This window comes from Pelagibacterium sp. 26DY04 (assembly GCF_031202305.1).
In the GTDB taxonomy this organism is placed as follows: Bacteria; Pseudomonadota; Alphaproteobacteria; order Rhizobiales; family Devosiaceae; genus Pelagibacterium.
Genome location: NZ_CP101731.1, coordinates 3578554 through 3635323, shown reverse-complemented (window position 1 = coordinate 3635323; position 56770 = coordinate 3578554). Strand labels below are relative to the sequence as shown.

Here is a 56770-nt window from a genome sequence, read left to right as displayed (position 1 = left end):
CCTCCCCTCAATCGTTCTGGCCACCATTCCCATGGCCGTGATCGCCCGTCAGGCACGCTCGGCCATGCTCGAAGTGCTGGGCGAGGACTATGTCCGCACAGCGCGGGCCAAGGGCCTGGGGCCCAATCTGGTGATCGGCCGGCATGCGCTGCGCAATGCGCTGATCCCGGTGGTCACCGTCATCGGGCTGCAGGTGGGGGCGCTGTTTGCCGGCGCCATTTTGACCGAGACGATCTTTTCCTGGCCGGGGATCGGCAAATGGATCGTCGATTCCATTTCGCGGCGCGACTACCCGGTGGTGCAGGGGGGCCTGCTGATCATCGCGGTGGTGGTTATGGTCGTGAATCTTGTCGTCGACGTGCTCTATGCCGTCATCAACCCACGGATACGCCATGGCTGACCCGGTTTCCCCCACTGCGCCAGAGCTCGATGCCCGCGCCGGCACGTTCCGCGGCTCGCTTGCCGATTTCTGGCGCGATTTCAGCCGCAACCGCGGGGCGATCGCGGGGCTGTGCATATTGATCGTTCTGGCGATGGTTGCTCTGTTTGCTCCGTTCATCGTGCCGCACGATCCGACATGGCAGTATCGCGACGCGATCCTGGTGCCGCCCATGTGGCTCGAAGGCGGGATGGCGCAGTTTCCGCTCGGAACCGACGCGGTGGGCCGCGACATCCTCTCGCGTCTCATCATGGGATCGCAGTATTCGCTCACCATCGGCCTGGTGGTCGTCACCATCGCCGTCGTGGTGGGTACGGTGCTGGGGCTGGTTTCAGGCTATTTCGGCGGCTGGATCGATACGGTGGTCATGCGGGTGATGGACGTCATCCTCGCCTTTCCCTCGCTGCTTCTCGCTCTTGTGCTCGTCGCGATCCTGGGGCCGGGGCTGACCAATGCGATGATCGCCATCGCGCTGGTGCTCCAGCCCCATTTCGCGCGGCTGGCGCGGGCCAGCGTGATGGCCGAGAAGGGCCGGGAATACGTGACGGCGGCCCGGGTGGGCGGGGCTTCGGCGCTGCGGCTGATGTTCCGCACCATCCTGCCCAATTGCCTTGCCCCGCTCACCGTGCAGGCGACGCTCTCGTTCTCGACGGCAATTCTCGATGCGGCGGCGCTGGGCTTTCTCGGGCTGGGGGCGCAACCGCCCACGCCGGAATGGGGAACCATGCTGGCTGAGGCGCGCGAATTCATCCTGCGCGCATGGTGGGTCGTGACATTCCCCGGCCTTGCCATCCTCGTCACCGTGTTGGCCATCAATCTTTGCGGCGACGGGCTGCGCGACGCTCTCGATCCGCGGCTGAAGAGGAGTTGAGCATGGCGCGATTGCTCGAAATCGAGGATCTGACGGTTACCTTCGAAACCGCGCGCGGGCCGCTCCATGCCGTCGATGGGATCGACATGCATGTGGATGGGGGTGAAGTGCTCGCCATCGTTGGGGAAAGCGGCTCGGGCAAATCGGTCGCCATGCTGGCCGTAATGGGACTTTTGCCCGATACGGCCAAGGTGTCGGCCAAGGCGATGCGATTTGACGGCATCGACATGATGGGGCTCGACGACCGGGCCAGACGCCGCATCATCGGCCGCGACGTCGCCATGATCTTTCAAGAACCCATCGCTTCGCTCAATCCCTCCTTTACGGTGGGATTGCAGATTGGGGAGGTGCTCAAAAAGCACCAGAGCCTTGGACGGGCCGAGCGCCGGGCGCGCACGATCGAACTGCTCGAAGCCGTCGGGCTGCCCGATCCCAAGGGCAAGCTTTCGGCCTATCCGCATCAAATGTCGGGAGGGCAATGCCAGCGCGTGATGATCGCCATGGCCATTGCCTGCAATCCCAAGCTGCTGATCGCCGACGAGCCCACAACGGCGCTCGATGTGACGATCCAAAAGCAGATCCTCGACCTGATGCTCAAGCTCCAGGAAGAGAGCGGCATGGGACTGATCCTCATCACCCACGACATGGGCGTGGTGGCGGAAACCGCCGACAGGGTGATCGTCCAGTACCAGGGCAAGAAGCGCGAGGAGGCCGATGTCTTGAGCCTCTTTGAAACGCCCAGGGATGCCTATACCCGGGAGTTGCTCGCAGCGCTTCCCGACAGGGGCGGGGATGGACCGCTTGAGACTGTGAGGATCCAATGAGCGAGACCTCGACCGCGCCGGTCGTTCTATCCGCCAAGGGGCTGGTGCGTGAATATCCGGGCAAGGGCGGGCTGTTCGGGCGCAAGGCGCCACTGCGCGCCCTCAAAGGCGTGGATTTGACGCTGCATCAGGGCCAGACCCTGGCGGTGGTGGGGGAATCGGGGTGCGGAAAATCGACGCTTGCCCGTATCCTCACCCTCATCGATCCGGCGACGGACGGGGAATTGACCATCGACGGCACCCCGATCGACATCGCCCGCGAGCGGCCGAGCGCCCAGATGCGCCGCAAGGTGCGGATCGTTTTCCAGTCTCCCTACAATTCCCTCAATCCCCGCCAGAAGATCGGCGATGCGATCGGGGACGAATTGCTGCTCAATACCGACCTTTCGGCCACCCAGCGGCACATGGCGGTGCTCGAAATGCTCGAGCGGGTGGGGTTGCTGCCCAGCCATGCGGATCGCTATCCGCATATGTTTTCGGGCGGCCAGCGCCAGCGCGTGGCCATCGCGCGGGCACTGATGGTCAAGCCCAAGGTGGTGATCCTCGACGAGCCGGTGAGCGCGCTCGACCTTTCGGTGCAGGCCCAGGTGCTCAACCTTCTCGCCGAACTGCAAGCCGATTTCGGGCTTTCCTATATCTTCATCAGCCACGATCTGAGCGTGGTGCGGCGCATCTCGGACGAGGTGATGGTGATGAATGCCGGCGAGGTCGTGGAGCGTGGGCCGTGCGAAGCGGTGTTTTCGGCACCCAGCCACCCCTACACACGCCAGTTGCTTGAGGCGACGCCTTCCACCGACACCAACGCCATCCGTGAACGGATCGCCAGACGCGCGGCGCTCCGTGCCCAAAAGGACAATGCATCATGACTACGCAAATTCCCCAGGACGTCCGCCGGGACGACCGCTATGCCACGGGTGAAAAATTCGCATCCCTGCGCGGCATCAAGGCCGCGGCCCGGGCCAAGCTGTCGGAAACCAACTGGAACTATCTCCAGTGCGGGACGGGTGACGAGATCACGGCGCGGGAGAACGTCGCGGCATTCGACCGCTATCTTTTCGACGCGCCGCTTTTTACCGGCGTCGCCAATCCCGATACGCGCACGAATGTTCTGGGATACGAGCTGAGCTTTCCCGCCTTTACCGCGCCGTTCGGCGGGGGCGAGACATTGTTCCATCCCGAGGGGATGCTGGCGGTGGGCCGGGCCGCGCATGCGGCGGGCATCCGCCAGATGGTGCCGGTGGCGGCCGGGCATTCGCTGGAAGATGTGCGGGAGGCAAGCCCTGCCGCCGTCGTTTTCCAGATGACGTTTTGCGGCGAGGAGAGCGCGGTCATCGATATGATGCACCGGGCCAAGGACGCCGGATACGAATATATCTGCGTGACCTTCTCGCCCATCCGGCAATGGCGCGAGCGCATGATGGAAGACCGGTTCTCGCTGCCGGCGGGGGAAAAGCCCTCCAATTTCGGGCCGGGCAAATCCGATATCGCCATGCTCACCGAACTGCTCGATTTCACCGAGCCGCGCTGGGGATGGGACAAGGCCGCGAGCGTGATCGCCCAGGCGCCGCTGCCCTGCATCGTCAAGGGTATCGGCGGGCGGGCCGATGCGCGCGCGGCCCTCAAGGCCGGGGCGCAGGGGCTTTATGTTTCCAACTATGGCGGGCGCACCATCGACCGTACGCCGGCGGCGATCACGACGCTGGCCGAAGTTCGCGCGGAAGCGGGGCCGGATGTGCCGATCATCTTCGATTCGGGTATCCGCCGCGGCAGCGACATCGCGACGGCCATCGCCCTGGGCGCCAATGCAGTGGCCCTGGGCAGGATCGCGGCGCTGGGGCTGGCCGCCGACGGGGAGGCGGGCGTCAAGCGCGTCCTCGACCTGTTGCGTGACGAGTTCTGGACAACGCTCGGCCATCTGGGCTGCAGCGTCGTTTCCGATCTTTCGCCCGAAGTGTTCAGGACGATGCCGTGAAGATCGTCGTCATCGGCGGCGGAACGATCGGCGCCAATATCGCCTATCGGCTCGGCGTCGAGGGCGCAGACGTGACCCTGATCGAAGCGCGGGCACCCGGTTCGGGCACCAGCGGGGCATCGTTTTCCTGGCTTTCGTCCTTTCCGCAGGTGAGCTGGAACGAAGATGCCGGGCGCGCCAAGTTGCGGCTCACGATCAACGAGACCTTCGAGGCGCTCCATGCGGAGATCGGCGGGGAGTGGCTCGATTGGAGCGGCACGATCACCTATGGCGCGGCGGCTCCCGATTTCCGCCGCTCGGTGGCGGCTTGCCTCGAGCGCGGCATCGATCTCAGGATCATAGACCGGCATGAGCTGGCCCAGATGACGCCCGGGCTTTCCCCTGGACCTGACGATGATGCCTTCGTTTACGAACCCCGTTCGGGGTGGGTCGACGCGCCGGCGATGATCGAGCGATTGGTCGAGGCGCTACGGGGACGCAAGGGCAGGGTGCTCACGGGGCGCTCGGTTGCCGCGATCACGATCAAGGGTGACGTGGTGAAGGGCGTCGTGCTCGACGATGGCAGCGCGATCGAGGCCGATGCCGTGGTCAACGCGGCGGGAAGCTGGGCGTCCCATGTCTCGGCCCTAGCCGGTCTGGCGGTGCCGCTCGATCTCGTCCCTGGAGTGATGATCTACGCGCGCGGCGCTTCGGGGGCGTTGCCCGAGCAGGTCATCAATGGTCCCGACTGGCTGATGCGGCCCGACCCGGGCGGCAAGGTCGCCATCCATTGGCGCGGAGAGGGGCTGACGGCGATCCATGGCGGCAATGGCAGCGACCCGGCAGCGATGGTTGCCGATATCGCATGCCATGTCCCGGCGCTGCGGGAGGGTGCGATCGAGGATGTGCGCATCGGAATCCGCGCCATTCCCCATGGCGGGCCGGTGCTGGGCGCGTTGCCCTGGCTGCCGGGGTTCTATCTTGCCGTTTCCCATGGTGGAGTGGGCTGGGGACCGATCTGGGGCCGGCTTGCGGCAACCGAACTGCTCAAGGGCGAGACGGTGTCCGAACTTTCGGGCATGCGGCCGGACCGCTTCTATATGCAAGCGGCGCCGTTGGGGCGGTTTGCGGACGATGCCGAACAAGTGTGATCGGCGCTTGCGCTGAGGTCCGGCGCCGGGTCATGGTCTCCCGGTGTTCAAGCGGGTGCAAGCGATGCGGGCGATAGAGATCGACGGCAAGGGTGGTCCTGAGGTCCTGCGGCTCGCCGAGCGGCCGGTGCCTCGGCCGGGACCGGGCGAGGTGCAGATCCGGGTGGCGGCGGCCGGGGTCAATGGCGCGGATCTGGCGCAGCGGCGCGGGGTCTATCCGCCACCCGAGGGGGCGTCCGATCTTCCCGGGCTCGAGGTTGCCGGGACCATTTCTGCGATCGGCGAAGGGGTCGAGGGCTTTTCCCAGGGAGACAGAGTCTGTGCGCTGCTGGTTGGCGGAGGCTATGCCGAGTTCTGCACCGCACCGGCGGCCCAGGTGCTGCACCTGCCGCAAAATGTCGATACGATCGAAGGGGCCGGGCTTATCGAGACTGTTGCGACGGTCTGGGCTAATGTATTCGAGGCCGGCCGGATGCGGGCGGGCGAAAAGCTGCTGGTCCATGGCGGCGCCAGCGGCATCGGCACCACGGCGATCCAGCTTGCCAAACTGATGGGCGCAACGGTCTTTGCCACCTGCGGCAGCGACAAGAAGGCGGAGCGCTGCCGCGATCTGGGCGCCGATCGGGCGATCAATTACAGGACCGAGAGCTTCGCCGAAGTCATCAGGGCCGAGGCGGGGGATGTCGATGTGATCCTCGACATTATCGGCGGACCATATCTGGGCGACAATATCGGCTCACTGGCCCGCGGCGGGCGGCTGGTGTTCATCGCCTTTTCCGGCGGGCGGATGGGGCAACTCGATATCGCCCGGGTGATGATGAACGGGCTGACGGTGACCGGCTCGACCTTGAGGAGCCGGCCGGTGGCCGAAAAGGCGCGGCTGATCGCGGCGGTGCGGGAGCATGTCTGGCCGCTTTTGGCGTCGGGCGCCTTCCGGCCGGTGATCGATTCACGCTTCCCGCTGGAAAGGGCCGCCGACGCCCACCGCCGCATGGAAGCGAGCGGGCATGTCGGCAAGATCGTTTTGACGCTCTAGGCCTGCGGCGAGCGGCCGCTCCCCATGCGCTTGGTTGTTTCCTCCGCTTGGTTCCGCGATCGTTTACGCAACGCATTGCATTGGTGCAAGCGTTTCTCGGTTACCTCTTACGCACCGATTGCGATGGAAAACTGAAGGTGCTGACGCTTTGGTTACGCCGCAAGATTGAGGCGAGCGAGTTCGGATGCGATGAAGCTGCCGGGCTCGGGGGCGCGAAGGGTTCCCAAGGCCCGGGAGGTGAGGGCGCTGTTCCAGATATGGACGCTCAAGGTTTCGGGGGCGATGAAATCCTCGATGCGGCTGCCGGCTTTGAGGAGCTGATCGGCGCCGCCATAATCGATGGGGTAGAAGACCTCCTTGGGCTGCACGAAAGGGGCAAGGCCCATGGCCTGGATATAGTGGTTAAGGGGCACCGGTCCGGTGGCACCGAACTGCATGTGGTGGACCGGCAATTCTTCCCCCAGGGCGCGGCGGATCACCACTTCGAAATGCCGCCAGGGGGCGAGGCCGGGTGGAATCTCGCCGCTGGTGAAGACCTTTTGCAGGGCGGCGAGCAGGTCGCTGCCGGCGGGGCAGGCAAAGACGGCCTGATTGACTTGGGCCTTGAACCCGTTGCGCAGCGAAGGGTGGTTCTCATAGCCGAAGACGTAATCGGAGAGGCCGGCATAGGGCTTGATGCAATAGACATCGCCATCGACCCAGATGCCACGCTCCTGCGCCATCAGCTCGAGCCGGAAAAGGTCCGAGAAGACCGCCGGGGTGCGGGTGCCCTTGTAAAAGAACATTCTTTCGCGCGGCAGGATGCCGGCGGCGTCGGCCAGTTCGACCCCCGGCGGCACATCGGTCAGCGTCTCGTAGGAAAAGAGGGTGACCCGGTGGCCTTTTTCAACAAAGGAGGCAAGGCACAGGCGGGCGAGATAGGTGAGCGGGCCGTGCCAGAACGAGCAGATGGTGGGAAGATCGGGCACGCTTAGGTCCTAAGGAAGGGCAGGAACCGGCCGGCACGGCGGCGCAGGCGATGACGGAAGAACTTATAAAAGATTCGGTTGGTCATCACGTGACGGTACATGCGGAAAAAGGCAACCCTGGAGATGAGGTTCCAGGGCTTGGCGCGACCGACATAGTGGAGATTGTAGACCTCCAGCCCCTCATGGGCGAAATCGGGGCCGATGACGTTCCATTTGGCATCGAGAGGGTGATAATCGTCGCGGAACAGGATGTTGAGAAAATCCTGGTCGTAATAGATCCGGCCCATGATCCCCTGTTCGGTGAATTCCACGATCCGGTCGGCGACCTTGGCGGCGCGCCATTTTTCCATGTCGATCAAGAGCAGGCCGGCGTTGAAATAGGGGTCGGCGGGATCGAAGAGGTCGCGATTGTTGCGGAAGTCGCGGCCGGTGGCGATGAAGGCGCCCCAGCGCTCGGGTACCGCGCCGAGCGTCTTGCCGCCCAGATCGGTGGTCCAGAGCTTTTCGATGGGGGCGAGGACCATCATGTCGCTGTCGAGATAGATGAGACGCTCGACGTCGGGCGGCAGCAGCTCGTCGAACAACAGGCGCGCATAGACGATGTTGGTCAGGCGCTTGTCATAGGGAAGGTGGGAGATCTTCTCGTTGAAGGATACCGACCGGGTAATGTCGTAGAATTTGAGCGTGGCGCCGAACTCGGTTTCGAGTTCACGCAGATCATCGATTTGATCTTGGGGCAGGGGGCGGTGGCAGAGATGAAAGACCAGATCGCCGCGGCGGCGGGTGTGCAAACAGATCGAGCGCATGGTGCCAAAGGCCGGGGCCCAGAAATTGGCGTCGAAGGTCAGCGCGATGTGGATCGGTCCGCTTTCAAGCTCGCTCATTACAAAAAATCGTCCGGTAGCTCTTTTGGCAAGGCCCCGTGAGTGCACCGGGCAAGAGCGTTATGCAACAAATTTATGACAGAGTAAGGCGAAGGCTAGAGCGCGCCGGCATAGCGGCGGGCATCAGCATCGAGGGCTTCTAGGCGCCTCAGGGAAAGGGCCGGGGGGCGGTCGCTGTCGCGCGATTCCTTCCAGCCGGTGTTGATGGCCTTGAAGTGCCAGAACGGGGCCTCCGGCGCGGCGCGCAGCAGCGATCTGGGCACGTCATAGATGCGGTGGACGCTGGGTTTGGCACCCAGATCGGCGATCCAGTCGCGGCTGGGGTCGAGCGCCCATTTGTTGGCGCAATGCGACAGGAAGGGGAGGCGGCTGGTCTGGCGATAGGCGAGATGCGGGATGTCCCCTGGGGCGGTGTCGGTCACGACCGGCTCGATCCAGCGCCCCTTGAGGGTCACCAGCCCGTCGGGGCTTTGGCGGGCGAAATCGAAAATGGTTCTGCCTTCGAGCGTGCCGACCAGTTCGTCGATATCGCAGTTGAGAAGCCCTCCGGCGCGGCCGGCGAAGCGGCGCAGGGCGACGTTGAGGCTCGAAACCTGCAGGAAGTGCGGATAGTGCGGGCGGTCGAGGATGGCGGGGTCCTTGCGGCCATATTTGTGCGGCCAGGAGAGGATGGCGATCTCTGCCATGCCGTCCACCGAGAGGGCGCCGGCGATCTCGGCCGGGGTGTAGCGGGTCGAGCCGTTATCGAAGAACAGGCACGCATCGGCACCGTGCAGGCGGACATGCCATTTTGCCCAGGCGGTGATCCAGTCCAGGTCATTGTCCTTGTTCATGGTGACGAGGACGTTCCGGCCGTCGAAGCGCTCGGCCTGGTTGGGCTGGATGGGGAGGCTGAAGTTCAGGCCGGCGAAGGCAAGGTCGATTTCCCGCGCGGTGTCGGGAACGCCGTCCAAGGCGATCAGCATGGTCGAGCGCGAGGGGAAAAACGCCCCGTTAAGGGGCGTTCCGTTCGCCGTAAAGCGCGCGTCGCGAAAGAGCGGATCGAGATTGAGGGCGGGGGGACAGACAAGGATCACCCCTTGCCCCGACATATCCCAAAAACAATCATAGACCAGCGCCCGGGATTCGTAGCGCTTCAGAAACTCCGCCGGCCGTTTGCGCCTGGGCTTGAGCGGCAGGCGGCGCAGGGGCGAGCTTTCGGGGAGGAAGGCCGATGAGGAGGCGGGGAACACCGGATCGGTTTGCTGCATCGAGCGGCCTTTCGAAAGCGTCATGGTCGCGGCCATATCAGACTGGCAGGGAGGCGCAAGGCGTCAGGGGCGGGGACGGCAGTGGGTCGCATCCTTGAGGACGTCCTTGCTGACTGGTCCGACGATCGAGAAAACATCGAGTTCGAGCGCCATGCCCGAAAGGGCGAGGCCGCAGACGCGGTGGTTGAAATCCATGATGTATTGTCCGCCATCGGGCAGGGCAAAGGAGGGGATTTCGAGCCGGATGGGCGCTGGGCCACTCCGGTAGAGATCGGCGAAATGGATGATGCTGGACCGGTGCGGCTCGGGGACGCGAGCGAGTTTGGCGAGCACTTCGTCCACGCGCATCTGCCGCATGGCCAGCCAATGGAGGAAATGGCCGTTTATGCGGCCCAGGCTGTAGCGGAAGAAGGTGTGGTAGCGGCTGAGCGCCGTGGGATCGGTGAGCGTGAGACGGGTGACGGGCCAGCTCTCGGCCTCGAAGCGCGGCCAGTTGAAGCCGACGGTGATCTCGGGGAAGCGCTCGCGGAAGGCGTGCGGCGAAAGGGCGGAAACCTCAGACGTACTCATGAGGCCGCTCCGGCACCGAGGGTGCGGCGGAGCCGCCGGCCGAACCGCTTGAGACCGCCATCCCAGAATTTGAGGTCCTTGAGAATGCGCCGGTCGACCGGGCCATTGAGGGTGGCGAGCGTCAAACGGAAGGGGCGGCCGGCAATGGCGGCGGCGGTGGCGCGGTGATTGCCGTCGAGCAGCAGGAAGCCCTCTTTGCCAAGCGCATAGGCGGGGATCACCATTTCAATCGGCTCGTCCCCGACCGCGTTGAACGCTGCGACATAGCGCTCGAATGCGGCGCGATTGGCGGGCTCGAATTCACCGAGCCGTTGGCGCACCTCACTGATCCGCATCGGGAAGGCGAAGGGGTTCTTCATCGAACATTCCACCTGGGTGGGCGTGCCGCGATAGCAGGTGAAAAGGGCGTCGAGTGCTTGCCGGTCATCGATCGTCTCCAGGCTGTAGCGCGCCGCGCCCTCCGGGATGCGATCCCGGTGCAGCCGCATGTTCGTCGATAAGCCGTCAAAGACTTCTTGTGCGTCGGACATTTGTCTCATTTCTGTGGCGACACTCCGATTGTGCCGATGTATTGGTCTTGGCGCTCGCGACCGGGTTGTCCTAATACGCGCTGGTCGGAAAATTCGCGATGCTTTCCGCATCGATCTGGAGACAGCATGCTACAAAGACTGGGCACCGCCCCGACAATCGCCACCTGGATCGTCCTGATCTCGCTGTTGGTTCTGGCAAATCTCATCGGCAACGCTTCTCCTTATATCTATCTTATCGTTCTCGTCATCGCCTGGCCGTTCCTGTTCATGGATGCCGATGCGCGCCATGCGATGAACCGCTGGGAATCCTACGCCTATCTTTGCGCCTTTCTCTTCATGCTCGTCGCCTTCATCTTTGCTGCAGGCGGCTGGGAGCATTTCGAGAATGTGGGCAATTTCCTGCCCTATCTGCTGTTCATTCCCACCATTGGCTTGCTGGACCGCTCGGCCAGGCCCAACAACACGCTGATCGTTGCGACGTTGGCGCTGGTCGGGGCGATCATCGCCCTGGGCACGGCGGTCTATGACGTGCACATCCTGGGAATCCGGCGGGTGGTCGGCCTATTCAACACCACCAATCCCTTCGCCATGGCCTCGGTGATGCTGGGCTTTCTCTCGCTCATGGGCTTTTGGGCGATCAAGGGCTGGCGGCGCTTCATCTTCTTTGTCGGCCCGCTGGTTGCCACTTATGCCGTCATTCTGGCCGGCACGCGGGCGGCGATCCTGATCATCATGGCGCTGTGTGTCTTGTTTGCGATCTTCGTTGGCGTCAAGCTGTCCAATCGAGGGCGGCTGATCCTGGCCGGCGCCGCGGTGCTCGCCGGCAGTGTCGGGGTGGCGGGGGTGATCGCGCTGGGCGCCGATACCCGCGCCTTCCAGGCGATCGAATCGATCTATCTGTTCCTGACCGAAGGCCAGGCCATCGACCGCTCCGTCGCTATCAGGCTCGAACTCTATCGCGGCGGGATCCTGGCGTTTTTCGATGCACCGGTCTTCGGGCACGGCTGGCGGCATCACGTGCAGGCGGCGCGGCCCTATATGATGGACCCCAGCATCGCCGAACATGTGGCCCGCTGGTCGCACCTTCATAACGACTACATCAATTTCGCCGCGCTGGCCGGCATATTCGGGCTCGCCTCCTATTTCATCTATCTGCTGGTTCCCATCGTCGCGACCTGGAGATCCGAACGCGACAGCCAGCATCACGCGCGCCTCTATGGCGGCTTTGTGCTCAGCGCCTGCTATGCGATCTACGGCATTTTCGGATCGGCCTTCGCCGCCGAACTGTTGTTATGCTTTGGGGCGGTGTTCACGGCGGTGCTGCTGGGCTTCTGCAAGGACCGGCCGCGCGCTTAGATTGGGCGTTGTTACATAACTGTCATCTGGCGCGACTAGATGAGGCTGAATCGAGAAACGGTTCAGCCAGGGCAATCATCCATGTCATCCCATAAGGGCGCCGATCCGATCCATGTCGCGCTCACCTTTGACGACGGATTCTGGGCACCGGCTTATGCCACCATGCGCTCGATATGCCTTGCGACCCACCGTCGCCGCGATCTGGTTTTCCATCTCTGCCATCGTCCGCTCTCGCCCGAGCACCGCGCCGACCTTATGGAAATCGAGGTCGAATTCGGCGCCAGCCTGCGGTTTTACGACCTTACCCAGACGCCGAAATTCCGCGAGCTCATGGGCAGGGTCCCCTATCACAAGCGGTTGACCGACATCGTCTATGCGCGCTTCGTGCTCGAAAGCTTCCTGCCCGCCGACGTCAGGCGCATCATCTATCTCGACTGCGATATGATGATGATGGCGCCCATCGAAGGGCTGTGGGAAGCCGATCTGGGCGGCAAGCCGGCAGCGGCGGTGCCCGAGCCCTGGGGCAAGCTGATCGGCAGCGGGCGCGACATCGCCGAAAAGAGCGACCTGCTCGATCCGGCCGATCCTTATTTCAATGCGGGCCTTCTGGTGCTCGATCTCGAGCGCTGGCGCGAGCTGGACGTCTTCGGCAAGCTCCAGGCGCTGATCGCCGACGGCTCGGTCGACCGGCTGAGCTACAGCCAGAATGTCATCAACCTCATTTTGAAGGACAAGTGGCAGCCGCTCGATACGCTCTGGAACGTCATCGATCCGCACCGCGCCCATGTCTCGCTCAACCCCTACAATCTCCATTACACGGGCGACACGAGGCCCTGGACGCTGACGGCGCATCTGCGCGGGGTGGGCTATGCGCGAATCTACCGGCACATGATGACCAATGCGCTGTTCTATAAATTCTGGCGCTATCGCATGAAAAAGACGGTCGGCAAATACCTGCCCTTTATCGGGGCGAGCCGCCGCGTGCGGGGTTCGTCCGCGCCGCGTCCGGCCACTCCGCCCGCCGCGTAGACCTGCCAAAGGACCCTTGGTCATGCACACTCTGGGCGACGGCCCGATTCACATCGCGCTCACCTTCGACGACGATTTCTGGGCGCCCGCCTATGCGACGATGCGCTCGATCTGCGTTTCCACCCAGCGCAAGCGCGATCTGGTTTTCCACCTCTGCCATCAGCCGATGACCGAAGAGCATCGGGCCGATCTTCTCAAGATCGAAAGCGAGTTCGGCTCGGCGCTGCGCTTTTACGATCTGAGCAAGACCGAGCATTTCCTCGACCTTTTGGGGCGCGTACCGAAAAACAAGCGGTTGGGCGACATTCCCTATGCGCGGTTCGTGATGGACCGTTTCCTTCCCGCCGAGATCGAGCGGCTGATCTATCTCGATTGCGACATGATGGTGGTTTCACCCATCGAGCGGATCTGGGAAGCCGATCTTGGCGACAAGGCCTTTGCCGCCGTGGAAGACGCCTGGGGCAAGCTGCTTGCCGCCCATCACGATTTGCGCGGGCGTGGCGGCGTGCTCGATCCGGCCGATCCCTATTTCAATGCGGGATTGCTGGTGATCGACATGAAGCGCTGGCGCGATTTCGGGGTTGCCGAAAAGCTCGAAACGCTGATCAACGACGGCACCGCCGCCAAATTGAGCTTCAGCCAGAACGTTCTCAACCTGATTTTCCGCAACAACTGGCAACCGCTCGATGCCGGCTGGAACGTCACTTCCCCCAAGCCCGAACATGAGCGCATGGGGGCGCATCTGTTCCACTATACGGGGCACGCCAAGCCTTGGAAGCTTTTCGCGCGCGTTGCGTTTTTCCGGCTCTATCGGCACGTGATGACCAACGAGCTCTACTACCGCTACTTCCGGCATCGGGTGCGGGGACGGCTGGCGCGCTACCTGCCGTTTTTGCGGGCGAGCTAGCGGGCGGTTCCCTCTGCGGTCAATCGGCCAGGCTGCTGCTGGATTCGGGGGACAAGCCCCGGAATGACAGGTGAGGGTTGTGCATCGGTTTTGCCGAACTCCGCCCCGTTCGCTATTGCTCGCGGAAGGCGCGAGCCATGCTGTCGACGATGGGGCGCGCGAGGTATTCAAAGAAGGTGCGCTCGTCGGTTTCGATCAGGATTTCAGCCGGCATACCAGGGGTCGGCGTGAAACCGTGCACGCGATCGAGCTGTTCGGCGGGGATGGTCACGCGCGCGATGTAGATTTCCTGATTGCCCTGGGCGGTTTCGGTGACCGAGTCGGCGGAAACGTAGATCACTTCCCCTTCCAGCATGGGCGTCGTGCGCTGGTTGAGCGCCGAGAGCCTGATATTGGCCGGCTGGCCCAACTCGATCTCATCGATCTGCATGCGCGGGATCTGCGCCTCGATGATGAGAGGAACATCGGAAGGCAGGATTTCGAGGATGGGGCGGCCGCTTTCGATGACGCCGCCGGAGGTGTGGTAGTGCATGCGCACCACGATGCCGTCGACCGGGGAAGTGATCACGGTGCGCGAGAGAATGTTTTCGGCGTCGCGCATCTGTTCGCGCAGGGTTTCCAGCTCCGAGGATACGTCCTGCAATTCGCTGAGGGCCAGTTGGCGATCTTCGGTGCGCAACTGCTCGATCTCGCGGTTGTGCTGATCGATCTGGGCCTGGCCCATCTGCGCCTCGGCCTCGAGCCGGGCGATGTCGCCATCGGCATCGGCAAGGGCGCGCTGCAGGGAATTTAGCGAGGACAAGGTGGTGAGGCGGCGATCATAGAGGGTCTGCTGCACCTCGAAGTCGTCGGCCAGCAATTCGCGCTGGCGGCGCAGGGAGGTGAGCTGGGCGGTGATGCCGCTTGACTGGTATTGCAGCGAGCGGACGTTTTCGCTGAGCACGTCGATGCGGTTCTGCAGGGTCAGGAGCGCCGCCTGGAAGCTTTCCTGCTGGTCGTCGTGGATTGAGCGCACTTCGGGATCGTTAAGGTTCTCGATAATCGAATCCGGCGCCTGATAGGAGGTCTGGCCGTTGACCTGGGCGCGCAGGCGCGCCTCGGTGGCTTCAAGGCGGAGAACGCGCAATTCGAGGCCGCGCGCGGTGGCCAGCGCCGTGGTGCCATCGAGCCGCACGAGTTCCTGGCCGGCGGTGACCCGATCGCCTTCTGTCACCAGCAACTGGCTGATGATGCCGCCCTCAAGGTGCTGGACGATCTTGTTGCTGCCGGTCGCCACGAACGTGCCGGGGGCGATGACGGCTGATGCGAGCGGGGCCATGCCGGCCCATACGCCGAAGCCGCCGAAGGTGACGGCGATGAGGACGAGCCCGAAGACCGCCTGGGACCGGATCGAGCGGGGAACCTCGGAATACCATTCGGTGGTGGGGGAATGGGAAACCAGCGTCATTGGTCGTCCTCCCGGCTCGAAATCTGCGGGCCGGCCGGGCCCTGGGTCAGCGCGGCGAGAACCTTGGCGCGCTCGCCCAGCATGGCGACCGAACCGTTGTTGAGCACCATGATCTTGTCGACATAGTTGAGGAGCGCGGTGCGCTGGGTGATGGTGACCACGGTGATGCCTTGCTTTTTGGCGTGGATGAGGGCCTTGGCCAGCGCCGCTTCGCCGGGGGAATCGAGATTGGAGTTGGGCTCGTCCAGAACCACCAGGCGCGGGGCGCCGAAAAAGGCCCGGGCGAGCGCGATGCGCTGCTTCTGGCCGCCCGAGAGCGGCGCGCCGTCGGCGGCGACCACGGTTTCATAGCCCTGGGGGAGCGTGGCGATCATTTCATGGACGTCGGCCAGCACGGCGGCGTCATAGATCGCCCTGTCGCTGGCATCGTCGCGCATGCGGGCGATGTTGGCCTTGATGGTGCCGGGAAAGAGCTGCACGTCCTGGGGCAGATAGCCGATGCTTTCGCCGAACTGGCGCATGTCCCAATTGCGCAGATCCATGAGGTCGAGCCGGACATTGCCGGAGGTGGGCAGGATCGAGCCCACCAGCATCTTGCCCAGCGTGGTCTTGCCCGAACCTGAATTGCCGATGATGGCGAGCGATTCTCCGGGCTGGAGGGTAAAGGAGATGCCGTTGAGGATGACCTTCTTTGTCGGCGGGGGGACGAACAGGATGCGCTCGACATCGAGGCGCCCCTGGGGCTGGGGCAGCCGCAGGCGCGGGGTGTTGAGGGGGGATGTCTGGAGCAGGCCGCGGATCTTCTTGAAAGAGGTGCGGAACTGGGTGAAGTGGTGCCAGCCTTCGATCGCTCCCTCGATGGGGGTCAAGGCACGGGCGGCGATGATCGAGGCGGCGATCACCATGCCGCCCGTGATCTCGCCCGAGAGGGCAAGATAGGCGCCCCAGCCGAGCATGGCTACTTGGGTGAGCATCCGGAACGATTTCGAGATCGAGGCGATGATGACGTTGCGGTCCTGCGCGCGGACCTGGGATTTGAGCGAATAGGCCGTGTCACGGCCCCAGATGCGCACGGCCTCGGGGATCATGGCGAGGGCGTTGATGATCTGGGCGTTGCGGGACATGGAATCGAGGTGGAGCGTGGCGCGGCTCAGAAAGCCGTTGGCATCGGAAAAATGCCGCGCGGTCATGCGCTGGTTGATGGTGGCAAAGACGAGCAGCGCCAGGCAGGAGCCGATGACGATGAACCCCAGATGCGGGTGCACCAGAAACACCGCGAGAATGAACAGCGGGGCGAGGGGCGCATCGAGGATGGAGATCAGCGTGCCCGACGTGATGAAGGAGCGCAGTTTCTGCAGGTCGCCCAGGATGTGGTAATCCTTGCTCGATCCATTGAGTGAGGAGCGGGCGGCGGCACTCAGCACCGGGGCGCCGAGCTGAACCTCGAGTTCGACGGCGGTGCGCATGAGGATGAACCGGCGTATGGCGTCCAATACGGCCTGCAGGACCACCGCGCCGATCACGGCGATGGTGAGCATCACCAGCGTATCGACCGAACGGGATGTGAGCACGCGGTCGGAAATCTGGAACAGGTAGATGGGGATCGCCAGGACCAGGATATTGGTCGCGACCGTAAAGATCATCACCATGGCGAGGTTTCGCCGGACGGCGTTGATGCCGTTCTGAAAGCTCTTGGCGAAATCGGGCAGCTCGGCCGGCTTGTGGAAACCGCGCCCGCCTCCTCCGCCGCCCCCGTTGTTGGCGCCATTGCCTCCGCCGCCACCGCCTTTGGGACTGAGGGGCCTGGTGAGAGCTTCCCCATCGAGGACTGGCGCCATTTCCGGTGTGCGGTCGGAGCGGGGGAAGGCAGGATCGGCGCGGCTGTCATTGCGCGCCTCAAGAGGCGGCTTGCTCTGCGGCTGCGGCTGGGCCTCGGCCTTGATCTGGGATTGGGGAGCGGGCTGGACGGGCGGAGCGGGCCTGGGTGCGGGAGCGGCTTGGGTCAAGGGTGGTTCGGGCGAGCGGCTGGGTTGCGCCGGGGGAGCCGGTATGGGCCTGGGTGCGGGTTCGGCCGCCGTGCGGGCGGAAGGGCGCACGGGGGCGGGTCTTTGCTCGGGCTGGCGGCTTACGGCGGGCTCGGGCACCACCCGAGGCTGAAAACGTGACTCCGTAGGGGGCTGGACCATGGCTTCGAGTTCGGCAAGCGTTGCATCGATGTTGGCCATGGCCTCCTCGATTGCCGCCTCGTTACGAGAATGGTGCCGCGTCTCGAGCGAGGTGGGCTTGGTGTCCAGAACTGCAGACATTGCAGGAGGCCTTTCAGGTACTCAGGCGAGAACGTGGTCCATGACGTCGTAAGTCGGGCCGGGCGAAACATTGCCGATGGGCTGGGAGTCGAGAGCATCGTCCGCTCCCTCGTCTTCATCGAGAAAGGCGATGACTTCGTTGGCGAGCGTGTCGGGGGAGGAGGGTGCCAGCGGCTGGCCATCGACGATGCCGGACTGGATCAGCATTGCTTCCGAATAGGATTCCCCGCCGACATAGCAGGTCGAGCCATTGGAATCGCTGTCAACGATGCCGGCGGCGTTGACCAGCACGTTACCGCCCGTGGTGATCTGCCAATCGCCTGTCTTGCCGGCTTGATCCGTGTAGAGGATCACCTGGTCGCCGTCAGTCAAGATGTTGGTCTGGCTGACGTAGTTGACGTCGTAGATGTTGCCCGAGATGTAGAGGACGTTGAGCACCTGATCGCCCGCATACATCCCGTCATGGGCAAATCCGGCGGGCATCGAATAGTCCCCGTTCCCGAAACCCTCGAAGGCGGTGAGGTAATGATCGGGAAGGCCCTGGGTCCAGTTTGCCGGTCCTACATTGTGGATCGAGGCCTGGTTCCAGAGCAGGTTGCCGCCCGTTGCCACCGAGCCGGTGTTGCCCCCGGTCGCTCCGTGGCTCGAGATCGTGTCGTTGTCGTAGAGGATGTTGGTCTGGGTGATGTAGTTGACGTCGTAGAGATTGCCGCCGATCAGGATCAGATCGTACATCGCGCCCAGATCGGACAGCGAAACGCCGTTAAAGCTTGCATTGGCGCCGGTGCTCACCGTGGTGGTGGTGCCGGTCGCGGTCATCACTAGGCAATCATTGTCCGATTGCAGGGTGTATTGCTGGATCCATTCGAAAAAGATCATGTCACCTTCGACTACGCTCACCTGCCAATTGAGCGGGACGAGATCGGGGTTGAGCTCAGCCTTCTCCCCACCGGCGTCGCGGGTTTCGGTGACGAAGGTGGCGATGTTGGTGGTGACATTGGCCAGATCGTTGGCGGCAGCGAGGGGGAAATCGGCGGCAATGGCGTCGACGTCGGCGAGCACATTGGTCTGGACGATGACGTCCAGTTCGTAGGAATTGCCCGAAACGGCGATCACGGTGCCGGTGAGGCCGGCATTGACGATGGTGGCCTGGTTGATCGCGAGGTTGTGGCCGGCGTCGGCTTCCATGGTGGTTGGCGTTTCGGACGCATCGATCCGGATCGGCATTGACGAGGGTTCGGGCTCTTCCTGGTCTTTCCAGGTAGCCGGAAGGTGATCGTCGAGGTCGGGCGCCTCCTCGTACACCTGGCCATCGACCCAGACGCCCGAGAGGTTTTCTCCGGCCGCCGTGGGGTTTTCGACCGTGGCGATCGTATCGAGCGTTGCTTGGACCCAAGGGGCGACCGCCGCTTCGGAAAAGCCGATGGGATTGTTGGCGAGCGGACCGCCGGCTTGGGCAGCCTGGGCCTTGAGCACGGCCAGCTCGGATGCGGTGTCGGTCGGCGCGGGGATGGCAAAATCAGGGGTGCCGATCACAACGACGTCGTTGTCGAAGAGAAACTGGTGCTGTTGGACGACGGCGATCATCGAGGGCGGCGGGGGGCCGAGCAGCGGACCCATATCGCTGGCGCCCGAGAACCCGAGGGTCGTATGGGATTGCGCCGTGCCCAGTGTGTCCGGCGTGAACTCCAGAGTGGGAGGCTCGAAGCGAAAGAAGGGCTTTGCGGCCGACATCATCCCCTCATCGGAGGGCGCGCGCCAGCCCACGCTGGGATCATAGCCGAAGACCAGCTCGGGAGGCGTGAAGGGAAGCGCGGCAGCCGTGGGGGCAGGAGCAGGATCGCCTTCGTTCGAAGGCGCCTTGAAGGGGTCGTAGGCCTGGCGCAGGCGGGCCGCTTCAACGGCCATATCGAAATGGCCAATGAAGTGGGCGATGGTTTCGGTCAGGTAGTCGCCATTGGAAAACACCGTCGCTCCCTCCCCGTTTCGGCCGCATCAACGCCGGTGACCCCGCGCAGCGGTCTGCGCGGGGCCGGAACGTTGTCGCGATCAGAAGCTGTCGCCGCTGGTCGTGATCGTGTCGTTGTCGGTCGAACCGCCAACGATCGAGATATCGACGGCGTTCTGCTGCAGGTTGGAACCGAGAACGATGTCGAGGTTGAACGCGGTGCCCTGGAGCTGGATGCCGGCATCGGCAACCGTGGTCCCGTCGCCGTCGGCGCCACCGGAGAACGGATCGATCACCGCATCCCACTGGTTCGCGCCATTGCCCCCGGCCTGCATGTTGAAATTGCCGCCATTGTTCTGCGTCACATCCTGCAGAGCGTCATTGTCGACAATATCGGCGACCTGGTTGACCGCAAAGCCGTCACCAGCACCCGCACCGAAAGCGCCGTTGAAGACGTTCTCGAAGTTGACCGAGATCTCACCGAAGCTCTCGCTCGAGTCGTTGAAAGCGTTGTCATAGCTTTCGCTGTGCGACTTGAAGGCGTCGGTGATGGCTACGTCCACATCGGTCGTGGTTTCGTTGCTGACCGAGTTGTACGAGTCGTCGATCGACTTGTCGTTCAGGGCATCCTGAAGGCTGACATCGATAGACTCGGAGTTGTCGTTGTGGGAGTTGTGGTCAGACCTGTCCGAATTGTCGTTGTTCGAGTCATTGGTTGACTTGTTATTGAACGCATCCTCCACAGCGACATCGACGTCGGTATCGTTGTCTTGGGTTTGGGTGGTAGTGGACTTGTCGTTGAACGCATCCTCCACAGCAACGTCGACATCGGTCGATTCATCATTGCTGTAGTTGTGGGAGTTGGTGTCCGAATTGTCGTCGTTGTCTTCAAAGGTGGCATCGATCGACTTGTCGAGGGCGAAGGACTGTTGGTTCGACCAGTTCTTGGAGTTGTCCGAACCGTCAGCCGAAGCATCGACATCGACGGACTTATCGAGGTTGAACGAATTGTCAGAGCCGTCGGCGGATTGGTCGTTGCCGAAATTGCCGGTCTGGTTGAATTCGCTGCCTTCGAGCATGGTGCCCGAGTTGGAGGCATCCTGGATGCCGTTGTTTTCGTCAGCGCCGTAAGGCATCGGTGTTCTCCTCAGTTGGTTATGCGCCGGCGGGAGAACCTCTGACATTTCTTACGAGGTTAAGTCCCGTAGGTCGCGGTTGGCGTTGCCACTGCCATTGCGAGAGCGGCGAACACGGCGAGGATGCCCACGGAACCGCGTACAGATAAGACGACAATTGGAGCTAAAACCAAGGCGCAGGCAGAGCGCGGCCTGACTTAGATGCGGCTACCTAAACGGATTAGAGTCCTAGGCAATTGGTATGGGGCGAGCGCTCCGGATCCGCGATCTCGGGCAGCCCTCTCATAAATTGTTATGGGCGTTGCGATCAAAGGGCCTAGAAGACGGCCCCCTTTTGGACGGCTACGCTAAATCCAAGGAGCGAGAAAATGGCGCCGGCGCGGCAAAATCTTGTTCACGCATTCGTGAAAATGGCCATCTTTAAATTTGAAGGCCACTTCGCCGACGCGTTAATTTGCCGTTCCCGACAGCAAGGCCATCCGAAAAGGTTTTTAAGAATAGATACTTATGTACCCGCGCGGCCGAAAACGAACAGAGTCACGGTCGAGTCACGCCTTGGCTGGTAACACATTCTTAACTTTCGACCAGATGGTCAAAAGAGATTTACACAGGTTAATTTTGGTGTGGGGGAAGAAGAGATGCAACGTCTGGAAGCCTCCTATGAGAGGCGGGTGGAGACATCGGTGGGAGCGGTGAGCTGGCGCATTATCATCATCGCCCAGCGGAACGCGCTTTTTGAGAGCCTCGGCCGGCTGATCGACAATCATCTGGCCAACGCTCAGGTGGATATCGTCGAAGACATGGCTGAGATCGAAGGCAGGGAAGCGCCTGCCGATCTGGTGCTCATCTACGAACGCGATTGCGCCGAAAGCTGGCGCGACCTTACCTATTTGCACCGGATTCTGCCCGACGCGGCGGTTGCCGTACTGGTTGAAAAGCCCGAGGACGGACAAAATCTCGGCGCCTATGGCGATGCACCGCAACTGCAGGGGTGCCTGCCGCTCAATCTGCGGCTGCAAGTGCTGATGGCGGCGATCTCGCTGCTGCTGAGCGGGGGGCAGTTCTTTCCTCGGCCTCAGGGGCACGGGACGCAGGCGAGCCTGCCGCTCGGGCGGGTTGCCGCGGCAAAACCGCCCGTCCCCTCGGTCGAGGAGGTCAACGTCAACCAGCTCGCGGAACTGACGGCGCGCGAGCGGCAGATTCTTTCCCTGGTCGCCCAAGGGCTGCAGAACAAGCTGATTGCGGATCGCATGAGCCTTTCCGAACATACGGTGAAGGTGCATGTGCACAATCTGATGAGCAAGCTCAACGTGACCAATCGCACCCAGGCGGCCGCGGCCTTCCATGGTCTGCCCTATCGGACAGGGTCGCCCAACCTTGCCGTCACCGGCCGATAGGCGGAGGTCGCGATGGGAGGTCAGACGCAAGCGCTTTTGCTCCTGATCGGCAAGCTGACCTACACCTGGAGCAACACCGAAAGCCTGCTGATCGACGTGATGGCCTATCTGATGCGCGTCGAAAAGGAAGTGGCGATCGTCACCTACCTCACCCTCAATACGACGCGCGCGCGGCTCGACCTGATCGAAAGGCTGGCCAAGCTGGGTGGGGTCAACCCGGCGGACCGCGACGAGATCCTCGCCATGGCGGCGGCCATGAAAGCCATCTCCAAGCTGCGCAACAAATACAGCCACTCCATCTTCTCGTTCAACGAGAGCGGGGACATCGACAGGACCGAATTGCTGCGGATTGCCGATTTCGGGTCGAGCGTTCGTTACGGAAAAGCCGAGCCGATCGATAGCCAGGAATTCCAGAAGTTATCGGAAGCAATCGAAAAGCTGGTCGTCACCAATCGGCTGATCCATGATTTTCTCCAGACGCGCAACACCGCTGTCGCCTGACCAGGCCTGTTGTTTAAAGTATTGCGGAGCTCAAGGCGCGTGGCAGAAAAATTCTGTCTTCATTGGGTGGCAACTCTTTTAACGATTATTTCTTTATAGAAAAAATCAGTTTTTCTGTTATTATTGCATGGGTTTGGGGATAACCAACACATGCCGGTCGTCAAGAACAAAAGCATCCACATAGGGATGCTGGGAACATGTGCCATCCTTGTCGATGGGCAGCTTATCTCGGGCGTTCCTTCATCATTCTACAAAATCGCCGCCTTCCTGCTTTTGTCTGGTCGCCAGGAATCGGTTTCGCGCCAGCGCTTGCGTTCGATCCTGTGGTCCGAGGATGGAGATGCCGAGCGCGCCGCGGCCAATCTGCGCCGTTCGATCGCGCGCATCCGCGAGTTGCAGGCCAGCCTTGGCTTTTCCCTCATCCAATCCAATTTCAATACTGTCTATCTCAACAAAACCGCCAATGTGTCCTGGGATCTGTGGGACTATCTGCGTACGCTTTCGAGCGGGAACCCCATGGGTGAATATCCCGGGGAATTGCTCGCGGACCTCAAAAATACCGGCCCGGACTTCGAGGACTGGCTGGCCGAACAGCGCGCCATGTTGCGCAGCCGGCATATCGATCGGCTGGCCGAGGAGCTGACGCGCAACGGGACCTCCCCCAGCAACAGAAGCGGGCAGCTCGCGCTGGCCCAGAAAATCCTCACTGTCGATCCGTGCAATGAAGAGGCGTATCGGTTGCTGATGCTCGATGCCGCAGACCACAACAATCTGGCCCGTTTGGAACAGATCTACCAAAAGTGCGAGGCCGAGATGAAGCGCGAGCTTGGAGTGTCGATCTCGTCGGAAACCCGCAAGCTCTATGCCAATCTGGTGAGCGCGCTTACGGGCTGACGATGTCGGGCCGGTATTGGCCCAAAAGCGAAGCGATCGTTGCGCGCATGGGTTTGGGACGCCACTGCCGATCATAGGGCAGGCCGCGATTATCGGGGTGGCCGCCATCATGGTAGAGCAGCCAGGAATGGGCGTCGCTCAACCCCCAGGTGGAGACCGACTCCACCGACGGAAATTGCAGCACGGTTTCAAGATAGCGGTGCACGGTGTCGGCAACCAGAGAGTCGCGCCGATTGAGCGACATGCGGGTATCGCTCTCGCGCACGTCGAGCTCGGTGACCGCGACCTTGAGGCCCATATCGGTGAGGTCGCGCACCAGGCCGTAGACCCCGTTCTGGTAGATATTGCCCTTGCGCAGGTCGAGATGGGCCTGCAGCCCCACCCCGGTGATCGGGGCGCCGCGATTGCGCAGGCCTTCGACCGCCCGCAGCAGGGCGAGGCGTTTGCGCGAATCCTCGGGGTTGGCGTATTCGAGCCCGTATTCGTTGAGGAACAGATCGGCCCCGTCCGCGTATCGGGCGGCCGAATGAAAGGCCCAATCGAGGTAGTCCGGGCCGAAGGCGGCAAGGAACTGATTGGCCCTGAGATCTCCGTCGCCCCGGCCGGAGATCGGCTCGTTGATCACGTCCCATTCGCGGACGCGCGAGCGGTATCGGGAGACCACGCGCGCGATATGGTTATCGACATGCTCCCATTCCCTTGTGTCGGCGATCAGCCTTTCGGCCCAGGCGGGGGTGCCCAGATGCCAGAGCAGGGTGTGTCCGCGCATGGCGAGACCTTGGGATGCGGCAAAGCTCGAGCACGCATCGGCGCCGGCAAAGTTGTAGGTATGGGGCCGGGGAGCCAGCGAATTCCACTTGAGCGACCATTCGGGGGTCACCGAGGAGCATTGCGCGGCGATGATCGAGCGGCTTTGGGAGCCGGGACGGATTACGTTGTCATGCACCGCAGTTCCGAACCGCAATCGACCCCGTGCCGCTTCGACGCTGAGCGGGGTCGAAGCCGATGGCTCCTGGAACGCAAGCGCATTCGTGCCGGTTTGCCCGGATTGATGTGCCTGGTCGGCCATGCCGCAGCCGGAAACGAAAAACGCCGGCAGTACCGCAACCGCGGCCGCCGAAGACAGGAAGCGGCGCCGGCTATAGCGAAAGTGGCGGTGTCGCATAATTCAAATCACCAAGATTCATGCGAGCGCGACGGTGTCAGAGGCCATATGGCCTGACAATTAGATCAATGGGGTTAGCTCCGATTGACGATTGTGTCTTAGACGGCGAATTCGCCAACATTTCCAGCAACTTCACACATGGCATCCTCCAGGAGCCGACGTCGAGGAGACTGGAAATGAACAAACTGGCGATATTTTCCACAGCGCTGATCGTCGCGCTTGGCGCGGCCGCAGCCGCCAAGGCGGAAAACAGTACCCTTGCCATCTCGCTCGCCGGCGAAGCCTTCGATGGGGCGCCGGTTTTCGAAGTGCGCATGGGCGGCATCGTGATCGCCAGCGGCAGGCTGGCCCGCCCGCTCGATACCAAGACCGAGGGACGACTGTATCTGAGCGCCGAGCCGCTCGGCTACCTTGAAAATTTCGAATTCACCATCCCCGAGAACCGCTTCGATCCGTTCGCCGACATCTCGATCTCGCTCACCAATGACCGGTATGTCGATGAGGGGCATGGGCACGACCGCAACCTGTTCATCCGATCGGTCGCGGTCAATGGAGCTATGCGGACCGGCGGCGAGCTGACCGCCATCGCGCATGGGCAGAACGTCGACGTCGCGTTCCAGGCCGGGTTGTTGCCGGTCTACGAACAGGGCCACGCGGTGGTCGCCGCGCCGCCTCTCGAGGGCTGGCCGAGCCAACCGGCGGCCGGGGCCGCGCAAGCGGGCCTGGCTGTACTGCCCGAACATGTCGTCAACGAACTCGCGCAAGCGCTGCGATAGGGGAGCTCATCATGCATAAGCACATCGGCAAAGCGACATTGACCAGGCGAAACAAGGGGAGACCCAGCGTATTGGTGGCGGGCGGCGCGGGTTTTCTGGGGTCGCATCTGTGCGAAGCCCTGCTCGACCGCGGCTGCCGCGTGGTGTGCCTGGACAATTTCTATACCGGCCGGGCCAGCAATGTGATCGAGCTCACCCGGTCGGCCCATTTCGAGATCGTCGAGCATGATGTGGTCGATCCGCTGCCGGCGGGTTTGCCGGAGTTCGACGAGATTTACAACCTGGCCTGCCCGGCCTCGCCGCCACATTACCAGGCCGATCCGCTCAAGACGGCGATGACTTGCGCCTGGGGCACGATGAACCTGCTCGAGCGGGCCCGCAAGGACGGCGCCAAGCTGTTTTTGGCCTCGACATCGGAAGTTTACGGCGACCCCGATATCCATCCGCAGCCCGAAAGCTATTTCGGGAACGTCAACATGGTCGGCCCGCGCGCCTGCTATGACGAGGGCAAGCGCTTCGCCGAGACTCTATGCATAGATTATGGCCGCGCCCACGGGGTGCCGGTCAAGATCGTGCGCATCTTCAACACCTACGGGCCGCGCATGCGTGCCGATGACGGAAGGGTGGTGTCGAACTTCATCGTGCAGGCGATCAAGGGCGAACCGATCACCATATATGGGCGCGGAGACCAGACGCGGTCGTTCTGCTATGTGGACGATCTGATCGCCGGGTTTCTCTCCATGATGGAGACCCCCGAAAGCTTCACCGGCCCGGTCAATCTGGGCAATCCGGCCGAAATCACCGTCGCTCATCTGGCGCGCGTGGTGCTGGCGCTGACCGGATCGGAAAGCCAGGTGGTCTACCGTGTTCGGCCGGTCGACGATCCATGCCGGCGGCGCCCCGACATTTCGTTGGCCGGGCGGATGCTGGGCTGGGAACCGGAAACCGAGCTTTTGATCGGGCTTGAAAACACCATCGACTACTTTCGTCAAACGGTCGAGCGCCTAGACCCGCTCGACAGCCGCGCGCCGCAACCGGCCGGGTCCGGGATGGTCGCCTGATCGAACGCTTCCGTCTGCTTGTAAGAACACGAACCCGCTTGGGCGGAGCGGCGAGGCTTTGCCCCGTCGCCGCCTAACGGGAGGATTTCATGACCGGTTTTGAATTCGATTTTTTCGCCCTGTTCTTTGCGAGCGTCCAGATCGCCTATTTCGGCTCGATGCTGGTGATGCTCTACCTTTTCACGCGGCCCGTGAATTTCGTCGACGTGCGTGAGGGCTATGGCAAGCCCGACCACAGGCTGCCCTATATCGTCCTTTTCTACCCGGTCCTGCGCGAACTCGAATCCACGATGCGCACGACGTTTCTGACGCTCGAACGCATCGACTATCCCAAGAGCCGGTTCAAGGTGGTGGCCATCCCCAACGCCGACGATCTGGCGACCGTCGCAAGCCTTGAAAGGCTTAAAGGGGAATTCCCGTTTCTCGAACTGCTCGAAGTTCCTCCGACCTCGCATCCGAGTTGGCAGGTTGTCTGGGACGGCTGGAACAGGTCGCCTCACGCCTATTGGTGGCATCGGGGCGCGCGGGCCGGGACCAGGGCGCTGCCGCCCAAGAAAACTCGCCAGCTCGTCTATGCCTTCTACACGATGGCCAAGCAGCTCGATCATCTGGACGATTTTCTCGTCAACTATATCGACGCCGATAGCTGCCCGCCTGCTGACCATTTCCGCGCTGCGGCGGCGGGGATCGGGCGCTACGACGTGCTGCAGGCGCAAAATATCGCCGGCAATCTCAACGCCAGTCTTGCCGCAAGCTGGCACGCCTTCGACCATATGGCCTGGGACGGGCATATCTATCCCCATCTGTCGGCTAATGGCGCTCACCCCTATTGGGTGCTCGGCAAGGGGCTGTTTTTCAAGGCCTCTGACCTCACCGAACTGGGCGGGTTCAATCCTTGGATCACCATCGAGGATCCGGAAGTGGGCATGCGGTTCTGGGCCCATGGCAGGCGCCTTGGCGTTATCGAGAACCCGCTGATCGAAGAAGTGCCTTCGACTTTTGCCCACGGGATCACGCAACGCAAGCGCTGGGTCGCGGGCTTTTTCCAGAGCCTAGCGCAACCGCTTGTCGAGATGGGGATGAGCCCGCGGCAGCGGTTTCTGGCCCGGCTCAATTTCGTGCCCTGCCTGTCGCTATGGCTCAATTCGGTGGGCTGGCCGCTGGCTGTCTATGTGACGTGGCAATATTTCTCCGGCCATCTGGCGCTGCCGCACTGGATGCTGCTGCTCGGACTTGTCAATGGCGTGCTGTTTCTGGGGCTTCTGGGCGGAGTTTACGCCCGCACCTGGGTGCGGTCGAAACTCGTGCTCAAGAGCCGGCGCGAGCGGGCGCTGTATCTTTTTCGGGTCAATCCGCTCTTCGTTCTGGCCTGGTGGTTCGTCTGGCTGGTGCCGCTATTTATCGGACTGCGCATGTTCCTGCTCGACCAGGGGCTGGTCTGGGAGAGGACCGAAAAGACCGATGCCAATCATTCCCTTATCCGCGCGGTGCTTATCCCTCGCGGCGTTTCCCAGCCCGTTGCGGTTCCTGAAGCCATTCCGGCGCTGCCAAGGGCAGAACACTCTCCATCGCTTCAACCCAAGGTCTATTCCAATGCGTAACCAACATGTGCTGATTACAGGCGGGGCAGGGTTCATCGGCTCGCACCTTGCCGATGTGATGATCGAACGCGGATTTGCCGTCACAGTCTTTGACTGCCTTTTGCCCCAGGTTCATGGCGAGATCGAAAAGGACGGCGAGGGCTGGCCACGCTATCTCAACCCCAGGGCGCGCCGCATCAAGGGCGATGTGCTCGATCAGCGCGCCTTTGCGGCGGCGCTTACGGGCGTGACCCATCTCGTGCATCTGGCCGCCTCGGTGGGGGTTGGCCAGTCCATGACCAATATCGTCGACTATACCCGCAACAACACGCTGGCGGCCGCCAATGTGCTCGAGGTGCTGGCCAAGGGCGGGCACGGCGTCCAGCGGATGGCTGTGGCGTCCTCCATGTCGATCTATGGCGAGGGCGAGTATCTAACGTGCGGTGGCAAGCCGGCGATCGCCGAAATGCGGCCGCTGGAGCGGCTGCAGCGCGGCGAATGGGAAGTGCAGCAGAACGGGGAAACATTGACCCCGATCGCGACACGGGAAACAAAGCCGCTCCAGCCCGCTTCGATCTATGCCGTCAACAAGCGAGACCATGAGGAGATGTTCCTCTCGGTGGGCCGCGCGATCGGCATCCCAACGGTCGCGCTGCGGCTGTTCAACGCCTATGGCCCCAGGCAGGCGCTGTCCAATCCCTATACGGGTGTCGCGGCGATTTTTGCCTCTCGCCTTCTCAACGACCGCGCGCCGCTGGTTTTCGAAGACGGCAAACAGATGCGCGATTTCGTGCATGTGAGGGACGTGGCCGAGGCGTTCGCCACCGTGATGACCTCGCAATCGGATGTGTGGGATGCCTTCAATGTGGGGAGCGGGACCGCCGTTTCGGTCAATACCATCGCACATACGCTGGCGCGGCTCCTTCGCAAGAACATCGCCCCCCATGTCCTCGGCAAGTACCGGGTCGGCGATATCCGGCATTGCTATGCCGATATCGGCAAGATCGCGAAAACCTTTGGCTTTCGTCCCCGGCGCGATTTCGACAGCGGCATGGAGGAACTGGTGGGCTGGGTCGCCGCGCAATCGCTGCCCACCGATGGGGCGGAACGCAGCCTTGGCGAACTCGAACGGAGCAAGATGGTGGTCTAGAACCGCAAAACCGTATCCATCCCCGACCGAGCCCTTTTGCTGGAAACGCCCTGGCTTCAGATGGCGATCTGCGAGGGGGGGAGCAGGGTGTCGATGCTGAGAGCGGTCATGGGCGGTGCGTAATAGTGCCCCTGAAACCGCGCGGTGCCGAACTTGGTAAAGACGTCATGCTGGAACGGGGTTTCGACGTTCTTGGCGGCCAGCACCAGTCCCATGGTGCGCACCTGGCTTGCCGCGCCCCACAGCCGGGCCTGGGTGGTCAGATCCTCCCCCGAGCCCATGGCAAGGGCGGGAAGCTTGATGCAATCGAGGGGAGACTGGGCCAGGGCTGTCCAATCGTAGTCGAGCAATTGCTCTGGCGTTTCGAAATCGGCGTCGAAAGTCAGTTCGATGCCGAGGGCGCGGAGCGCGGACAGCGTGGCGGCGATCTCGGGATCCTCGACGGCTTGTCGCGAGATTTCGAATTGCAGCCGGTGAGGCGATATGCCGGCGCGTTCGAGCCGCGCCCTGAGATCGTCGACAAATCCGGCGGCATGGAGCTGATGGCGCGAAATGTTGACCGAGAGCCAGCCGATACTGGATTGGCTCAGCCTTGTGATCACCACATCGAGTATCCATTGGCCGAGGGTTTGCATCAAATCCTCGGCTTCGGCCACTTCGATCAAAAGGCGGGTGTCGAGCCGACCGTGAACGGGATGGTTCCAGCGCAGCAAGGCTTCGGCGCCGATGATTTCCGTGCCATTGCTTCCAAAGATCGGCTGATAGACAAGGCTGAGCTGGTTGCCCTGTGCAATGGCGCCGCCAAGCTCGATGGCGAGGCGGGCGCGGATGCCGAGCCGGTCGTCCAATTGCTCGGAATAAGTCACGTGGCACTCCCCGCCGAGCCTTTGGGCCTCGTAGCGCGCGATCTCGGCGCGGCGCAGGAGCGTGCCGGCATCCCCGCTTCCGGAACGGTGGTCCGCAATTCCGATGCTGAGCGAAACCTTGACATGCTCGGCGGCGATGGGAACCAGCGCGGTAAAGGCCGTGATCAGCCGCCGTGCAACCGCCACGTCGTCGGCATGGCTGGGCCGATTGCGCATCACGAAGGTAATTGCGCCATCGCCGACAAAGAGGGGATCGTCGGCTCTGATCAGGGTTCTGAGGCGGGCCACCACTTCTGTGCTGACGGCTTGGACCACATGGCTGCCGAGGTCGCGTTCGATATCGCCGAGCCCATCGATGGCGATCGAAAGCACCGACACTTCGGAAGCAGGCGCGACGGCAAGCTCACGGTCGAGCGCACGTTCGAGATCGGTCGTGGACGAGGAGAGTTCGCGGAACCGGGGAGCCGGCGTCCGCTCGTCATCGATCTTCTCGGCATGCGCGCCACCCTGGGCTGCACCGAGGCGAGCGATGACGATTGCCGTAAGAACTCCGCCGGTCAGGGCAAGGGCAGCAATGGCGAGCGGCCCTTGGCCGGCCAGTATGGCACCAGCCATCGCCGCCACAGCGACAGCCACGCCCGCCGTCCAGGGGACGCGTCGCGGTGGCGTGTTGCGAGCCGCTGATCGGGATGCCTTTGGACCGGTCATATCACCCTCAATTCAGCCTAGGGTGATCATCCAAGCGCCCAGTTTGCAACACTCCTCAATAAGCACAGTGAATCTGATGCAAATGTTTTGGGGCTCTAAGCCACTCTGTTCCAGCGTTTTGGGTCGGGTGAGGAGATGGCGGTGAGGGTGTGGCCGGTCTGGTTGAAGGGCAGGATCTGGGCCGTGAGATTGTCGAGGACATAGTCGCCGACGGTGGTGCGCACGATCAGCACCGCATGGCCCTCGCCCTGGGCGGTGAGCCCGATGGCCAGGCGCAGGGCGCCGGCGGGGACGCCGCGGGCGATGAGCTCGGCACGCTTGTTCATGGCGTAATCCTTGCAATCGCCAGTTTGGGCACCGAGCTCCCAGACCTGGGTTGAGCGCATCCGGGGGCGGATGGCGGCATTGACCTCGCGGTTGACCGAGGCGAGCAGGTTCATCAGCCTTTGATCCATCTCTAGGGCGGTGGCGGGCGCAGCGGCGCAATGAGTAGGCTCGCGCAGACAGAAGATTTGCAGACCGAGGGGGGCAGGCGTGGCCGAGGATGTGACGATCTGCGTTGCCGGGACGGGGCCGGCATGGTCGGCAGGGTGAATTGTCTGGGCGTTGGCGGAGAGGTTGGCAAGGGCGGCGGCCAGTGCCAGAGCAGTGGTGAGAGCCAATGAGGGGATACGCATCGTCCGTGTCTCCAACTGAGAGCGGATAGCTGGCCGCGCCGGCGTGAATCGGCTTGCCGTCATCTTGCAGGGTAATCGGAAACAATTTGCTGCCCATCGGGGGAACATCATATCGATCCCGCTATGTCGGCGGCGCTTGACCCCGGATGTGTGATCCGGGCATGGTTCTTGTGGGTGGTTTGGGCGCTGCAAAATGTCTTCTGTTGTCAATGGGATGATGCTGACCGTGGTGGCCCTGCTGCTGGGAGCAGGCGGGGTGTATCTTGCGGCGCGTGAACTTGCGCCTTTCCGGTTTTCGTTCGCGCCGAGCGCCCAAATCCTGGCCCGACTCGCCGAGGACGCACCACCGGTTCCGCCCTCGGTGTTCGGCGCCAATGTCTCGCTGCGTATTTGCGAAGAGGCCATGGGCGCGCTGGGTTTCCGGCTCTTCCCCAGCGGAAGAATTGCCGCCATCGCCAGCCATTGCCGGGAGGCGGCGCGGGAGGCGACCGGCGCCATGCCGAGCCTTTCTTATGGACATCTTGTGGAGGCGATGGCGCTTTTTGCGCTGGGGCGGAGCGATGAGGCCGGCGCAGCGCTGGGGCGTTCGCAAAGGGTGGGCGCCAATGAACAATGGATCGCCGAACGGCGCGTGGCGCTGGCCGAGGACCATTATGAGATCCTTGGGGCTTATGGCCAGACGGGACACTTGAACGATCTGGCGCTTCTGGCGCGATCGGAACGCGGCATCGGTTCAGTCGCTGCGCGCTACGTGTCGAACCCAGGATTTCGCGAACGGGCGACGGCGGTTGTCGAAACCCTGCCCGAGGATATCCAGGAGCGGTTCGTCTCTCTGGTGCGCTCTCAAGCGCCGGAGGCGAGGCGCTAGATGTCGATCAATCTGGCAGGCTTGGAAATGACCCGCGTGGACTCGGGGGTGAGCCACAGGAGGGAGGGACGGCGGCTCTACCGGGTGACAGCGGTTGTGTTGATCGTCTTCCTGCTTGTTCTTCCCATTCCGCTGGGCGCCAACCGTCCCGTGTTCTGGGCCATCAACGCGGTTGCGGTGGGCGGCGCGGGGGCGCTTTACGGCATTGCGATCATGGTGCGGCGCCAAAGCTTCCGTGTGCCGGTTGGAGCGGTGGCGGAAATTGCCGTTCCGTGGCTGGCGCTTTGCGGGTTTGCGGCGCTTCAGATCCTGCTGCCCATCAAAACCGATTTTGCCGGACCCAATGGGGGCGTGACCGCACCGGTGCTCTCGCTCGCGCCGGGCGCAAGCCTTTTCGGGCTCGTCCAGTTCGTCACCCTGGGAGTGTTTTTCTTTCTCGTATTGCAGGTCGGGGCCAATCGGGGTCGGGCGCAGACAATCGCCTGGGCACTGTTCGCGGTGATCGTGGCGCATGCCGTCTACGGGCTTGTGGCGCTGACCCAGTTCGGCGATACGGTGCTGATCTTTGAGAAATGGGCTTATCCGGGTTCGGCGACCGGCACCTTCGTCAACCGCAACGCCTATGCCACATTTCTCGCCTTCGGGCTGGTCGTGGGCACAGGGCTGGCCGGGCAGGCTATCGCGCGGACTCGCCCGCGGTTGACGGCCAGTGTGATGATGTCCCTGACTGGTTTGGCGGTTCTCGTTGCAGCGCTCTATCTCACCCAATCGCGCATGGGAGTGGCGGCGGGGCTGGCCGGAAGCCTGATCGTTCTTTGTGGTTTCGCGATCAAGATGGGGCGGACGCATCCGGGCATGCCGGTGTGGACGGTGCTTTTGGCGTTGGCCGTCGTGGGGTTGGGAGCGGTGCTGTTTGGATCCGGGTGGGCCGAGCGCCTTGGGAGTGTCGAGCGGGATTTCGATGTCCGGGCGGCACTTTACGCGCAGGTGGGCGAGATGATCGCCGCCCGCCCATTTCTCGGTTTCGGCGGCGGAAGCTTCGAGGTGGCCTTTCCGCTGTTTCATCGGGTTCCTGTCAGTCCGGACCTTGTGTGGGACAAGGCGCATTCGACCTATCTGGCGCTCTGGGCCGACTATGGGGTCATCGCGGGTTCCATTCCGCTGCTTGTGGTGGGAATGATCGCATTAAGATGTGCCGTGCTCTTTCACGCTCGTCAAAGCGACTGGCTGCTGCCGCTGGTGGCGCTTGGGGTGACGGCAACGGCGGGGCTGCATTCGCTGGTCGATTTCTCACTTGAAATACAAGCCAATGCCTTGTTTTTCGCGGCATTTCTGGCCCTGGCCCTGGGGAATCCGGGCCAGGGTGGGCGCAGCCGATGAAGCGGTTGTTTTCGCGCCTTTTCGCTTCCGGTGAAGCGCCCCGAACCGGCGCGCCCCGGCTGTCGAGCAGCGATTTTCCCCGGGCGCTTTATGCTATCGGCGACGTGCATGGCCGGCTCGATCTTCTGGTGGCGCTTGAAGATGCGATCATCGAGGATGCCGGGGGCGCCGATCAGGACCTTTGGGTGGTGCTGCTTGGAGATCTGGTCGATCGCGGGCCGGCCTCGGCGCAGGTTATCGAGCACGTGATGGCGCCGCCAAAAGCGGGATTTCGGCGCTTCTGCCTTTCGGGCAATCATGAGGAAGCCATGCTTGCCGCCTTCGAAGGTCCGGAAGGGTTCGAATGGTGGTGCCGCTATGGCGGGCTCGAGACGCTGGCGTCCTATGGCGTGAGCCCATTCCGGCTCGACCCGAGGGCGCGCAATTGGGAGGCCAACAGGGCGGTGCTGGAGGCTCATGTGCCGCAGGCGCATCGGAACTTTCTGGCCAACCTGCCGGTTGCCATGCAGGTACCCGGCTATGTGTTGGTTCATGGCGGGCTGGAACCCGGTTTGGGGATGGACGAACAGTCCGATACCGATCTGCGATGGTTCCGCTACCCGCCCGGTCCGTTGGCGCCGGGGCCGGAGGGATGCGTGGTGCATGGGCACACGATTATGGAACAGGCTCTGGTTTCAGACGCCCGCATCGCCATCGACACGGGGGCTTTCATGACCGGGCGGCTGACGGCGGTGCGGCTGAGCCAGGACCAGGCGCCGAGACTTATCGAACAATCGGCGCCGAGCCGGCGTGGCTAGCGGCAGATCTGGGGGGGATCATGGACGATCAGGACATCGACATTGGCGGCATATTGAACCTGCTGCGCCGCAGGTTCGGGCTGATCCTGGTGACGCTTGCCGCGTGCCTGGGGCTTGCCGGCCTCGCCATCCTGGCGCTGACCCCGACCTTCACGGCCTCGGCTCTGGTGCTGGTCGATGCCTCGCGCAGCACGCTGCTCGATCCGGAAACCCAGAGGACCAATGCGGCAACCGATACTGCGCGCGTGGATTCGGAGGTCGAGATCCTGCGTTCGGATGCGGTGCTGCTGGACGTCATTGCACGGGAAGGGTTGCTCGCCGATCCAGAATTTGGGGTGCGGCTGGGGCTGCGCGAACAGTTCATGGCCTTCCTCCGGCTAGGGGCCACCGATCTGCCCGAGGGGGAAGCGGCGCTGCGCTCGGTTCTCGACCGGTTCAGGGATGCCGTTTCGGTACAGCGGCGCGGGGCCACCTACCTGATTTCGGTAGACGTCCGTTCGCAAGATCCGCAAAAGGCGGCGCAATTGGCCAATGCGGTGGCCGAAGCCTATATCGCCGATCAGACGCTTGCCAAAATCGAGGGGGTTCTGGCGGCCAATGAGGTGTTGCGGGCGCGGCTCGATCTGTCACGCGAGAACATGGTGCGCACAGAGGAGGTGTTCGACGGCTTCATCAGCGCCAATATCGAGCAGTTCGCCGCTGATCCGGGCAGTCCCGTGTCCCGGCTGCGCGACAACCTGCAGGGGATCACCGGCAGGCGCGATGCGCTGCAGTCGCTGAGCCAGAGCGTGGGCGCGGCGGTGGCTGAGCGCGATTGGCCGGCACTGATGGCCCAGCTCGAATCCGATGCGGTGGCGCAATTGGAAGAACAGCGACAGACGCTGGCCGCCAGCCTTTCTGAGGTGGCGGCGGAGTCGCCCGTCGCCATCGACCTGCGCCAGCAACTGGCCGCCATCGAAAGCCAGCTTGCCGACAGGGCCGATGCCGAACTCATGGGTTTGCGCACGCAGGTGGCCGAGCTGGACCAGCAGGCGGTCGGGCTGCGCCAGCAGATCCGTTCGGACGTGCTTGCAAGCGAGCTGCCGGTCGAGGCTTTGACCCGGCTTTACCAATACCAGCAATCGGCGGATCTGGCGCGCAACCAATATCAATCGCTTCTGGCCCAGAGCGCGGATTTGCAGGTGCAGGCCGAGTTGCAGATCGCCGACAGTCGTATCGTTTCGCCCGCACTGCCGCCGAGCGAAGCGAGCTTTCCCAACACAAGGCTGATCCTGGCGCTGTCCGGGTTGGCGGGGCTGGGGTTTGGGGTGGGGCTGGCGGTGATCTACGAGAACTTCCTGGGTGGATTCACCAGCGAAAGCCAGTTGCATCTGGTAACGCGTTTGCCGGTGGTGGGCGAAATTCCATTGCAAAAGCTTTCTTTCGATACCGAGGCGGCAGCCGATATGGTGATCACGGCACCGCTCTCGCACTATGCGGAATCGGTAAGGCGCGCCCGGGCGGGATTGGATCAGCACTTGCGCCGGAAACGCTTCCCCCTCCAAAGCGGAGCGGCGGGAAATGAGCCAGAGGAGGAGCGAGGGCAGGTCATCATGGTGTCCTCCTCGGTTCCTCAGGAGGGAAAGACCACGCTGGCGCTGTCGTTGGCGCGGGCCTATGCCCAATCGGGCAAGTCCACATTGCTCATCGATTGCGACCTGCGGCGGCCGGCGATCCACAAGAACCTCGGCATCGAGCCAGAACTGGGGCTGTTCGAATATCTGGCCGGAAGGGCGGGAGCCGATACGCTCGCCTCGATCGTGCTGCGTGACCAGGACACGGGGCTCAGCGTCGTGGTGGGCTCGAAGCGTTCGGACATTCCGACCGACCAGTTGATCACCGGCAACGCCTTTACCCGGTTGATCGCGGCGGCCGTCAAGAATTTCGACGTGGTCATCCTCGATACGCCGCCTGTGCTGCCGGTGGTCGATGGGCTGTATCTCTCCCAATACGCCGATGCGGTGTTGTTCGTGGTGCGCTGGTCCGCGACCGCCCAGAGCGAGGTGCGCGCGGCGATAAGCCGGCTCGAGCAGGCCAAGACCCCTGATGCGCCGGTGGTTGCCGTGCTCAACCAGCAGGCGGGCGGTCAGGCGCGGTATGGCAAGAGCTATCAGGGATATTACGAGGAATAATGGGCGTTGGACGTGACCGGTCCGCCGGCATAAAACAATCATTAAGCGAAACGTCAGATCGGGGGATGCCCATTAGCGCGCCTGCATCCATCGCCTTCGGAACCTCTGGGCTCAGGGGGCCCGCCGAAGGGTTCACGCCTGAAATCGTCATGGCCTATGTCGCCGGCTTTCTCCAGACCGCCTGCGCGGGGGCACGGGACAGAGAGGTGGTGGTGGGATACGACCTGCGGGCGTCGAGCCCTGGGATTGCCGCCCTGGTGGGCGGGGCGGTCGAAGCTCTTGGCTGGCGGACCGTCAATGCGGGCAAGGTGCCGACGCCCGCACTGGCGCTGGCCGGGCTGGAGCGTGGCGTGCCGGGGATCATGGTGACGGGGAGCCACATTCCGGCGGACTATAACGGGCTCAAATTCTACCGGCCCGATGGCGAACTGCTCAAAAGCGACGAGGAGCCGATCGGGCGCAAGGCGCGGGCGCTGCTCGAAGGCGAGGGGGCGGTTTTCGTACCGGGCCTGCCGCCGGTCGATCCGCGCATCGGCAATGGTTATGAAGCGCGCTATCTCACGGCTTTTGCGCCGGGCGCGCTGGCGGGGCTCAAGATCGGGATTTTCCAGCATTCGGCGGTCGGTCGGGACATTGTGGGGCGCGTGCTGGGTGTTCTGGGCGCCCAATGCGTTTCGATCGGGCGGAGCGAAACATTCGTCGCCGTCGATACCGAGGCTGTCGAACCCGATGTGATGGCGGAGCTGAGGGCGGCGCTGACCGAACATGGGCTCGATGCCGTCGTCTCGACCGATGGGGATGGCGACCGGCCGCTGCTGATCGATGCGGCGGGCGAGCAGATCAACGGCGATGTGCTGGGTGCGCTGACGGCGCGGGCGCTCGGCGCGCGCATAGTGGTGACGCCGCTGACCTCGACCGGGGCGCTCGAAATGAGCGGATGGTTCGAGACGATCGAGCGGACGCGGATCGGTTCGCCCTATGTGGTGGCGGCCATGGCTGAAGCCGGGGACGAAGGCGTCGTCGGGTTCGAGGCCAATGGCGGGTTTCTGGTGGGGAGCCGGTTCGGCAAGCTCACCCCGCTTGCGACCCGGGACGCGATGGTTCCGCTGATCGCGGTATTGGCCGAGACGGTGCGCCGGGGCGTACCGGTGGGCGATCTCGTGGGCGAGCTTCCCAGGCGCGTGATGCGGGCTGACCGGCTCAAGAAGGTGCCGCCGGAGGCCGGCAAGGCGCTGGTGGCGGACCTCGCAAAATCGAGCGAGCTGCGCGCCCGGTTCGGAGAAGACCTCGTGGCGCCGCAAACCATCGATACCAGGGACGGCACAAGGCTCGTTGCCAAGGATGGCACGATCGTTCATTTCCGCCAGTCGGGCAACGCACCCGAACTCCGATGCTATGTCGAGACCGACAGTGCCCAGACAACAAAGGCGATGCTTGCCATGACCATGGCCAGGCTCGCCGCCTATTTCGAGGGGACCCGATAGAATGGATATGCCGGTTTCGCAGCCCCGACGGATCGTTCCCGTCATTCTCGCCGGGGGGAGCGGCACGCGGCTGTGGCCTATTTCCCGCACGGCCAGGCCCAAGCAGTTCCTGGCCCTTTTGGGTGAGCACAGCCTGTTCCAGCAGACCCTGCTGCGGCTCAAGGACGATCCGCGCTATGGTGCGCCGATCGTCATCACCAATGAGGATTACCGGTTTCTGGTCGCCGAGCAGGCCCATGAAATCGGCATCGTGCCAGCCAGCATCGTGCTCGAACCGGTGGCGCGCAACACCGCGCCGGCGATCGTTGCCGCGAGCCTGATGGCAGCGCAGGACGGCAGCGATCCGCTCATCCACGTGCTGCCCTCGGACCATGGCATCGTTGTCGATAAGGCCTATGCGCAGGCACTGGACACTGCCGAAGCGGTGGCGCGGGAGGGGCGGCTTGCAACCTTCGGGATCGATCCCACCGAACCGGCCACCGAATTCGGCTATATCGAAGCGGGCGAAAGCCTGCCGTCCGGCGGCCGGCGGGTGGCCCGGTTCGTCGAAAAGCCCGACGCGGAAAAGGCGGCGACAATGATCGCGGCGGGGTCGCATTACTGGAATTCGGGGATGTTCCTGTTCACCGCATCGGCCTTTCTTGCCGAATGCGAAAAGCTGGCGCCCGAAATTTTCGCAGCGGCGAGCGCGGCGGTGGACAAGGGACGGGCCGATCTCGATTTCTATCGCCTCGAAGCAGCCTCGTTTGCCCAGGCGCCCTCGATATCGGTGGACTATGCGATCTTTGAAAATACCGATCTGGCCGCGGTGGTGCCGGCCGCGATCCAGTGGACGGATCTGGGATCGTGGAACGCGGTGTGGAAGAGCGGGGCCCGCGATGCAGCGGACAATCTGGGCGTGGGCAAGGTGACGCTCAACGCGGCGTCGCGCTCGCTGGTGATGTCGGAAAGCCATCATGTGGTGCTCGACGGGCTCGATGACGTCGCCGTGCTCGCGAGCGAGGACGCTGTCTATGTGGGACGGCTATCGGCGGCGCAGTCGGTGGGCGAGGTGGTCAAACGGCTCAAGGCCGATCCGCAGACCCGGCATTTCACCGAAATCCACCGCACGAGCTATCGGCCCTGGGGCGGGTATACCTCGGTGCTCAATGGCGCGCGGTTCCAGGTCAAGCGGCTGTTCGTCAAATCGGGGTGCCGGTTGAGCCTGCAAAAGCACCTGCACCGCTCCGAGCATTGGGTGGTGGTGCGCGGCACCGCCGAGGTGCAGGTGGGCGAGAGCGTGCGCCTGCTGCACGAGAATGAAAGCATCTACATTCCGCGCGGCGAGATCCACAGGCTTTCCAACCCCGGCAAGATCGAACTCGAAGTGGTGGAGGTGCAGACCGGCGATTATCTGGGCGAGGACGACATCATCCGCATCGAAGACGAGTTCGGCCGCAGTTAGAGCCGGGGATTTTGATTGAATCAACTCGCCGGCTCTAATCCTTTGCGTCGCGTTTCCGATCCGCAAAAATGGTACCCATTTTTGCTGGAAACGCTCACATCTAGTCGTTCAAAACAACGAAACTTATCCCCGCCCTGCCAGATTGGGTGATGATGGCTCCAGAGCTATAACGGCACTGGAGCCAGACATCATGACTTCAAACTTTTCAGGACGGGCGAGCAGCGCGAGCGGACCGGCGGGCGATTTCTTCGCCATCACGCCCGATGATTTCAACGACCTGCCGCAGGTGACCCGGGCGATCTATATCGGCAGCGCCGGCAATCTTACCATTGTCTCGGCTTGGGGGCGGGAGGTTCGGTTTGCCAATGTTGCCGGCGGCACCGTGCTGCCGGTTTGCGCGGCGCGGATCATGGCCAGTGGGACAGATGCCGGCGATCTGGTGGGGCTCGTTTGATGGAGATCGCGCTTTCACTTTCGCTTTCGGGCGCGGGGGCTCACGAGCCATTGCTGGCAGAGACGCAGGCGCTGCTGTCTCGGCTTTCCGTCCAGCCGAGCATGGCGCGCATGGCCGCGATTAACCGGCTAATCGGCGCACTCAAGGTGGGCGAGGTGTGGCAGCGGCTCGATGCGCTCTATGTCCTGGCGGCTCACCACGCACAGGCGGCGCAGCGCAACTGGGTTGCCGACAGCTACAATATCGTCCCCGACGGTGTACCTATGTTTATGGTGGACCGCGGCTATCAGGGCGACGGCAATGGGTACCTGGATACGGGCCTCAACCCGGCGACCAGCGGGCTCAATTATCGCGAGGATGATGCTTCGTTTGGGTTCTGGAGCCTCACGGACCATGCGAGCGAAAGCTACGATATGGGGGCGTTTCAATCGGCGACCGTGAGAGCGGATATGCGCATTTTCCGGCCCGGTGCATGGTTTCCCGCCTATCTCAACGATGAAACGTTTCTTCATCTTGCGGTGAGCGGGGCGACTGGCCTGTTCAGCGTTTCGCGGGTCGATGGGGCAATCCGAACGGTGCGGGTGAACGCGGGAACGGCCCGGGCGGCGGAGGCGGGCACGACCGGTGTTCCGAACCTCTCCTTCCATATTTTGGGTGCCAATGGGTTGAGCGGACGTTCGCAACGACAATGTGCCGCCGCCTGGATCGGCGGTGGTTTGACCGAGGGGCAATATGGCACGCTGCACGCGGCGTTGCGTGCGTATCTGGTGGAGGTGGGGGCGATCCAGGCCCAATGACGTTCGGTGGCGAGGCTTACACCTTCACCTATCGGGGGTGGATCGCAATCGTTCGGCGGGACAGAAGATCGACCGAGAGCAGAAATATTATGATCGCCGTGTAGGTCAGTATCGAGGTGTCTATTTCCTGGAACAGAGACCATGCACCGACAACGACAATGCCTCGGACCCAGAAAGGGGCTGTCTTGCGCTTGAATGGATCATGCGAGAGGACGGACCTGACCCCACGCGCTATCGGCAATATCCAGAATGCCAGGGTTGCGAAGATCAGCGCAATCAATCCGCCGCGCGTCAGGAACGACAGCGGCATTGAGTGACTGCCCACGGCGTATTGGAGGGAAGGGTCGTCCTTGGGTTTGTATCCCAGACCCAACAGCGGGTCGCCGGCGATAAATTGCGAAAGCGCTGCCCCATAGAGCTCGAACCGGTCACTGGTGGAATACTGCCTGAACGAGGAGGCGAAATCGGCCAGGAGCGGGAGCAGTCCCGCGAGGATGGAAGCGAGAACCAGGAGGAGCGAACCCAGTACCATTCGGTTTCGGCTGATCCATAGATATGTAAGGACACTAACGCCGATATGAATTCCGATAACGGTCCGGCTGAGCGTCGAGACGATCAGAAGGATGGTGATGGCTTCGGTCAGGACAAAGTCTCGTTTCCTGCCCTTGGCCCAGAAATGCGCCGCTGCCAGATTGCCGGTGAGCGAGACGATGATGGCGCCGGCAGTGTCCCAGCGCGCGAAATAGATAAAGCGAGGGGCGGCGAAAGAGCCAAACCCCCAATCGGGGCGGTAGATGCGCGTGCTGGCAAGATATCGCAGCATCTCGGTGTCGCTATCGGCAAAGCCGGAAAGCAGCGTCGGAAACGAGAGGACCTCGGACCCGGTGACGGCGAACGCCAGTACGCCGACACCGAAAAGGAGCAGGCAGAACAGCAGGAGCCGGTGGCTCAGCATGCCGATCTGTCCCAAGAACACTTCGCGAAAGTCCCTGGGATCGCGCCGGTTCTGGGCCTGGCGATAAAGGTGCTTGATGATGCCGATGGCAAGCAGCGTTCCGCCGACCAAGATCCCGATGCTATAGACCGAAGACAGCGCACGGTCGTAAGCGCCGTCGCGCACGACACCGATGACTGTTGCCGCCGCCAGGGCCAGCACCAGCGCGGCGATCGGCAGCAAAAGGCTGGATCGATAAGGAACACTGCGGTACGTCCATGAGAGGTAAAGACCGGCGAGTGGAACAACCAGGATTTCGAGACCTAAGAGCAGGGCGATAAAGGCAAACAGCACCCAATTTCGCGTGTCGCTGCTCGATGACGCCCGCTGAACTTCCGGCATCCCTGGCGCATGTAGGTTTGGGGCAATTGACATGGGTTCTGCCGTGGCTCGGGGCGCTTCTTATGCTTCGATTTCCAGGATTTTTCAGGCGGGGTTGGCGTTTTTACTCGTTGTCGTACTCGCGACCATACTCGGGCCTTCGCAATTCGGTGTCTACACCATCACGATATCGATTGCCGCCATGCTTCAATATGTGTGCGGTCATTGGTTATCGAGCGCCATCTTTCGAGAGGCGGACGGCGGCGAACAGGCCGTAACGCAAGGGGAAGTCGATCACCTGCTGCTCCTGATCGTGCTGGCTACCGCCCTGCTTTTCGCTGCGGTTTATTTCTTTTGGGGAGAGCGCGCAGCCATCCATACGGCCCTGTGCGGGCTTGTTGTGGCTGTCGAACTGGCGTTTTTGTGCCAGACAAGTTTTGCCGCCGCCAAAGAGGAATGGGGGCGTTATTCGCTCGCCTATGCGGGGCGCGGTTTTTTGGCGCTGCTGCTCGTCGCTGGCGTTGCGTTCTATACGTCATCGGCCGCCTGGACCCTCGCGGCCTATGGTGCGAGCACATGGCTTGCCGCGCTGATTTGCCGGCGGCGCCTGGGAGGTGGGAGCAGTTTTGCCAGGCTTTTCGGGATGTTCAGGCGCTATGCCGGGCTTGGCCTGACGGCAATCATCCGACAGCTTTACGATCGGGGAGACCGGGTTGTTGTGGGCGCCCTTTTCGGGGCCGAGATGGCCGGCACATATGGGCTGGCGTCCGATCTGGTCCGGCGCCCTATGCAGACATTGGGCGGGGCGATGCATGCGGCCTTCTTTCCCAGGCTGGCCAGGCTCTATGGTCGTGACGAGGAAGCCTTCAAGGTCCGATGGAAGGCAAATTCGCTGGTCGTGGCCTGGAGCGCGGCGATCAGTGCGGTGGCGGCGATCGTTGCCGCCGATCTCTTGTTCGTCTCGCCCGGAACCTATTCCGCAGTTCTCTTAACGTTTGCCGTTGTGCTGTCGATTTCGGCGGCGGTGGAGACTTTTGACACTTACCACTCCTCCTATGCGCTTATCGGCGCGCGGCGCCTGGGGCGGCTGCCCATCGTTTACGCGGCAGCGGGTTTGGTCTTTGTGCTGTTTGCGGCGTTTGCCGGGTTCAGCGGCAATGCGTTGCTCATCGCCTGGGGTGTGGTTGCCGCCAACATTATTGGCATTTGCGGCGTGGTCATTCTCAGCAGCCGGAAAGCCCATAAGGTTGCGGTCACCCATGAGGTGGCCTACCCGCTGCTCTATTGTGTGCTGTCGGTGGCAACCTGGTTTTTCCTGAGGGACGGCGTGCACCCCGCCCAACAGATTGTGGTGGCGACAGCTCTTGGTGCCGTCGGACTGACGGCGGCAGGCATCAACATCTATCGGCGCCGCGCTTCGTTCGAATGACCGCCTTACCGGCGCTCTGTGTGCCGTAAAAGCCGGTAGAATGCATATGGGTTGGTCGTGAAATAGCGCCAGGCCAGGCGCTTGGGGTCGTCCAGCATGCGATAGAGCCATTCGAGCCCTAACCGCTGCATCCATTTGGGAGCACGCGGAGCGTCGCCGGCAAGAAAGGCGAATAGGCCGCCACAGGTCTTGATCCAGGCGATACCCGCCAAGCGATGACGGTTGCGCACGCACCAGAACTCCTGGCGCGGCTTGCCCAATCCGACCCAAAGGATTTCGGCACCGCTGGCGCGGATCGTCGCGCAGATCCGTTCATCGTCCGCGTCATCGAAATAACCGTGGTGACGACCGACGATCTGGACCTCGGGATAGGTCCTGCCGATGGCCTCTACCGCTGCCTTGTTCTGGGCGTCGGTGGCCCCCAGGATGAAGAGTTTGAACCCATGCCGGGCGGCAACCATGGCGGCGTCGTGGAAAAAATCGGTGGTCGCGATGCGCTCGGGGAGCGGCTTGCCGATCAGTTTCGAGGCAAACACCACGGGCATGCCATCGGCGTGGACGATGTCGGCCTGGGCCATCGCGCTGGCAAATTGGGGATCCTGGCCGGCCAGGGCGATGCCTTGGCCGTTGGATGAGAAGACAAGCCGGGGACGCCATGTATCCCTTCGGGCGCGGGCAGCAAGGCAGTCTTGAACCATCGTTTCGGCCAGTTGGCTGCGCGTGACGCTTGCCGTGGGGAAGCCACCGATGACGACAGAAGGGATTGTGGAGGTCGTTTCGACCTCACGCAGCATCCTTGTACCTGCGATACCAATCAACGAAGGCTTTAACGCCGGTTTCGACGTCGATGCCGGGCACGAAGCCCGTGAGGGCTTCCAGCAGACCCTCATTGGCGTATGTGGCGACCACATCGCCCTGCTGCATGGGCAGCATGGTCTTGTTGGCGGTGCGGCCCAGGCATTTTTCGATGGTCTCGATGAAGGGCATCAGCCCCACGGGCCGGCCGCCGGCGATGTTGACCGCGCGCCAGGGCGCGACCGAGGAAAGGGAATCGGTGACGCCAGCCGCCTCGACTGGTCGGCCTTCCTCGGGAATCGCAGCCGACAGGCGCACGATGCCCTCGACCAGATCGTCGATATAGGTGAAGTCGCGCTGCATCTGGCCGTTGCCATAGACCTCGATCGCCTCTCCGCGTTCGATGGCGTCGACGAATTTGAACAGCGCCATGTCCGGGCGTCCCCAGGGGCCGTAGACGGTGAAGAACCGAAAGCAGGTGGTGGGAATCTTCCAGAGGTGTGAGTAAGAATGGCTCATCGCCTCGCAGGCCTTCTTGGTGGCCGCATAGAGCGAGACGGGGAAGTCGGTTCGGTCCACTTCCCTGAACGGCATTTGCGCGTTGCCGCCATAGACTGAGGAGGTGGAGGCGATCAGCAGGTGTTGTACCGGATTAGCCCTCACCGCTTCGAGCAGGTTGAAGGTACCCAGAAGATTGGCGCTGATATAGGTGTCGGGATGCTCGAGGCTGTAGCGTACGCCGGCTTGGGCCGCGAGATGGATGACGATATCGGGCGCAAACGAAGCGATGGCTTCGGTGAGCGCATCCTTGTCCTCTAGCATGGCCTCGACGGCGCTGAAGGCGTTGGACCGGCGCAGAATAGCGAGCCGCGCCTGCTTGAGAGCGGGGTCGTAATAGGCGGTCATGCCATCGAAACCGACGACCTGATGGCCATCGGCAAGGAGGCGCCTGGTCAGATGAAAGCCGATAAAGCCCGCCGAACCGGTGACGAAAACCTTCATTCGGCTGCGTCCATCCGGCCTTCGTGATCGCCTGCCGCTTCGCTGCGTCCGATCGAGGCGTAGGTGAAGCCGGCCTTTTCCACGTCGGAGCGGCGATAGACGTTGCGAAGGTCGACCAGGGCGGGGGTTGCCATGGCCGCCTTGAGACGGCCCAGGTCGAGCGAGCGGAACTGGTTCCATTCGGTCACCAGAACCAGACAGTCCGCATCCTTTGCGGCATCATAGGCATCGGCCGCGTATTCGATGCCGGAGATCATCGACTTGGCCATCTCCATGCCTTCGGGATCATAGGCACGGATAGTTGCCCCCGCATCGAGCAGGGTCTGGATGATGGCGATGGAGGGGGCATCGCGCATGTCGTCGGTGTTGGGCTTGAAGGTCAAACCCAGAATGCCGATGGTCTTGCCGCGCACATTGCCCTCGCAGGCCGCAATCACCTTGCGGCCCATGGCCCGCTTGCGGTTATCGTTGACCGCCACCGTGGTCTCGATAAGCCGCAGGGGAGCGTCGAAATCCTGGCCGGTCTTGACCAAGGCCAGCGTGTCCTTGGGAAAACAACTGCCGCCATAGCCGGGACCGGCATTCAAGAATTTCGATCCGATGCGTTTGTCCAGCCCTATGCCGCGCGCGACGGCCTGTACGTCGCCCCCCGCCTTCTCGCACAGATCGGCCATCTCGTTGATGAAGGTGATCTTCATGGCGAGGAACGCGTTGGCGGCATATTTGATGAGTTCGGCGGTGCGCCTTCCGGTGAACATCACGGGCGCCTGGTTGAGATAGAGCGGGCGATAGACCTCTTCCATCACGGGGCGGGCGCGTTCGTCCTCAAGGCCGACCACGATGCGATCAGGGCGCTTGAAATCGTCGATAGCGGCGCCTTCGCGCAGGAATTCGGGGTTGGAGACCACGACGAACTCGGCATCGGGATTGGTGTCGGCGATGATGCGCTCGACTTCATCGCCGGTGCCCACGGGTACCGTCGATTTGGTGACGATCACGGTGAAACCCTTGAGCGCTCGGGCGATGTCGGCGGCGGCTGCGTGGACATAGGAGAGATCGGCATGCCCGTCGCCGCGGCGCGAGGGGGTGCCCACTGCGATGAAGACCACGTCGGCATCGGCGACAGCGCTGGCCAGGTCGGTGGTGAACGAGAGGCGCCCGGCGGCGGCATTGGTGGTCACCAGCGTATCGAGCCCGGGCTCGAAGATCGGGATGATCCCTTGCTTGAGCCTGTCGATCTTGCCCGCATCGAGATCGACGCAAGTCACCTCATGGCCGAAATCGGAAAAGCACGCTCCGCTCACAAGACCCACATAGCCGGATCCGATCATCGTTATACGCATTAAAAATCCACCTGTTTTCCGGGTGTTCCGCACCGACCCCAGCGGGCCGCGCGGTCATCACCAAATCTTTGCACTCAAGCGCCCTATGTCCTTATCCGGGCATTATTGCGATTCGACGGCGGTTGCATCACCGCAGACTTTTCTGATGATGGCGCCATCGCCAATGGCCCAGAAGGCGCAATTGGCGAAATCGCTGTCGGCGGATTGGTTGCACTTGCCATAGCGCAAGGGCTGCCCCGCCATGTCGATTACATGTCCGCCAGCGGCGCGCAGAATGGCGTCACCGGCGGCGGTGTCCCATTCCATCGTCCGGCCGAACCGGGGATAAAGATCGGCGGCGCCTTCGGCAAGCAGGCAGAATTTGAGCGACGACCCGGCTGTCGCAAAATCGGTAATCTCAAGGGCGTCAAGGCGCGTGTCGGCTTGGCCGCTGCCGTGGGAGCGGCTGCCAATGGCCATCAGCCCGGATTTGGGTGCCACCCGCACCTTGACCGGCACCGTCTCGATGATCGCGTGGTTCTCGACCCTGGCTGCAAAGGCGCCATTGGTGCGGCTGCCCCACCAGATCCGGCCCAATGCCGGCGCATAGACCACCCCGGCAACGGGAACGCCGTGTTCGATAAGGGCGATATTGACGGTGAACTCGCCATTGCGGGCGATGAATTCCTTGGAGCCGTCCAGCGGATCAACCAGGATGAAACGGTCGGCGAGCACCGGCTTAAGACCATTGGCGACCGCTTCCTCGGCGACGACGGGGATATTCGGGAACAGCGCAGCCAGTCGATCCATGATCAGCGCCTCGGCGGCGGTGTCGGCCTCGGTCAGCGGGGTGTCGTCGGCTTTGGTCTGGACGGAAAAGTCCCTGCCATAGATGGTCAGGATCAATTCTCCAGCGCTGAGCGCGATCCTGGCGAATTCGCCGGTCATCTCATCGAGCGTCGGTGGCTGGGCAGGGCGGGGATCTGGCGCTGTCATGGAACTCGGCATTTCTAAGCTGTCGTGCGCGATGGTAATGCAGTTGGCCCAAGAGCTAAAGGCCAGTTCCGTTCAGGAACTCCTGCCGCACGGTTATCCAGATGATCCTTAGATCGAGAAGCAGCGAGAAATTTTCAATATAGGCGAGATCGTGGTCGATCCGCGCCCTCGCCCGGGCGGGGTCATCGGTTGGTCCGCGGAGCCCATGGGCCTGCGCCCAGCCCGAGAGCCCCGGCTTCATGGCTTGCCGCGCCGAATAATAAGGAACGAGGCCATCATAGGGAACGCCGCCGGCCAGCATGCCGAACGCGTGCGGCCTTGGGCCGATCAGCGACATCTCGCCCTTGAGCACGTTGATGAGCTGGGGCAATTCGTCGATCGAGGTCCGGCGCAGAAAGCGGCCGACGGGGGTGACGCGGGGATCATCGCGCACCGTTTGCATCATGCCCGTGACGTCGCAGCGATCGACATACATGGTGCGGAATTTGAGTACGCCGATCGGCTGGCCGTTCAGTCCCTCACGTGGCTGCCTGAAGAAAACGGGCCCCGCACTCGAGAGGCGGACGAACATGGCGATTGCCACAAAGCCGGGAAGAAACAGAATAAGCGCGAGCAGGCTGAAGGCGATATCGAAGCAACGCTTGACGGCCAATTGTGCCACCCTGAGCGGAGTGGGACGGGAAAGGACAGGTTGGCCTTCGATCAGCGTCAGCATGAGGCCCGATTGCGGCATCCGCACCGCCTTTTCGGTGGAACGGTGCCCTGGCGTTTCTCTGGCTGACTGCCTCAGGCTATGAGCATGCGTCCGCTCCGCGGCCAATTCCTGCATATTCGCGGCCCCCACAGCAAATGCAGCAATAATCGGTTATGTCGAACGGTCACACTGGCACGAATTTTAACAACCGTGAACGGCTTATTATCGAATGGTTAACCTTCATGATCTCGGCGGCGCACGGGATATCGCTGGCGTAGAGTTCTGCCCGCGCGCTCAGACGAGGCGGGCATACATGGTTATTGACTCGTAAATGGCGCCTCCGTAGCATTTTGAACTGGAACTTGCATTCTACGCTTGGGGGCGTGTGGTTATGTTCAAGGGATTTCCTTATGCGGCGATTGCCGCAGCGCTTTGTGTTTCCATAGCCTCACCTGGCGTCGGGCAAACGCCCGACACTTTGGTTGTCGAGAGTGCCTGTGCATCTGCGGAGGCAAGCGAGATGGGCTGCCTTGCCGCTGTCGAAGCCTATGCCGCCAGCCTTATAGGGCTTCCTGCAGCCGAAGCCGACATTGCCCTGGGCATGCTCGCTGCCACGCTGGCGTCCTCGTCCCTCGTCGCAGGAACCGGTTCGCCGGTCATCGCCGCGGCGCTTTCGGCCATCGCGCCGGCCGTGACCGACCCCGCCCAGGCCAACCAGATTGCCGAGCTTTCGGCTGCTGTCGAAACGGGAGTCGATCTTCCTGTTGCTGCCGTCGGTGAACCGGTGCCGGCCAGCCCGAGCTGATTTTGTCAGCTACTCGGCCAATATCGATTCAAGCGTATCGCAGGCCAGTTCGATATCGGCTGGCCTGCCGACACTGAGGCGGATGCAGCGGTCGAGGACCGGCACGGCAGGTTTGCGCACGAAGATGCCGCGAGCGAGCAGCCGCTCAAGAATGGCGCCGGCGCGCGAGGCGCTGCCGCAATCGATGGCGACGAAGTTGGTGGCCGAGGCGATGGGGGCGAGTTCCAATTGCCGGGCGCGCTCGGCGATGCGGTCGCGACCGGCGGCGATCGCCTGGACGGTGCGGTCGAGATAGTCCTGATCGTCCAATGCCGCCAGCGCCGCGATCTGGGCGAGCTTGTTGACGCCGAAATGATTGCGGATGCGATCGAAGGCGGCAATGAGATCGGCCGGGCCGATGCAATAGCCGATGCGCATGCCAGCCAGCCCATAGGCTTTTGAGAAGGTCCGGAAGCGCAGGAGGTTCGGGCGGGCAACATCGATGGCCGGCAACGTGCCGGCCGGGGCGGTTTCGCCATAGGCTTCGTCGAGGACGATCAGCGTCTCGGGCGGAACAGCGTCAATGAAGTGCTCGATCTCTTCGGCGGGCCACCAGGTGCCCATGGGATTGTCGGGATTGGCCAGATAGACGATTTTGGTCGGGGCAGCCCGTGTCGCTTCGAGCAGGCCCGAAAGGCTTTCCCTATCGTCTTCATAGGGCACGGTAGAGAGCTCGGCCCCTTGGGCGGCGACGTGATAGTTGAAGGTCGGATAGGCGCCCAGCGAGGTCACCACGCGGTCGTTTTGCGCCAGAAAGAGGCGGCAGGTCAGCCCTAGCAGCGCATCGATGCCCTCGCCCACCGAGAGAGTTTCGAGCGGCGTGCCAAGGTCGTCCGAAAGCGCTGAGCGGACGGCAAAGATTTCTGAATCCCCATAGGTCCAGACATCGCCTGCCGCAGCGGCGATGGCGGCGATCACCTTGGGTGAGGGACCGAAGGCGCTTTCATTGGCGCCCAGCCGTGCGCGGAAGGGGATGCCGGTGCGGCGCTCGATGACTTCGGGTCCCACGAAGGGGACCGTCGGGGGCAGGGCGGCAATGACTGGCGCCAGGCTGGGGTGTTTCAATCGCGTTCTCCTCCGGTTTCTCGCTCTCAGCCTTGCGCCGCCGCGAGCATTTCGTCCTGCCGCTTGCGCAGGGCAAAGAGCTTGGTGGAGGTATCGGGCGTGGCGTTAGCTGCCGTCAAAAGCTCGCCTTTTTTGATCGGGGCGGTGACCGTTCCGCCTTCGAGAAGGCCGACCGGAATGGCGCCGGCGGCGCGGGCATCGGCCGCTGTCATGGTCCAGGAGCGATAACAGGTTTCCCCGATGGCATCGAGCGGAGTGCCCGGCACAAGGTCGCGCTTGGCGACGGCGCAGACTTCGGCGACGGGGTTAGCCAGCGGTACCATGTCGGGCTTGCCGTAAAGCATGATCCGCGCCGCGGTGAGGGGCACCTCGAGGCTGGTGAGGTGGTAGGGGCGATAAAAGCCGTAATAGGGCCCGACCCCGACATGGAGATCGTCCATTCTCTCGACCACGCGCGGATGGGTGGCCCTGGCGATCACGAAGACACCCGGCGCAACGCCCTTGCCGATGGTGTAATCGACAACGCCGGATTTTTCGAGCACGCCGCCATCGGCCCTGGGGATCAAGACCTTGGGCAGCGTTTCCCGGTCCGCATTGGGCCCGTGCATCCCCGGCCGGTCGGGGACTAGTCCCGTCGCATTGGCGATGGCGGCCATTTCCACCATGGTCTTCGAGCCATCGACGAATTCGACGAGCATGCGGGGGTTCATGTTGCGGCGCGTGGCTTCTTCGACATAGTCGGCTGGCACCGCATCGTGGTTCAGGGGGTTGTTCTTGCCCTTGCCGGCGGCAACGATCTCAAGGCCAAGGGCGGCGGTGAATTCGATAAGTTCCATGCACGAGGACGGCTCGTCGCCAGCGCCCACCGAATAGATGACGCCGAGGCGATCGGCTTCGTGCTTGAGGTAAGGGCCAATGGTGACGTCGGCTTCGACATTCATCATCACCAGATGCTTGCCGTGCTCCATGCCCAGAAGGTCGAAATCGGCGCCCACGCCGGGCTTGCCGGTCGCATCGATAATGACATCCACTTCGGGAGCCGTGACCATCAACTCGGTGTCGGAGGTGACCGCTATCCGCCCCATGTCGATGGCGGCGCTCATGGCGCTGCGCGAGGACACCTCGCGGGCGTGATCGCTCTGCCCGCCGGGGCCATAGGCGATATCCATGGCGGCCATGGCGGTGTGCGGACGGCGGGTCGAAATGGCGGCGATCTCAATCCCCTCCATCAGGGACACCTGAGTGACCAGATCGGTGCCCATTTCACCCGAGCCGATGATGCCAAGACGGATCGGCTTGCCTTGATCCTTGAGGCGTTCGAGATCCCGGGCGATGCCGGTCCTTGAAATTTTCATGACCCTTTGGGTTCTTTCAGCGTTTAGTCGTGCGCCTGTCTTAATTCATTTCCGGGCCAAGGGAAATGCGGAACGGGCTTCATTTCGGTGCAAGGCCATAGCAGTATGGAAAAGGCAAGAGGACGGGGCTCATGGACGACATCTCCATTTCGATCGAAGGCGCATGCGGTATTATCCGGCTGGCCAGGCCCAGGGCGATCAACGCCCTGAGCGCGGATATGATCGCGGCGGTGCGCGCTGCCCTCGACGAATGGGACGAAGACGAGCGGGTGCGGGCCGTCCTGATCGAGGGCGAAGGGGAAAAGGGGTTGTGCGCGGGCGGGGACGTGCGCGCGACGCGGGAATTGGCACTTGTCGGCGACACGCGGCGGGTCTCTGCGTTCTTTGCCGACGAATACGACATGAACGGGCTGATCGCGACCTATCCCAAGCCGATCGTTGCCCTTCAGCACGGCATCGTCATGGGCGGGGGGATCGGAATATCCTCGCACGCCCGCTATCGCATCGCCACGGCTTCGAGCCGGTTCGCCATGCCCGAAGGGGCGATCGGGTTCTTCTGCGACGTGGGCGTCAACGCCATCCTCTATAAGACCGCCCAGGCGCGGGCGCTCGCCTTTTTGATGTCGGGGCAGACCGTGGCGGTCGCCGATGCCATCGCGCTGGGGCTGGCCGATGCGGCGGTGCCCGAGGACGCTCTGGCCGGCCTGCGCGCACGGGTGATCGAGGCGGCGCAGGCGGGCGATCCGGACACGGCCATCACCGCGCTCATCCAATCGGAATCGATCGATCCGGGGGAAGCGAGCTTTTGCGGGCTTGCCGATTCCCTGGCTCCGGTGTTTGCGGCCGAAACCGTAGGCAAGATCGTCGAGAACCTCCTCGATCTGGCCGAAGAGGGCGATCCGGGTGCCGCAGCGCTGCATGCGGCAATCGCCCGCCAATGTCCCACATCCTTGGCCGCCATCGTTATCTCCCACCGGCGGGCGCGACAGCTTCGTGATGTGCGGGCCATTCTCGAGGACGATCTGGCGCTGGCCAAGCATATGGCGCTGCGGCCCGATTTCGCCGAAGGGGTGCGCGCCGTGCTGATCGACAAGGACCGAAATCCCCAATGGCAGCCGGCGCGGCTTGCCGATGTGGATTCCGATGCGCTCGAAAAGGTGCTGGGGGAAGCGGCGCTGACTTAGCCGGCGTCAGGGCATCGGCCAGGGATATTCGAGCTGCATGGCGACCACATAGGCAGTGGCGGGGCCGTAGCGGCTCGAGATTTCCTCAAGTGTCCCCTCTAGGGCTGCGGCTGGCGTGGTGGAGCCCGGCGCCAGCATGGCGGTGGGCGCATTTGTACTGGACACCCGATCGGGCAGGATGCGGATGCCGTCCCGATCGGTCACCGCATCAGCGCTGGGGGCAACCGTCAGCGCCCGCGAGCGGTAGGTGCGCGACCAGGCATCGGCGGCGATGGCGAGCGAGACCGCATCAAATTGCGGCTCGAGGGCGAGGCTATGCTCCTCGCGCTGCCAGAAAGCCGCGAGATTGGCCATGACGGTCGTGGCGAAGGGGCGTGTCAGGGAAAAGGCGTCGCTGTCGTGGGCGGCGTTCCAGCTCTCAAAGCCGATGTCAGCGGCGACCGCTTCGGCCCGTGGCCGGCCGGCGATCGCTTCGACAAGAGTGAGCGCCATGGGGATGGAAGCGGAGATCCCCGTCGTCGTCACGACGTTGCCGTCAGCCACGATGCGCCGGTCCGGCACGTAGGTCATCGTGGGATTTTCGCGCCGCAATGCGTCAAGGAAGAACCAGTGCGTGGTGCCGCGCCGGTTTTCGAGCAGACCGGTGGCGGCCACCACCTTGGCGCCGGCACAGACGCCGATGACGGTGCTGCCCTTTCCGGCCTGTGCGGCCAGCCAGGCCATGATCGCGGGATCGTTGTCCCGGCTCATGGCGGGAACGATCACATAGTCGGCGCCCTCGGGATGGGTAGCGTCGAACTGGGCGACGCTCATGTCGGGCATCACCGTTAGTGCTGGATAGAGTTCCACCGGCCCGGCTTCGGTTGCCACCAGCACCACGTCGGCCACATCCGCACGCCGCAGGATGCCGGTGGGCATGAGATAATCGGTGGTCTCGGTCGCATCATTGATGCCGATCACAGTGATCAGCGGACGCTCCCGCTTTGGCGGGCGCAGCGCCTCGACGATCGCCGCGGTCTCTTCGGCCGGCACCGGGGCGGGCGCGGCCACCACGGCGGGCGGCAGCATCGCCACCCAGATGCCGAAGCCGGCAATGGCGGCCAGCACGACACCGACGAGGCCCGACAGGACAATCGACCACTTCATCATCATCTCCCCAGACCGTGGCTTGACCTCAGGGTAATCGAAGCTCAATCTGGCTGAAATGACATAATTCGAGCAGAAACAGCCATGGCGCGGACGGTGGGCATAATCATCCATCCGGGGTTCCAGATCCTCGACGCCACGGGGCCGGCCGCGGCATTGGAAATCGCGTCGCGTAATCTGGACGAGAGATATGAGCTCAGCATTCTGGCGCCTGAGGAAGGGGAGATCGCAAGCTCATCGGGCCTGACGCTCAGGGCCGGGAAGCTGCCGGCGGTAGCGCCAAATACGGTGATCGTCTCAGGTGGGGAAATCGTGCGCGACATGGCCGCGTTCGGCGCCATTGTCGCCTGGCTTTCGGCGGCCCGCCCACGGCGGCTGGCCAGCGTGTGTTCTGGCGCCTTCTTTCTTGCCGAGGCGGGACGGCTCAACGGGCGACAGGCGACAACCCATTGGGACAGCACCGAGCGCTTCCGCCGGCTCTATCCCGAGGTCAGGCTAAGCCCCGATCGCATCTTTACCCGCGATGGGGAGGTCTGGACCTCGGCAGGCATATCGGCGGGCATCGATCTGACACTGGCGCTGATTGAAGACGATTGCGGTCCCGAAATCGCCCATAGGACGGCGCAGCAGCTCGTGGTGCACAAGCGCCGGCCGGGCGGGCAGTCGCAATATTCGCCACGCCTTGAGGTTCGGGGCGGGGAGGGGCGCTTTGGGCCGCTGATCGAATGGATGCGGGCCCATCTCGGCGAACCGTTAAGCGTTGAGCGGCTAGCCGAGCGAGCGGCCATGAGCCCGCGCAACTTTTCGCGGCGCTTTCTTGCCGAAACCGGCGCCACTCCGGCCAAGGCCGTCGAGCGTCTGCGGCTCGAAGCGGCGCAGGAGGCCATCGAGAGCGGCTTTGGCAGCTTCGAGCAGATCGCTATCGGGTCGGGCTTTTCCGATGCGGCGCAGATGCGTCGGGCTTTCCTGCGCACGCTCGGCCAGCCGCCGCAATCGCTGCGGCGGACCGCAAGGCAGTGATCAGGAAACCCGCGCCCATGCCCCGACGAGACGGGGGTAGAAGATGCACGGATCGCCCGCCCTTGCCTCGTCGAGCAGGCGCTGATGCAGCGTGTCGATGTCGATCTCGACGGCCGTCGCAATGCCGAGCGCCTCGATGGCCGGCAACAGACTGCGCGTGGACTCGACGATAAAGGCGAAGCCATCGACATCATCGCGATTGCTGATGCGTGTAAGCCCGATCATCTCCGGTGTGAGCCCGGCAGCGCGATAGGCGGGGTAGAGCCGGGCGCCCATGTCGGCGGCGCGGCCGGAGCGGCGATAGACCTCACCGATCCGCGCGATAGCCTGGTGGAGAAGCGGCAGGGCCGGCTCGGCATAGGACGAGGTGATGTCGAACTCGATGAAATTTACCAGCGTGCCGGGCTTGAGCCGCTTGGTGAGTGCGGCGATGGTGGCGCCCGGATCGGTCATGTGCAGCAGGATAAACCGGCCTATCACCGCATCGACATCGGGGTGCTCTTCGATCGCCTCGAGCGTGGTCGCTTCGAACGCGATATCAAAGCCGCGCCGGTGCGCTCTGGCCCGGGCGACCGAAAGCGCCGCTTCGGAGGGATCGATGCCGGTGACCGAACCTTGCGGCCCGACGATTTCGGCCGCGATGAGCGAGACGTCGCCGACGCCGCAGCCGAGATCGAGAACCCGCATCCCCTTTTCCAGCCCGGCACGCAACAGAATATCGCGGGTCTGCCCGGCAAAGAGCGCTGCCTGCTGCTCGAGCCGCGCCAGTTCGCGTTCGGAATGACCCAGGATGTAATCGTCGTGTGCGGGTTGGGCGCCGGGTGTGCTCATTGGGTCCTCATGTCTGGTTGATCGATAGGGAAAGGCCGGGTGTGAAATCATTAACGGGCTGGAGAGGCCTGTCTTGTAGGATGGGGAAAGGAAGGTGCTGTGCGGAAGTGGCCATGGTGTACGGCGAAATCGAGTGCAGTCAGGCGCGTATCGCGCTCAGCGACACGCAGGGGAGCGGTTTTCCGGTGCTGCTGCTGCACGGCAATTCGAACGCGCGCAACGTGTTCTTCCGTCAGTTTCAGAGCCCGCTTGCCCAACGCTACCGGCTGATCGCCATCGACCTGCCCGGGCATGGACAGTCGGGCAATGCGCGCGATCCGCAGGCCGGGTACACCATGCCGGGGCTCGCCGATACCGTGGCCGAGGTTCTCGATGCTCTGGCCATCGAGCATCTCGCCGTGGTCGGCTGGTCGCTGGGCGGGCATATCGGGATCGAGCTTATCGAGCGCGATCCGCGCATTGCCGGACTGATGATCATGGGTACGCCACCGATTTCGCGCGGCATCCTGGGTGTGTTGCGCGGTTTTCAGCCCAACACCGATCTCGCGCTCACCACACGGGGTCGCTTGCGGCCGCGGGACGTCGACCGCTTCTTCCGGATGTGCTTCGGGGCCAGAGGGCCGCAGGACTTCCGCGCGCTTATCGAACGCACCGACTGGCGCATGCGCCGCATCATGGGGCGGGGCATAATGGCCGGACTGGGCGTCGATCAGAAATACGTGGTCGAGCATAACCGGGCTCCGCTTGCTGTGGTCAATGGCCAGGACGAACCCTTCGCCCGTCTCGAATACCTTGCCGGTCTCAACTACGCCAATCTCTGGGATGGGCGCTGCCATGTGATCGAGAAAGCGGTTCATGCGCCATTCCTGGAGGCTCCTCGAGAGTTCAACGCGCTGCTGGAACGCTTTCTCGATGATGTCGCAGCATGGGCGGCGGGAGCGGCGGGCGGCCTTCGCCGCCACGCCTGATCGCTGACTATCGGGTGCCAACGGACTCGAC

At 63.0% G+C, this 56770-nt stretch carries 53 protein-coding genes (2 of these 53 running past the window's edge); 30 read left to right on the top strand and 23 right to left on the bottom strand.

Going from position 1 to position 56770, the window contains the following annotated elements; all coding sequences use genetic code 11:
* From NO932_RS18090 to NO932_RS18060, 7 genes are all read left to right on the top strand, one after another.
* On the top strand, positions 1–400 hold the end of the coding sequence (locus NO932_RS18090) for an ABC transporter permease subunit (protein WP_309159721.1). The gene continues 608 nt to the left of window position 1, outside the view; the window shows 400 of its 1008 coding nt (coding positions 609–1008); its start codon lies beyond the left edge, outside the window; the stop codon is at positions 398–400.
* The gene (locus NO932_RS18085; RefSeq protein ID WP_309159722.1) at positions 393–1310 is read left to right on the top strand and encodes an ABC transporter permease subunit; all 918 of its coding nucleotides are present in this window, start codon (positions 393–395) and stop codon (positions 1308–1310) included. Before NO932_RS18090 ends, NO932_RS18085 begins: the two co-directional genes overlap by 8 nt.
* A 2-nt stretch (positions 1311–1312) precedes the next feature.
* Positions 1313–2134 (top strand): ABC transporter ATP-binding protein, encoded by an 822-nt coding sequence (locus tag NO932_RS18080; RefSeq protein ID WP_309208780.1) that lies wholly within the window; start codon positions 1313–1315, stop codon positions 2132–2134.
* Entirely contained in the window at positions 2131–3000 is an 870-nt protein-coding gene (locus NO932_RS18075; RefSeq protein WP_309208779.1) for an ATP-binding cassette domain-containing protein, read from the top strand. The genes NO932_RS18080 and NO932_RS18075 overlap by 4 nt, the downstream gene beginning before the upstream one ends.
* Positions 2997–4106: an alpha-hydroxy acid oxidase gene (locus tag NO932_RS18070; RefSeq protein WP_309208778.1), complete on the top strand. Its 1110-nt coding sequence runs from the start codon at positions 2997–2999 to the stop codon at positions 4104–4106. The genes NO932_RS18075 and NO932_RS18070 overlap by 4 nt, the downstream gene beginning before the upstream one ends.
* Complete coding sequence (locus tag NO932_RS18065) at positions 4103–5236, top strand: FAD-dependent oxidoreductase (RefSeq protein ID WP_309208777.1); 1134 nt, start codon at positions 4103–4105, stop codon at positions 5234–5236. Before NO932_RS18070 ends, NO932_RS18065 begins: the two co-directional genes overlap by 4 nt.
* Positions 5237–5300: 64 nt before the next feature.
* Positions 5301–6272, top strand: a complete 972-nt coding sequence (locus NO932_RS18060) for an NAD(P)H-quinone oxidoreductase (protein WP_309208775.1) — start codon at positions 5301–5303, stop codon at positions 6270–6272.
* A 152-nt stretch (positions 6273–6424) separates the two neighbouring features.
* Here NO932_RS18060 and NO932_RS18055 read toward each other — a convergent pair whose 3' ends face one another.
* The 5 genes from NO932_RS18055 to NO932_RS18035 form a co-directional block, all read right to left on the bottom strand.
* Entirely contained in the window at positions 6425–7240 is an 816-nt protein-coding gene (locus tag NO932_RS18055; RefSeq protein ID WP_309208773.1) for a capsular polysaccharide synthesis protein, read from the bottom strand.
* A gap of 2 nt (positions 7241–7242) precedes the next feature.
* Positions 7243–8124, bottom strand: coding sequence for a glycosyltransferase family 8 protein (locus tag NO932_RS18050; RefSeq protein WP_309208772.1), 882 nt, complete (start codon positions 8122–8124; stop codon positions 7243–7245).
* A gap of 95 nt (positions 8125–8219) precedes the next feature.
* Positions 8220–9398 carry a hypothetical protein gene (locus NO932_RS18045; protein ID WP_309208771.1) on the bottom strand — a complete coding sequence of 393 codons (1179 nt, stop codon included), beginning with the start codon at positions 9396–9398 and terminating at the stop codon, positions 8220–8222.
* 39 nt (positions 9399–9437) lie between these two features.
* Entirely contained in the window at positions 9438–9944 is a 507-nt protein-coding gene (locus tag NO932_RS18040; RefSeq protein WP_309208770.1) for a hypothetical protein, read from the bottom strand.
* Positions 9941–10474: a hypothetical protein gene (locus NO932_RS18035; protein WP_309208769.1), complete on the bottom strand. Its 534-nt coding sequence runs from the start codon at positions 10472–10474 to the stop codon at positions 9941–9943. Before NO932_RS18035 ends, NO932_RS18040 begins: the two co-directional genes overlap by 4 nt.
* A gap of 126 nt (positions 10475–10600) precedes the next feature.
* Here NO932_RS18035 and NO932_RS18030 point away from each other — a divergent pair, with 126 nt between their 5' ends.
* The 3 genes from NO932_RS18030 (at position 10601) to NO932_RS18020 (ending at position 13766) form a co-directional block, all read left to right on the top strand.
* The gene (locus NO932_RS18030; RefSeq protein WP_309208768.1) at positions 10601–11830 is read left to right on the top strand and encodes an O-antigen ligase family protein; all 1230 of its coding nucleotides are present in this window, start codon (positions 10601–10603) and stop codon (positions 11828–11830) included.
* An 81-nt stretch (positions 11831–11911) separates the two neighbouring features.
* Positions 11912–12859, top strand: a complete 948-nt coding sequence (locus tag NO932_RS18025) for a glycosyltransferase family 8 protein (RefSeq protein WP_309208766.1) — start codon at positions 11912–11914, stop codon at positions 12857–12859.
* A gap of 22 nt (positions 12860–12881) precedes the next feature.
* Complete coding sequence (locus NO932_RS18020; protein ID WP_309208765.1) at positions 12882–13766, top strand: glycosyltransferase family 8 protein; 885 nt, start codon at positions 12882–12884, stop codon at positions 13764–13766.
* Between the two features lie 112 nt (positions 13767–13878).
* On the opposite strand, the gene NO932_RS18015 is transcribed toward NO932_RS18020, so the two are convergent.
* The 4 genes from NO932_RS18015 to NO932_RS18000 form a co-directional block, all read right to left on the bottom strand.
* Complete coding sequence (locus NO932_RS18015; protein ID WP_309208764.1) at positions 13879–15213, bottom strand: HlyD family type I secretion periplasmic adaptor subunit; 1335 nt, start codon at positions 15211–15213, stop codon at positions 13879–13881.
* Positions 15210–17399, bottom strand: coding sequence for a type I secretion system permease/ATPase (locus NO932_RS18010; protein WP_375142897.1), 2190 nt, complete (start codon positions 17397–17399; stop codon positions 15210–15212). The genes NO932_RS18015 and NO932_RS18010 overlap by 4 nt, the downstream gene beginning before the upstream one ends.
* Before the next feature lie 141 nt (positions 17400–17540).
* The gene (locus NO932_RS18005; protein ID WP_309208762.1) at positions 17541–19487 is read right to left on the bottom strand and encodes a hypothetical protein; all 1947 of its coding nucleotides are present in this window, start codon (positions 19485–19487) and stop codon (positions 17541–17543) included.
* An 81-nt stretch (positions 19488–19568) separates the two neighbouring features.
* Positions 19569–20603 carry a hypothetical protein gene (locus NO932_RS18000; RefSeq protein ID WP_309208761.1) on the bottom strand — a complete coding sequence of 345 codons (1035 nt, stop codon included), beginning with the start codon at positions 20601–20603 and terminating at the stop codon, positions 19569–19571.
* Between the two features lie 638 nt (positions 20604–21241).
* Between NO932_RS18000 and NO932_RS17995 the strand changes: the two genes are divergently transcribed.
* The 3 genes from NO932_RS17995 (at position 21242) to NO932_RS17985 (ending at position 23395) form a co-directional block, all read left to right on the top strand.
* Positions 21242–22000, top strand: a complete 759-nt coding sequence (locus NO932_RS17995; RefSeq protein ID WP_309159740.1) for a response regulator transcription factor — start codon at positions 21242–21244, stop codon at positions 21998–22000.
* A 12-nt stretch (positions 22001–22012) separates the two neighbouring features.
* Positions 22013–22501 carry a hypothetical protein gene (locus NO932_RS17990; RefSeq protein ID WP_309208759.1) on the top strand — a complete coding sequence of 163 codons (489 nt, stop codon included), beginning with the start codon at positions 22013–22015 and terminating at the stop codon, positions 22499–22501.
* Positions 22502–22651: 150 nt separating this feature from the next.
* The gene (locus NO932_RS17985) at positions 22652–23395 is read left to right on the top strand and encodes a BTAD domain-containing putative transcriptional regulator (RefSeq protein WP_309208758.1); all 744 of its coding nucleotides are present in this window, start codon (positions 22652–22654) and stop codon (positions 23393–23395) included.
* On the opposite strand, the gene NO932_RS17980 is transcribed toward NO932_RS17985, so the two are convergent.
* The gene (locus tag NO932_RS17980; protein ID WP_309208757.1) at positions 23385–24560 is read right to left on the bottom strand and encodes an endo-1,4-beta-xylanase; all 1176 of its coding nucleotides are present in this window, start codon (positions 24558–24560) and stop codon (positions 23385–23387) included. The genes NO932_RS17985 and NO932_RS17980 overlap by 11 nt on opposite strands.
* 176 nt (positions 24561–24736) lie before the next feature.
* Between NO932_RS17980 and NO932_RS17975 the strand changes: the two genes are divergently transcribed.
* The 4 genes from NO932_RS17975 to NO932_RS17960 all read left to right on the top strand — a co-directional run bounded on the left by NO932_RS17975 (position 24737) and on the right by NO932_RS17960 (position 29127).
* Positions 24737–25336, top strand: a complete 600-nt coding sequence (locus NO932_RS17975) for a hypothetical protein (protein ID WP_309208756.1) — start codon at positions 24737–24739, stop codon at positions 25334–25336.
* Between the two features lie 11 nt (positions 25337–25347).
* Positions 25348–26397 carry an SDR family oxidoreductase gene (locus NO932_RS17970; protein ID WP_309208755.1) on the top strand — a complete coding sequence of 350 codons (1050 nt, stop codon included), beginning with the start codon at positions 25348–25350 and terminating at the stop codon, positions 26395–26397.
* Positions 26398–26486: 89 nt separating this feature from the next.
* Entirely contained in the window at positions 26487–27998 is a 1512-nt protein-coding gene (locus NO932_RS17965) for a glycosyltransferase family 2 protein (protein ID WP_309208754.1), read from the top strand.
* Positions 27991–29127 carry an NAD-dependent epimerase/dehydratase family protein gene (locus tag NO932_RS17960; RefSeq protein WP_309208753.1) on the top strand — a complete coding sequence of 379 codons (1137 nt, stop codon included), beginning with the start codon at positions 27991–27993 and terminating at the stop codon, positions 29125–29127. Before NO932_RS17965 ends, NO932_RS17960 begins: the two co-directional genes overlap by 8 nt.
* Positions 29128–29183: 56 nt before the next feature.
* Here NO932_RS17960 and NO932_RS17955 read toward each other — a convergent pair whose 3' ends face one another.
* Together NO932_RS17955 and NO932_RS17950 are read right to left on the bottom strand one after the other, a co-directional pair.
* Complete coding sequence (locus tag NO932_RS17955) at positions 29184–30629, bottom strand: EAL domain-containing protein (RefSeq protein ID WP_309208752.1); 1446 nt, start codon at positions 30627–30629, stop codon at positions 29184–29186.
* A gap of 167 nt (positions 30630–30796) precedes the next feature.
* Entirely contained in the window at positions 30797–31378 is a 582-nt protein-coding gene (locus tag NO932_RS17950) for a transglutaminase-like cysteine peptidase (RefSeq protein WP_309208751.1), read from the bottom strand.
* Between the two features lie 193 nt (positions 31379–31571).
* On the opposite strand from NO932_RS17950, the gene NO932_RS17945 reads away from it, so the two are divergent.
* The 8 genes from NO932_RS17945 to NO932_RS17910 all read left to right on the top strand — a co-directional run bounded on the left by NO932_RS17945 (position 31572) and on the right by NO932_RS17910 (position 40773).
* Positions 31572–32246, top strand: coding sequence for a hypothetical protein (locus tag NO932_RS17945; RefSeq protein ID WP_309208750.1), 675 nt, complete (start codon positions 31572–31574; stop codon positions 32244–32246).
* On the top strand, positions 32247–33626 hold the full coding sequence (locus tag NO932_RS17940) for an O-antigen ligase family protein (protein ID WP_309208749.1): 1380 nt from the start codon (positions 32247–32249) through the stop codon (positions 33624–33626).
* Positions 33623–34423, top strand: coding sequence for a metallophosphoesterase (locus NO932_RS17935; protein ID WP_309208748.1), 801 nt, complete (start codon positions 33623–33625; stop codon positions 34421–34423). The genes NO932_RS17940 and NO932_RS17935 overlap by 4 nt, the downstream gene beginning before the upstream one ends.
* Positions 34424–34443: 20 nt before the next feature.
* Positions 34444–36594: a Wzz/FepE/Etk N-terminal domain-containing protein gene (locus NO932_RS17930; RefSeq protein ID WP_309208747.1), complete on the top strand. Its 2151-nt coding sequence runs from the start codon at positions 34444–34446 to the stop codon at positions 36592–36594.
* Positions 36595–36659: 65 nt separating this feature from the next.
* The gene (locus NO932_RS17925; RefSeq protein WP_309208746.1) at positions 36660–38078 is read left to right on the top strand and encodes a phosphomannomutase; all 1419 of its coding nucleotides are present in this window, start codon (positions 36660–36662) and stop codon (positions 38076–38078) included.
* Between the two features lies 1 nt (position 38079).
* Positions 38080–39522, top strand: coding sequence for a mannose-1-phosphate guanylyltransferase/mannose-6-phosphate isomerase (locus tag NO932_RS17920; protein WP_309208745.1), 1443 nt, complete (start codon positions 38080–38082; stop codon positions 39520–39522).
* A 190-nt stretch (positions 39523–39712) separates the two neighbouring features.
* Positions 39713–39976 carry a hypothetical protein gene (locus NO932_RS17915; RefSeq protein WP_309208744.1) on the top strand — a complete coding sequence of 88 codons (264 nt, stop codon included), beginning with the start codon at positions 39713–39715 and terminating at the stop codon, positions 39974–39976.
* The gene (locus tag NO932_RS17910) at positions 39976–40773 is read left to right on the top strand and encodes a hypothetical protein (RefSeq protein WP_309208743.1); all 798 of its coding nucleotides are present in this window, start codon (positions 39976–39978) and stop codon (positions 40771–40773) included. The genes NO932_RS17915 and NO932_RS17910 overlap by 1 nt, the downstream gene beginning before the upstream one ends.
* A gap of 28 nt (positions 40774–40801) precedes the next feature.
* Here the strand turns inward: NO932_RS17910 and NO932_RS17905 are convergent, their stop codons facing one another.
* Positions 40802–42109, bottom strand: coding sequence for an O-antigen ligase family protein (locus NO932_RS17905; RefSeq protein WP_309208742.1), 1308 nt, complete (start codon positions 42107–42109; stop codon positions 40802–40804).
* 94 nt (positions 42110–42203) lie between these two features.
* On the opposite strand from NO932_RS17905, the gene NO932_RS17900 reads away from it, so the two are divergent.
* Positions 42204–43517, top strand: a complete 1314-nt coding sequence (locus NO932_RS17900) for an oligosaccharide flippase family protein (RefSeq protein ID WP_309208741.1) — start codon at positions 42204–42206, stop codon at positions 43515–43517.
* Positions 43518–43522: 5 nt separating this feature from the next.
* On the opposite strand, the gene NO932_RS17895 is transcribed toward NO932_RS17900, so the two are convergent.
* From NO932_RS17895 to NO932_RS17875, 5 genes are all read right to left on the bottom strand, one after another.
* Positions 43523–44311 (bottom strand): WecB/TagA/CpsF family glycosyltransferase, encoded by a 789-nt coding sequence (locus NO932_RS17895; RefSeq protein ID WP_309208740.1) that lies wholly within the window; start codon positions 44309–44311, stop codon positions 43523–43525.
* The gene (locus tag NO932_RS17890; protein ID WP_309208739.1) at positions 44301–45314 is read right to left on the bottom strand and encodes an NAD-dependent epimerase/dehydratase family protein; all 1014 of its coding nucleotides are present in this window, start codon (positions 45312–45314) and stop codon (positions 44301–44303) included. Before NO932_RS17890 ends, NO932_RS17895 begins: the two co-directional genes overlap by 11 nt.
* Positions 45311–46657, bottom strand: a complete 1347-nt coding sequence (locus NO932_RS17885; protein WP_309208738.1) for a UDP-glucose/GDP-mannose dehydrogenase family protein — start codon at positions 46655–46657, stop codon at positions 45311–45313. The genes NO932_RS17890 and NO932_RS17885 overlap by 4 nt, the downstream gene beginning before the upstream one ends.
* A gap of 102 nt (positions 46658–46759) precedes the next feature.
* Positions 46760–47632, bottom strand: coding sequence for a 3'(2'),5'-bisphosphate nucleotidase CysQ (cysQ, locus tag NO932_RS17880; RefSeq protein ID WP_309208737.1), 873 nt, complete (start codon positions 47630–47632; stop codon positions 46760–46762).
* 55 nt (positions 47633–47687) lie between these two features.
* On the bottom strand, positions 47688–48365 hold the full coding sequence (locus NO932_RS17875) for a sugar transferase (RefSeq protein WP_309208736.1): 678 nt from the start codon (positions 48363–48365) through the stop codon (positions 47688–47690).
* Positions 48366–48717: 352 nt separating this feature from the next.
* Here NO932_RS17875 and NO932_RS17870 point away from each other — a divergent pair, with 352 nt between their 5' ends.
* Positions 48718–49131: a hypothetical protein gene (locus tag NO932_RS17870; protein WP_309208735.1), complete on the top strand. Its 414-nt coding sequence runs from the start codon at positions 48718–48720 to the stop codon at positions 49129–49131.
* A gap of 9 nt (positions 49132–49140) precedes the next feature.
* On the opposite strand, the gene NO932_RS17865 is transcribed toward NO932_RS17870, so the two are convergent.
* A complete protein-coding gene (locus tag NO932_RS17865; RefSeq protein WP_309208734.1) occupies positions 49141–50235 on the bottom strand; it encodes a pyridoxal phosphate-dependent aminotransferase in 1095 nt (364 codons plus the stop codon).
* A 26-nt stretch (positions 50236–50261) separates the two neighbouring features.
* On the bottom strand, positions 50262–51590 hold the full coding sequence (locus NO932_RS17860) for an SAF domain-containing protein (RefSeq protein WP_309208733.1): 1329 nt from the start codon (positions 51588–51590) through the stop codon (positions 50262–50264).
* Positions 51591–51721: 131 nt separating this feature from the next.
* Here NO932_RS17860 and NO932_RS17855 point away from each other — a divergent pair, with 131 nt between their 5' ends.
* On the top strand, positions 51722–52774 hold the full coding sequence (locus NO932_RS17855) for an enoyl-CoA hydratase/isomerase family protein (protein ID WP_309208732.1): 1053 nt from the start codon (positions 51722–51724) through the stop codon (positions 52772–52774).
* A 6-nt stretch (positions 52775–52780) separates the two neighbouring features.
* Here NO932_RS17855 and NO932_RS17850 read toward each other — a convergent pair whose 3' ends face one another.
* On the bottom strand, positions 52781–54034 hold the full coding sequence (locus NO932_RS17850) for a DJ-1/PfpI family protein (RefSeq protein WP_309208731.1): 1254 nt from the start codon (positions 54032–54034) through the stop codon (positions 52781–52783).
* Here NO932_RS17850 and NO932_RS17845 point away from each other — a divergent pair.
* Complete coding sequence (locus tag NO932_RS17845) at positions 54017–54940, top strand: GlxA family transcriptional regulator (protein ID WP_375142784.1); 924 nt, start codon at positions 54017–54019, stop codon at positions 54938–54940. The genes NO932_RS17850 and NO932_RS17845 overlap by 18 nt on opposite strands.
* On the opposite strand, the gene NO932_RS17840 is transcribed toward NO932_RS17845, so the two are convergent.
* Entirely contained in the window at positions 54941–55771 is an 831-nt protein-coding gene (locus NO932_RS17840) for a class I SAM-dependent methyltransferase (RefSeq protein ID WP_309208729.1), read from the bottom strand.
* Between the two features lie 113 nt (positions 55772–55884).
* Between NO932_RS17840 and NO932_RS17835 the strand changes: the two genes are divergently transcribed.
* On the top strand, positions 55885–56739 hold the full coding sequence (locus NO932_RS17835) for an alpha/beta hydrolase (protein WP_309208728.1): 855 nt from the start codon (positions 55885–55887) through the stop codon (positions 56737–56739).
* A gap of 7 nt (positions 56740–56746) precedes the next feature.
* Here NO932_RS17835 and NO932_RS17830 read toward each other — a convergent pair whose 3' ends face one another.
* Positions 56747–56770: the 3' portion of a hypothetical protein gene (locus tag NO932_RS17830; protein WP_309208727.1), read on the bottom strand. Its footprint extends 717 nt past the window's final position; 24 of the gene's 741 nt are visible here — the last part of the coding sequence; its start codon lies beyond the right edge, outside the window; it ends in the stop codon at positions 56747–56749.

Excerpts from the sequence above, each read along its gene's own strand:
- NO932_RS17905 (WP_309208742.1), bottom strand. The coding sequence starts at position 42,109 with ATGCCGGAAGTTCAGCGGGCGTCATCGAGCAGCGACACGCGAAATTGG.
- NO932_RS17950 (WP_309208751.1), bottom strand. The coding sequence starts at position 31,378 with ATGCGTATCCCCTCATTGGCTCTCACCACTGCTCTGGCACTGGCCGCC.
- NO932_RS17980 (WP_309208757.1), bottom strand. The coding sequence starts at position 24,560 with ATGCGACACCGCCACTTTCGCTATAGCCGGCGCCGCTTCCTGTCTTCG.
- NO932_RS17915 (WP_309208744.1), top strand. The coding sequence starts at position 39,713 with ATGACTTCAAACTTTTCAGGACGGGCGAGCAGCGCGAGCGGACCGGCG.
- NO932_RS18045 (WP_309208771.1), bottom strand. The coding sequence starts at position 9,398 with ATGACGCTTTCGAAAGGCCGCTCGATGCAGCAAACCGATCCGGTGTTC.
- NO932_RS17890 (WP_309208739.1), bottom strand. The coding sequence starts at position 45,314 with ATGAAGGTTTTCGTCACCGGTTCGGCGGGCTTTATCGGCTTTCATCTG.
- NO932_RS17940 (WP_309208749.1), top strand. The coding sequence starts at position 32,247 with ATGTCGATCAATCTGGCAGGCTTGGAAATGACCCGCGTGGACTCGGGG.
- NO932_RS17885 (WP_309208738.1), bottom strand. The coding sequence starts at position 46,657 with ATGCGTATAACGATGATCGGATCCGGCTATGTGGGTCTTGTGAGCGGA.
- NO932_RS18030 (WP_309208768.1), top strand. The coding sequence starts at position 10,601 with ATGCTACAAAGACTGGGCACCGCCCCGACAATCGCCACCTGGATCGTC.
- NO932_RS17935 (WP_309208748.1), top strand. The coding sequence starts at position 33,623 with ATGAAGCGGTTGTTTTCGCGCCTTTTCGCTTCCGGTGAAGCGCCCCGA.
- NO932_RS17910 (WP_309208743.1), top strand. The coding sequence starts at position 39,976 with ATGGAGATCGCGCTTTCACTTTCGCTTTCGGGCGCGGGGGCTCACGAG.
- cysQ (WP_309208737.1), bottom strand. The coding sequence starts at position 47,632 with ATGACAGCGCCAGATCCCCGCCCTGCCCAGCCACCGACGCTCGATGAG.
- NO932_RS17990 (WP_309208759.1), top strand. The coding sequence starts at position 22,013 with ATGGGAGGTCAGACGCAAGCGCTTTTGCTCCTGATCGGCAAGCTGACC.
- NO932_RS18035 (WP_309208769.1), bottom strand. The coding sequence starts at position 10,474 with ATGTCCGACGCACAAGAAGTCTTTGACGGCTTATCGACGAACATGCGG.
- NO932_RS17850 (WP_309208731.1), bottom strand. The coding sequence starts at position 54,034 with ATGGATGATTATGCCCACCGTCCGCGCCATGGCTGTTTCTGCTCGAAT.
- NO932_RS17960 (WP_309208753.1), top strand. The coding sequence starts at position 27,991 with ATGCGTAACCAACATGTGCTGATTACAGGCGGGGCAGGGTTCATCGGC.
- NO932_RS18070 (WP_309208778.1), top strand. The coding sequence starts at position 2,997 with ATGACTACGCAAATTCCCCAGGACGTCCGCCGGGACGACCGCTATGCC.
- NO932_RS18075 (WP_309208779.1), top strand. The coding sequence starts at position 2,131 with ATGAGCGAGACCTCGACCGCGCCGGTCGTTCTATCCGCCAAGGGGCTG.
- NO932_RS17895 (WP_309208740.1), bottom strand. The coding sequence starts at position 44,311 with ATGCTGCGTGAGGTCGAAACGACCTCCACAATCCCTTCTGTCGTCATC.
- NO932_RS18080 (WP_309208780.1), top strand. The coding sequence starts at position 1,313 with ATGGCGCGATTGCTCGAAATCGAGGATCTGACGGTTACCTTCGAAACC.
- NO932_RS18010 (WP_375142897.1), bottom strand. The coding sequence starts at position 17,399 with ATGGTCCAGCCCCCTACGGAGTCACGTTTTCAGCCTCGGGTGGTGCCC.
- NO932_RS17875 (WP_309208736.1), bottom strand. The coding sequence starts at position 48,365 with ATGCCGCAATCGGGCCTCATGCTGACGCTGATCGAAGGCCAACCTGTC.
- NO932_RS17925 (WP_309208746.1), top strand. The coding sequence starts at position 36,660 with ATGCCCATTAGCGCGCCTGCATCCATCGCCTTCGGAACCTCTGGGCTC.
- NO932_RS18025 (WP_309208766.1), top strand. The coding sequence starts at position 11,912 with ATGTCATCCCATAAGGGCGCCGATCCGATCCATGTCGCGCTCACCTTT.
- NO932_RS17920 (WP_309208745.1), top strand. The coding sequence starts at position 38,080 with ATGGATATGCCGGTTTCGCAGCCCCGACGGATCGTTCCCGTCATTCTC.
- NO932_RS18050 (WP_309208772.1), bottom strand. The coding sequence starts at position 8,124 with ATGAGCGAGCTTGAAAGCGGACCGATCCACATCGCGCTGACCTTCGAC.
- NO932_RS17965 (WP_309208754.1), top strand. The coding sequence starts at position 26,487 with ATGACCGGTTTTGAATTCGATTTTTTCGCCCTGTTCTTTGCGAGCGTC.
- NO932_RS17930 (WP_309208747.1), top strand. The coding sequence starts at position 34,444 with ATGGACGATCAGGACATCGACATTGGCGGCATATTGAACCTGCTGCGC.
- NO932_RS17995 (WP_309159740.1), top strand. The coding sequence starts at position 21,242 with ATGCAACGTCTGGAAGCCTCCTATGAGAGGCGGGTGGAGACATCGGTG.
- NO932_RS18015 (WP_309208764.1), bottom strand. The coding sequence starts at position 15,213 with ATGACGCTGGTTTCCCATTCCCCCACCACCGAATGGTATTCCGAGGTT.
- NO932_RS18000 (WP_309208761.1), bottom strand. The coding sequence starts at position 20,603 with ATGCCTTACGGCGCTGACGAAAACAACGGCATCCAGGATGCCTCCAAC.
- NO932_RS17975 (WP_309208756.1), top strand. The coding sequence starts at position 24,737 with ATGAACAAACTGGCGATATTTTCCACAGCGCTGATCGTCGCGCTTGGC.
- NO932_RS17860 (WP_309208733.1), bottom strand. The coding sequence starts at position 51,590 with ATGAAAATTTCAAGGACCGGCATCGCCCGGGATCTCGAACGCCTCAAG.
- NO932_RS17945 (WP_309208750.1), top strand. The coding sequence starts at position 31,572 with ATGTCTTCTGTTGTCAATGGGATGATGCTGACCGTGGTGGCCCTGCTG.
- NO932_RS17855 (WP_309208732.1), top strand. The coding sequence starts at position 51,722 with ATGGACGACATCTCCATTTCGATCGAAGGCGCATGCGGTATTATCCGG.
- NO932_RS17970 (WP_309208755.1), top strand. The coding sequence starts at position 25,348 with ATGCATAAGCACATCGGCAAAGCGACATTGACCAGGCGAAACAAGGGG.
- NO932_RS18040 (WP_309208770.1), bottom strand. The coding sequence starts at position 9,944 with ATGAGTACGTCTGAGGTTTCCGCCCTTTCGCCGCACGCCTTCCGCGAG.
- NO932_RS17870 (WP_309208735.1), top strand. The coding sequence starts at position 48,718 with ATGTTCAAGGGATTTCCTTATGCGGCGATTGCCGCAGCGCTTTGTGTT.
- NO932_RS18020 (WP_309208765.1), top strand. The coding sequence starts at position 12,882 with ATGCACACTCTGGGCGACGGCCCGATTCACATCGCGCTCACCTTCGAC.
- NO932_RS17835 (WP_309208728.1), top strand. The coding sequence starts at position 55,885 with ATGGTGTACGGCGAAATCGAGTGCAGTCAGGCGCGTATCGCGCTCAGC.
- NO932_RS17985 (WP_309208758.1), top strand. The coding sequence starts at position 22,652 with ATGCCGGTCGTCAAGAACAAAAGCATCCACATAGGGATGCTGGGAACA.
- NO932_RS18085 (WP_309159722.1), top strand. The coding sequence starts at position 393 with ATGGCTGACCCGGTTTCCCCCACTGCGCCAGAGCTCGATGCCCGCGCC.
- NO932_RS18060 (WP_309208775.1), top strand. The coding sequence starts at position 5,301 with ATGCGGGCGATAGAGATCGACGGCAAGGGTGGTCCTGAGGTCCTGCGG.
- NO932_RS17840 (WP_309208729.1), bottom strand. The coding sequence starts at position 55,771 with ATGAGCACACCCGGCGCCCAACCCGCACACGACGATTACATCCTGGGT.